This window comes from Flagellimonas alvinocaridis, assembly GCF_004916895.1.
GTDB lineage: Bacteria > Bacteroidota > Bacteroidia > Flavobacteriales > Flavobacteriaceae > Flagellimonas > Flagellimonas alvinocaridis.
The window spans coordinates 402,517-460,187 of the sequence record NZ_SNTZ01000002.1; the positions used below are offsets into that span (position 1 = coordinate 402,517).

Sequence of the window (57,671 nt, forward strand, 5' to 3'; positions counted from 1 at the left end):
CCGAAGGAGGTAGAAAAGCTTGAAAAACTCATTGCTGAATCAAAAGCTAAAGGCGTAATAATATTGTCAGGTGACCGACATATTTCTGAATTTTCCCGGAAATCCGTTCCTAATTTGAAATATCCCTTGGTAGATTTTACGAGTAGCGGGTTAACACACTCTTATTCCAGCTTTACAGGAGAGTCTAATCCATATAGGGTGGGTGATGTGGTTTCCCGTACCAGCTATGGCATCCTTATGCTAAACCTTAAAAGCAAAGAAGTACATTTTAAGATAATGGGGGAAGATGGCACTGTGCTTCAGGAACTAAAACAAACCTATTAAGCCTTGCTCGTTGGTTTAAAAACCGTAAGTTTGCGCAAAATTTTAAAAAATGACTGGAAATAGAACATTTACCATGATTAAGCCAGATGCGGTTGAAAATGGCCACATAGGTGCAATTTTGGAAAAAATAACGGCTGCTGGATTTAAGATTGTAGCCATGAAATACACCCAATTGAGCCGAAGGGATGCCCAAGAGTTCTACGCTATCCACAAGGAGCGTCCATTTTTTGGAGAGTTGGTGGAATTTATGACCAGAGGCCCCATTGTTGCTGCTATCTTGGAAAAGGATAATGCGGTGGATGATTTCCGTGCATTGATTGGTGCTACCAATCCAGCTGAAGCTGCGGAAGGTACTATCCGAAAGTTGTATGCAACCAGTATTGGGGAAAATGCCGTACACGGTTCTGATAGTGATGAAAATGCCGCTATTGAAGGGGGTTTTCACTTTTCGGGACGAGAGGTGTTTTAACCCAAACGTTCTCTAATATAATAAAAAAACCACCGGAATCCGGTGGTTTTTTTGTGGCTTCACAACACTTCTAAATTAAAAACAAGGCACTGCATTATCGCCGCTAATGTTCATTCCCTTATCATTTAAGGTTTGTCTGGCTGCATTCACTTCTGGCACATCACAGTATTGTAATCCTGTCGCGGTCAAACTTGGAGCTTGTATATTTTGAGCAGACCATCCTATCAAGGTGCCATCATAGGCAAACGTGGAAAGTCCAGAATTACTCAACATAAAGGCCATCGAGGTTACATTTTCAATGTTCCAGTCTCCTAAATCTCTATTAAATAAGGTGGCGTCATTGAACATGCTCATCATTGTGGTCACCTGGCTTGTATCCCATCCTGTAATATCTCCATTAAATGCACTTCCATTATCCGCTCCTTGGAACATGGCTCGCATGGTGGTTACTTTACCTGTATTCCAATCGGAAATATTGCCATTGAAAGCTATCGCATTGTTAAACATGTTCTCCATGTCAGTTACATTCTCAACGTTCCATGCACTTAAATCTAAACTGGTATTCAAGTCCTGATTAAAAGAAGTGGCATTGGAAAACATGGCATTCATGTTGATGACACTTTCGGTGTTCCAATTACCGATATCTTGGTTGAAAGAAGTAGCAGTGTCGAACATTGCCTCCATGGTTTCAACAAGACCGGTATCCCAAGAGCCTATATTCCCGTTAAAGGCAATTGCACCGATGAAAGTGCGTTCCATATTGGTGACTTTGCTGGTGTCCCAGTTTAAATCTTGATTAAAAACAATAGCATCACTGAACATGCTTTCTATGCTGGCAAGTTCCGTGGTCGTCCACCCACCAATGGCACCGTTAAAACTGCTTGCGCCGTCAAACATACGGGCCATGGTAGTTACTTTTTCCACATTCCACGAGCTAATATTGCCGTTAAACGCCGAGGCGCCACTGAACATATAGCTCATATCCGATACATTGCCAACATTCCAATTGTCAAGGTCGCTATTGAAGGAATTTGCATTGCTAAACATCCCAGCCATGGAGATGGCTTTGCTTACGTCCCAATTATTTAGGTTGCCATTAAAGTTGGTAGCACCTGCAAAAGCATCATCATATATAGTGACTTGACTTAGGTTAGGGGTATCCGTGACATTATAATTTTTTAGGCTAATACAGTCAAAGAATGCCTTTTCCATGGACTGCCATACGGTGGTTCCCCATTGCTCTATGCCCACCAATCGGTGTTTGGTTGACGAATTTGACATTTTGATGGCAAGGAAAGCACCCATTATGGCAACGGTATAGTCTCCGGGTGCCTCATAGGAATGTGTCAGGTCGGCATTGGAAATTACCACTTCGGTATGCCCATCCCCCCAATCAATCTCAAAATCGTAATCGTTGTATGCTTGATTCAACCCAATTTCTATGTCCAGACCACCATTTACTACGGACCAAGTAGTCACAAAAGAACGGGGGTCATCGGCCAGTTTACCATCATCGGTTACATTGATCGTCACTTGGATAGTGGTGGTTGTATTGCCGTCTGTTACTCCTACCGTGATGATATGTTGTTCAGAAGTTTCAAAATCCAAATTTTTACCCTCAGCAACACTTAGAGAACCTTGTGGGGTAATGGCGAAAAGTTCATTGTCGTTTTCTGTTATCAAGAATTCTAGTGGGTCCGATTCTGGATCATTAGCGGTCAACGTGCCAAAGACTACACCACTGCCTATGTTTTCATCGACCTGATACACATAGGAAGCTTCATTAAAACTTGGTGTACCATTGTTTTCATCAACCTCGGTTACATTGATAGTTATGTTTGCTTTGGCGCTATCCTCACCGTCACTGACACTGACACTAATTATGTGTTGGGATTTAGTGGCAAAATCAAGCGATTTTCCGTTGGCTAAGCTCAAGGAACCTGTTTTGGTAATTTCGAACAAGGCATCGCTGTTGGCAGAAATACTGAACTCCAAGGTATCCTCTTCATCGGCATCGGTGGCCTTAATGGTTCCTATGACGTAAACATCGTCAATGTTTTCAGGGACATTGAATGTTTTTGGGTCCGTAATTACTGGAGTGTTGTTGTTACTTATATCGGGACCATCGTCTTTACTGCACGATATTATGGCAAGTGCGAGAAGACTTGCGTAAAATAGATTTTTCAATTTCATGCTACTGGGTTTATTGTTTTACCGTGCCAATGTCCAGTTTTATGATGTAACTCTATGTAATGAATTGATGGATGCCTTGTATGAATTGACGGATGATGGAAATTAGGTGGGGCATTTTACCGCAACACCAACTTTTTTACCAGTTCCTTCCCTAGTTCTTCATTGATCATAGCAATGATCTTGCTTTTTCCAAGACTCAGTTCTTCACGGAGTACCGAAGAGGATAGGGATACAAAGAGGGTCTCGTTTTTGAGTTCCACCAAGGTGGTATAATTGTTTACCCCGTTGCCCATTAATCTGTTCCAAGCTTCGCGGGCATCTACCTTGTCCATACCCTTTTGGAGCTTATTTTCCTTGATGAACTCGTTCAACGCTTCGCTAAGGGGCAGATGGGAATTGTGTCTCTTGGCCATTATTTTGGAATTTTAATGGGTTCAAAGCGTTTGTAGGAGTAGGTGACACCTTCTGCGTTCATTACGGAAAAGTTGGTGGAATCTATCTGCACCAATGTTTCTTCCCAATCGCTAAATTCACTGGAATAACTTAAGATAAAGAAGGCGTCCACTTGGGTTACGGTTAATTGTTCCACATCATGAGAGGTTTTGTAGGTGCCATCAAAACGAGGCTGCATTTTTTTACGAAAACCTTTGCCATTTTCCAGTTGGATGAAATCTATGGTGGGGTTGACCTTGTATGTTTTTTTGGAACCGTCTGGAAACCCCACTTCGGAAATCTCCCAATACCCGTTCAGATACTGTAGATTTTCTTTGGGAATGGAGGCTTCCTTGCATCCCCAGGCCATCAAAATTGAGAGAAAAAAAAGAATCCGAGACATACTACAAGGTAAAGATTTTATAGCTCTGATGAATGGTCTTGACTACATTTTCTGTTCGTTCCGCATGGGTGTCACTGATAAAAATCTGTCCAAAATTATCATCCTTTACAAGACCCACGATATGGGAAACCCGGTTTTCGTCCAGCTTATCAAAAATATCATCCAACAGCAGAATGGGAGTGGTGCTGGCCTGCTCCTTGATAAAATGGAACTGGGCCAATTTTAAGGCGATCAAAAAAGATTTTTGCTGACCTTGACTGCCAAATTTCTTGATGGGATGTCCGCCAATCATAAAATTCAAGTCGTCTTTATGGATGCCCACGCTGGTATATTGTAGGGCTCGGTCCTTATCAATACTCCTTTCCAATAGATTCAAGAGGTTTCCTTCGGAAAGTTGACTTTCGTAGGAAAGTGTGATCTGTTCGTCTTTTTCAGAAATATGGGCGTATTGTTTTTGGAATATTGGGATAAGAGAGTCAATGAAATCAACCCGTTTTTTATGAATCTCCGTCCCTAAATTGTGCAATTGTTCATTGTAGATGGCCAAAGTGTTGGGGTCAAAGGTGTGGTTGGCCACAAAATATTTCAGCAAAGAATTCCGCTGCACCAATACCTTGTTGTATTTGATAAGGGTCTGTAGATAGGCCTTATCCGATTGTGAAATCACCCCGTCCATGAATTTCCTTCGGGTTTCACTGCCCTCAAGAATAAGGTCTCGGTCCGAAGGCGATATGATTACCAAGGGCAAAAAGCCAATGTGTTCCGAAAACTTCTCATAGGCCTTTCCGTTGCGTTTGATGATTTTTTTGGACCCTTTTTTAAAGCTGCAGATAATTTTTTCGGTCCGACCTTCCTTTTCAAATTCCCCGTCCACTACAAAAAAATCCGTATCGTGTTTAATGTTCTGGGTGGCCACCGGATTAAAATAGCTTTTTCCAAAGCAAAGGTGGTAAATGGCGTCCAGAATATTGGTTTTTCCCACTCCGTTATCGCCCACAAGACAATTGATTACAGGGTCGAATTCCAAGGTTTTGGAATCGAAGTTTTTGTAATTCACTAAGGATAAATGTCTTAAAAACATAAAACTTTTAGGGGCCAAAAGGGTTTTGCGATTTTGAGGACTGGTTAAAGATTCCAAAAATAACGAATAAATTGCCTTTTGATTTTGGATAAAAACTTTATTTTTGCCCGACCAATAAAATGACGCATGGCAACATACAAGAGAAGAGGCTTTAAACCCAAAAACAAAGCAGAGGAAGCCCAAGTTGAAGAACAGGACAGCACAACAGCAGAGGTTTTTAATACCCTAGATGAAAGTGCTTCCAAGACCGAGGCCTGGGTACAGAAGAACCAAAACTACATTTTGGGAGTGATTGGTGCCATTGCTGTGGGCGTATTGGCATTTTTAGGCTACCACCAATTCATTCAAAAGCCGAAAGAAGCTACTGCAGCCAACGAACTTTTTTATCCACAACAATATTTTGATCAGGCACTTGCCAGTGAGACAGCGAAAGATTCCTTGTTCGCCATGGCATTGAATGGCGCTGAGGGGAAATACGGATTCTTGGATATCATTGAAGAATATAGTGGGACCAAAGCCGCTAATTTGGCTAAATATTCTGCGGGGATGACCTATTTGAACCTTCAAAAATACGAGGAAGCCATTGCCCATCTAGAGAATTTTTCTTCTGATGATGCTGTTTTGGGAGCTATGGCCAAAGGAGGTATTGGGGATGCATTTTCGCAATTGAACCAATCCGAGGATGCTTTGGACTATTACGAAAAAGCCGTTGCACATAGTGACAATGAGTTTACAACCCCAAGATTTTTATACAAGGCTGGAGTAATGGCCTTGAAATTAGGACAGAAAGATAAAGCTGTCGGATATTTTGAGCGTATCAAGGAAGATTATCCAAACTCCCAAGAAGGCTCTGGTATTGATGCACTGATTGGAATGGCCAAAAACTAAATTATGGCCACTGAGAACAAAAATCTATCTCTCTACGATAAGAGTAAAATCCCAAATGCGAAGCAACTTCGGTTTGGGATTGTTGTTTCTGAATGGAACCATGAAATAACTGAGGCGCTCTATAATGGCGCCCATGAAGCTTTGGTGGATTGCGGAGCTTTGCCTGAAAATGTCGTTCGGTGGAACGTTCCCGGTAGTTTTGAGCTGACCTATGGCTGTAAAAAAATGATTACGGACCAAAAAGTGGATGCTGTCATTGCCATTGGTAGTGTCATTCGTGGTGAAACCAGTCATTTTGATTTTGTTTGCAGTGCCACAGCACAGGGTATCAAGGATTTGAACATAGCATATGATGTTCCCGTGATTTTCTGTGTACTCACCGACAATACATTGCAACAGGCCCAAGACCGTAGTGGGGGCAAGCATGGGAACAAAGGAACAGAAGCTGCTATTGCTGCCATACAGATGGCGGTGTTGGGGAAGTAATATCAAGTTCAAGTTTCAAGTTCAAAAAATCCATAAATCTTGTAATCGGGGCAATCCAGCCCTGTTAACATTTTTTGGGAGCTTCCCTCAAACCTTTTTTTCTATTTTAAGTACCTTTGGGGTTAGACGGATATGAATGCCATGCGAAACCCTTTAAAACTGAAGAAAAATAAATCATTCAACTACTCGCCGCGCTACTACAAGGGCGAGGGCAATCCGTATAAAATAGAACACAAACTAGATAAATTTCGAAGTACCGCGCATACGCAGAGAGGGCTCCTGAACAAAATCAGTTCGGCCAAGGAAGACCTAAAAATGGAAGGTGATAAGAACATGAAACTTCGTTTTCTTGTTATTGTGGCCATTTTGGTGCTGCTGTTCCTTTTTGTAATCGACTTTGATTTATCCATATTCCTGAATCCCTAATGACGGACATCATTAAACTCTTACCGGACCATGTTGCCAACCAGATTGCAGCAGGGGAGGTGGTCCAACGTCCGGCCTCGGTGGTCAAGGAATTGCTGGAGAATGCCATTGATGCAGGGGCAACAATCATAAAACTGATTGTGAAGGATGGGGGTAAGGCACTTATTCAAGTAGTGGATGATGGTAGCGGTATGAGTGAGACGGATGCTAGATTGTCCTTTGAACGTCATGCCACTTCCAAGATTTCGTCGGCACAGGATTTGTTCAACCTACGCACCAAAGGGTTCCGTGGTGAAGCCCTGGCTTCCATAGCGGCTATTGCCCATGTAGATATGCAGACTCGAACCCACACCAATGAGGTGGGTGTGCATATAAAGATTGAGGGTAGCAAAATTGTTTCCCAAGAGGTTGTGGCCACGCCCAAAGGCACTTCCATATCAGTAAAAAACCTTTTCTTTAATATTCCGGCTCGTCGCAATTTCTTAAAATCCAATCAGGTAGAGCTTCGGCATATTACGGACGAGTTTCATAGGGTTGCCCTGGTGCATCCCAATATCGAGTTCCATTTTTATAACAATGGCTCGGAGATTTTTAATCTTCCCAAAGGGAAACCACGTCAGCGTATATCCCATATTTTTGGAAGTCGCATGGAAGACCGTTTGGTTCCTGTGAACGAAGAGACCGAGGTGGTGAAAATTTCAGGATTTATCTGTAAGCCAGAGTTTGCCAAGAAGAGTAGGGGGGAACAGTTTTTCTTTGCCAATGACCGGTTTATCAAAAGCCCCTATTTGCATCATGCTGTTTCTGCAGCTTTTGAGGGACTGATAAAGCCAGATACATATCCAGGCTATTTTATTTATTTGGAAGTTGACCCGTCTTCGATTGATATCAATATCCATCCCACTAAAACAGAAGTGAAGTTTGATGACGAGAATACGCTTTATGCCATTCTCCGTTCAACGGTAAAGCATAGCCTGGGGCAGTTTAACGTGGCACCAATACTGGATTTTGACCATGACCCCAACTTGGATACCCCTTATGCGTACAAGGAAAAAGGGGCCGTTTTACCCAAAGTAACCGTTGATGCGACTTTTAACCCTTTTCAGGAAGCCACGGAGCGAAGGAGCGGAGGATCTTTTCAAAAAGTAAGCGCAAAAGGTTGGGAAGATTTGTATGAAGGTCTAGATGAGGATTTGGATACAGATAACTTTAGCAGTCTGGCCATTGAATCGGATAGTGATGTACAGGGAACCATGTATACCGATGATGAGGTGGGAGAGCATTTGGCCACGACTTTTCAGCTACGGCGAAAATATGTGGTGAGCACGGTGAAATCCGGGATGTTGGTCATTCATCAGAATAGAGCACATGAACGGATTCTCTTTGAAAAATTTCTAGGGGAAATAACTGTAAAGGAAGGGGTGAGCCAGCAGCTTTTGTTCCCGTTGGAGCTTTCCTTCAATACACAGGAATTGGGAATATTACAGGAAATCAAGGATAGCCTGACAAACATAGGTTTTGCTTTTGAAAGTTTGGAGGAAGAGACTGTAAAAGTGACAGGAGTGCCCCTAGTGGTTCCAGAAAGTGGAATTGGCACGGTATTGGATCGCTTGATTGCGGATTATATGGAAGGATTTGATACTGGTTCCATTTCCCAGGCCGAAGTATTGGCCCAAGCACTTTCCAAAAACTTGGCCGTACGGACAGGGGAGATCTTGGACCAAGAATCGCAGCTGGCCTTGGTGAACAATTTGTTTGCCTGTAAGGAACCAACCTTGAGTCCGTTTCAAAAATTGACATACACCATTATCTCCGAAGGGGATATCGATAAAAAATTCAGTTAGATGGGTAGAATGACCGATGCGGTAAAACATTTATTGATCATTAATGTGATCATGTTTTTTGCCACGCAATTATACGGGGACCAAATGTACCAATGGATGTCACTTTGGTTTCCTAAGAACAGCAATTTTGAATGGTGGCAAGTGGGTACCCATATGTTCATGCATGGTAGCCTGATGCATATTGTGTTCAATATGTATGCGCTGTGGGCGTTTGGAACGCCGCTGGAACGGATATGGGGACGCAATAAGTTCCTGTTCTTTTATTTTTCGGCTGGTTTGGGGTCGGCGGCATTGCATACAGGAGTCAATTATTACTTTTTCAGCGAAGGATTGAATGCTTTGGAAAGTGCGGGTTTGGCCAGAACACAGATCATGGAAATCATATCGGGGGGGCAATATAGTCCTGATTGGTACAACCTAGCTTCAAAAAGCACTATCGATAGTTTTTTATCAGCATATAATGTCCCTGCTGTGGGAGCTTCTGGGGCCATTTATGGGGTTTTGGTGGCTTTTGCCTTTATGTATTCCGAAGCCAAATTGATGCTGATTTTTCTACCAGTACCTATAAAAGCCAAATATTTTGTGCCCTTATTGATTGCAGGGGATTTAATTTTTGGTATCAGCAATGTAAATACCGGAGTGGCACATTTTGCGCACATTGGGGGAGCATTGATTGGGTTCATTATGATGTGGTATTGGAAAAAGAACCAGTTTAACAATAATCGTTGGGATTAAACTATGGCAAACGGCGGATTACAATATCAATTTGCTCGGTTGAACATTGCGGAAAAGCTCATCGCCATCAATGTGCTGATCTTTATTCTGGATGGACTTTCCGCAGCGCTGTTGGGCTATTCAGTTTCCCATTGGTTTCATTTGCCCAAGGATTTCTTGACGTTTTTTGGTCAACCGTGGTCCTTGGTTACCTATTCGTTTTTTCATGCTGGACTGGGACATATTTTTTGGAATATGCTCATGCTCTATTTTACCGGCAGGATTTTTTTGAACCTTTTTGATGGGCAGCGATTCCTAAATGTATACTTTTTGGGAGTTATCGTAGGAGGGATTGTTTTCCTCTTAAGCTACAATATCTTTCCAACTTTATTGGACGCCAATACAGCATTGATAGGAGCTTCGGCAGGGGTTACGGCGGTGCTGATTTTCATCTGTGCCTATATTCCCAATCAAGAGGTTCGGATTATTTTCTTCAATGTTAAACTTTGGTACGTTGGGGTATTTTTTGTTTTGGTTGATTTGATACAGATACCCTATGGTGGAAATGTAGGTGGTAGATTGGCCCATTTGGGGGGTGCTTTTTTGGGATATATCTATGCAAGGCAACTGTTGAACGGCAAGGATATAGGAGACGGATTTACCAGATTCGTAGAAGCCATTGCACAGCTCTTTAAGCCAAAAGAGAAAAAGGCCAACATGAAGACCGTTTACCGAAAGAATGCTTCCGGAAACAAAACAATGGATTATGACAAGGCCGCCAAACAGAAGAAAATAGACACTATTTTGGACAAGATCAGCAAATCTGGATATGAAAGTTTGTCCAAAGAGGAAAAAGACTTTTTGTTTAAAGCCGGCAAGGAGGATTGATGTATGAAAAAAGCAGCTTCACTCATTGAAAAGGTAGCCTTTGCGATCAACATTTTGGTTGCCTTTTTCTTGCTTATCACGTGTTTGTCTTCATATCTCAATTTTCAAATAATACCCATATTTTCGGCTTTGAGCCTGTTTGTTCCCTTCTTGTTCATCCTTAATTTTTTGTTCATGATCTATTGGGTCTTCAAGAGGAAGCGAAAACTTTTTCTGTCTTTGTTGGCCCTTGTGATAGGCTATTTAGGTTTCGGACCTTTTTATAAGATGGGGGATGAAACCAAGAAAGCCCAATCCAATGACCTTACAATCATGAGCTATAACGTATGGGGGTTCAATAAGAATGAGTGGATAAAAGAGCCTAATATTGGCAACAAGATAATTTCGTTCATTAAAAAGGAAGACCCCGATATTGTTTGTATTCAAGAGCACAGCAGAATACGGTATAAACAATTGAGTCAATATCCCTACCGTAGTGAAACGCCCCAATTATCGCCAAGAACCATACAGGCCATTTTTTCTAAATACCCAATTATTGGGAATGGGTCCCTGGAATTGCCAAACACGGTCAATAATATTATTTATGCAGACATTTTGTTGGGCAAGGATACAGTTAGGGTCTATAACCTGCATCTGCAATCCTTCAGCATCGTCCCCAAAGCAGAAACCCTTTCAAATGGAGAGGAATCAGAAAAAAATTATAAGCGACTGGTAAGTACTTTTGCCAAACAGTTGGAACAAGCTAAGTTCTTTGCGGAGCATATAGAGAAAAGCCCATATACCAATATTGTGTGTGGGGATTTCAACAATACACAATTTTCCAATGTCTATAAGATTGTGAAAGGAGATATGCAGGACACTTTTTTGGAAAAGGGCGATGGCTTTGGACGTACCTACAATCTATTGGGTTTTCCTCTTCGGATAGATTACATCTTTGCTGAACCTAAAGTAGAGATAGTGTCGCATAAAAATTTTGATGAAAAATTGTCCGATCACTATCCAGTCATGGCCACGTTGCGCCTGAAATCACATCAATAGACAATCCATAAAGTCTGCAAGAATATGGATGAGCAATGCTAGACCCATTATTCGGGTAGGTTTAAAAAAAGGCAGAATGGCGTATCCCAATATGGCCCAATAACTGTGTAGGGGATGAAAACCAATACTACATCGGTTGGGGTCGAATAAAGGATTTGCCCAGAAATGGTCCACATCAATCACGATGCCGCATAACAGGATGATTGCTACCCTTAATTTACGATCCTTAAAGAAAAAAAAGGCGATTAAAATCGGGATTAGAAAATGTATGCCGTAGTGTACGAAATGCCTAAGCATGTAAAAAATCCAAAGGTTGATTTTCCAAATAGGAAAGTGCGTTGGTGCCTTCGTTGAACAATAAATCCAATATACTGAGATTGGATACAAACCCATGTCTGTCATCAAAGACTTGTGGATAGGGTTCCATTTCTGGATTGACTTCCTTTTTGGCTTCCACTAAAAATCTGCCATCCATTTGGTTCGACAGTTCCGGTTCATACAATGCTGTTTTTTCCTCTGATATCCCAATTCCCAAACACTCTGCAATGGTTTCAATGGTTTTAAGATTGTAATCGTACAATGAGGTATGTGGACCTTCAAACAATGGTCTTATGTCATCCTCATAAAACTCAAAGAATGGTGAGGTTCTATATGCTGTTTCCAAGGTACGCCAATGGATTTTTTTCCACGGGTAGCTGTTGTCCATTTCCACATGGGCATATTTTTGCCTGCCTTCTTTTCCACCCGCATGTTTTATAGGGATGTTGAGCATGTGTTTCCCTTGGTCGGTACAGATATAACAGCGGTTTCTATAGGTCTGTTTTTGAAAATTGTCATGAGCCTCCCAAATAACATTGTGCTGTGCAATAACCGAAAAGGTTGCAATGCTGGGGAAATAGGATGGGTGCAGTACTATTTTCAAGAACGTAAGGGTTTTGGCGGAAGTCTTATTCTGCCTTTTTCTTTCTTCGCTTTTTTATGAAGTCGAACAGAATCCAACCTACAATCAGGGCCACAAAGTATTTAAAATAGGAAATGGGTTCCCCACTTCCACCAACTGTGGTGAAGATACGGTCCCAACGAGGCTTCCAATTAGACAATCCCTCGTTGAAATTGTCAAAACTCATCCATAAAAATACAGGCTTGCCCACAATATGATCTGCGGGAACATAACCCCAAGCCCTACTATCCTCAGAGTGGTCCCGGTTATCTCCCATCATCCAGTAGTAATCTTGTTTAAAGGTATAGGAGTTGGCTTCTTGACCATTGATAAGTACTTTCTGCCCGGTAACCTCTACATCGTTATGTTCGTAATCCCTGATGATTTTTTTGTACAAAGGAATGGTTCTGGCATTGATTTCAACCGTTGTTCCTTCTTTGGGGATGTAGATGGGACCAAAATTGTCACTGTTCCAAGGGTACAGGTTGGGTTTTTGGGGGAAAGAGCCTCCGTATACACCCTTTTCTTCAACAAGTTTTACTACCGAATCTATGGCAGGATTTTCCTGAAGCTGCGCAACCATTTCATCGGTAAGGTTGGCAATTCTGGACCTTGGTTTTTCTTCTGTCAATGATAATCTAAGCTGTCGTATGACTTCAGTTGGAATGCCTTTTTCTTCCGTAACCAATTCAATTTTGCCATCTTGACTCCTGTTGGCGCCCAAGACAAACGGGTTAAGTGCATTGTACTGGTTTTGGTTTAAATTCCCTGCGATGTATGTTCTAAAATAGTCCGAAGCATCCACTTCTTCCAACAGTTTACTGGATACCCCGTTTTGAGCATAGATGTTGTAATTGTACATGGGCTTTGCCCGGTCTGACAATTGTAGCTTTTCCCCATTGATGTATACAAATCCATCGATAACGGCCAAGGAATCGCCAGGTGTGCCCACACATCGCTTTACGTAATTGGATTTTTTATCTATGGGCTTTTTTACGGCTTTTTCAGCTCTAAAGAATTGATAGAGCGTGTCCGAAGGCAGGCTAAAGACCACAATGTCGTTCTTCTTTACCCGCTCAAACCCTGGTATGCGCATGTAGGGCAGCTGTAATTTGTTGATCCAGGAAGTCTTGTAGGTTTCTGGATTCACATCGGCCAAATAGGACCGTTTTCTAAGCATGGGCAGCGTGTCATGTACCATGGGCGCTGCCAAGGTGGTCATAGGTATCCGTGCACCATAGTGAAATTTGCTTACAAAGAGAAAATCACCTATCCGCAATGTACGCTCCAAGGACCCCGTAGGTATTACGTATGGCTGAAAGAAATAAGTGTGGACAAATGTAGCGGCCACAATGGCAAAGACGATGGAACTCACCCATTCGCCCAGACCGGTTCTTGGTTTTAGGCTGCGATCTTCAATATAGGTAACGTCTTCTGCATAATTTATGTAGTAGATGTAGAAGCCAAGGGTCAATATTACCAACCAAGTGTCCAATAGGCTGTTCTTTCCAAAACTTCGAATGGTCTCTACCCAAACCACGGGGAACATCAATAAGTTGATAATGGGGATAAACAGTAGCAGTACCCACCACCAAGGACGGTTGATGATTTTCATCAAGATTATACCATTATAGATGGGGATGGCGGCTTCCCAAGCTTTCCGCCCTGCTTTTACATAAAGTTTCCATGTGCCCAAAAAATGGATGACTTGGATGACCAATATAAAAATGATCCACTGTGTACCGCTCATATAAAAGTTTCTTTGTAAGACTTACAGTCTCTATTCTTGTTACGTTTTTTAATACAGGTTTAACACGTCTTTCATGGAAAAGACACCTGTTTTGCCCTGAATCCATTCCGAAGCGATTACTGCTCCCAAGGCAAAGCCTTCGCGATTATGGGCCGTGTGCTTAATTTCTATGGAGTCCACCGAACTGCCATAGGATATGGTATGTGTACCTGGTACCATTCCCTCGCGTTTGGATGTAATAGGTATAATGTTGTTTTCTTCTTGGTCCAATTTCCAACCTTTGTAGTCAGACTGAGCAATGATTCCCTCCGCCAAGGTAATTGCAGTGCCACTTGGTGCATCAAGCTTTTGGGTATGATGGATTTCTTCCATAGAGACATTGTACTGCTCTAGACCGGACATCATTTTGGCCAAATACGAGTTCAATTCAAAAAAAATGTTCACTCCCAAACTAAAATTGGAGGCATATATAAACCCTGATTGGTTTTTATTGCAAATACTGACAGCTTGGTCATAGTTGGATAACCAACCGGTGGTGCCGCAGATAACCGGTACTTTGTGTTCAAAACACCCAGTTATATTGTCAAATGCAGACTCAGGAGTACTAAAGTCTATGGCAACATCCATTTTGTGATAGGGAATTTCCTTGGTATCCACATCAACCTTCGCGACAATGGTATGGCCTCTATCTTGGGCAATTTGTTCAATCATCCTACCCATTTTGCCATAACCAAAGAGTGCAATGTTCATAATTTAGAATTTTACGACCAGGGCCATTCCAAAATTGGGTTCCTGGGTGAAAGGGTTCATATCTAAATAGGGTTTAAAATCAACCACAAGATTGTCATCCACATTATACTGTTTCAAATGTGCATCCACGTTGGCATCAATAATATTCAAGGTGTACAGGACTAGGGTAATCACCAACGAAAGGTCCCTGCTGCGCTGGGTGCGTTCTTGGGCGTCCTGAAGCGCCTCGTCTGATACGTCCGGGCCTTCGCCATCCCCATTGAGGTCATAGAACTCATCGTCTGTAAACCCGGCCAGTCTTCTTTTAAAAGCGTTCCGAGCACTTCTGTATTCGGTGTTGTTGAAAGAGTAAGTGTATATGGCTGTTCCCAGTGCTCCCCAAACAATGGGAGCTTTCCAGTATCGCTTGTTGTATATCTGCCCCAATCCAGGAAGGACTGCAGAGTAGAATGCTGCTTTACTGGGGGCCAAGGGATTTATTGCTTTCTTTTCGTAAGTTACTTCTTCAATGGTTATACCAGAACCCTCCAAATTTTGGGCCAACGAATCAATCTCGGCAGGGTGGGGTGGTTCCATATCTTCTTTCTTCTCTTCTTCTTGGGCGAGACCAAATTGAAGATTCAATAAAAAAAGGAACAATAATAATAGGCCTTTATTCACCTGTAAGTAATTTTTTGATACGCTGAAACTCTTCCTCGGAGTGAAAAGGAATTACTATTTTTCCTTTTCCGGTTTGGGATGAGGTAACATCTACCTTGGCGGAAAGAAAATCTTTGAGTTCATCCATGCCTTTGGAAACAAAACTGGGAATTTCCTTGGAAGCCTTTGTTTTCTTTTCGCTTGCCTCTCTCGAAGGTTCTTTGAGTGTTTTTACCAAACGCTCAGTGTCCCTTACTGAAAGACCGTCTGAAACCACCTTCTCATAAATGGCTATCTGCTCTTTTTTCTTCTCGATATTGATCAAGGCTCTGCCGTGTCCCATACTGATAAATCCATCCCGCATTCCGGTTTGGATGATGGGGTGTAGTTTAAGAAGACGGAGGTAATTGGTGATGGTGGAACGTTTTTTACCTACACGATCGCTCAATTTTTCTTGGGTAATCTGGATTTCATCAATCAGCCTTTGGTAGGATAGGGCAATCTCGATGGGGTCCAAATCTTGCCGTTGGATGTTTTCCACCAAGGCCATTTCCAAGGATTCTTGGTCGTTGGCAATACGGATATAGGCAGGAATAGTTTCCAGCCCTACCAGTTTTGATGCACGGAACCTGCGTTCCCCTGAAACCAATTGGAATTTGTTGAAATCCAATTTCCGAACGGTTATGGGCTGAATAATCCCAAGTTCACGAATGGAACTGGCCAATTCTTCCAAAGCCTCATCATTAAAATTGGACCTCGGCTGAAAGGGATTCACCTCAATGGATTCAATATCCAGTTCAACTACATTGCCTATGACCTTGTCCGCATTTTTATCCCCAACGGATTGAATATCGTTTTCGGGATCTTTCAGTAGAGCGGACAGGCCTCTTCCCAAAGCCTGTTTTTTGGTTGCTTTCGCCATCTAAACTTTCTCCTTGTTTTTCTTCAAAATTTCATTGGCCAAGTTAAGGTAATTGGAGGCACCTTTGCTGCTGGCATCATATTTTATAATGCTTTCACCATAACTTGGGGCTTCGCTTAGCCTTACATTTCTTTGTATGATGGTGTCGAACACCATATCTGCGAAGTGTTTTTTCACTTCTTCCACGACTTGGTTGGATAGGCGTAGCCTTGAATCGTACATCGTCAGCAACATGCCTTCTATATCCAAATCGTTGTTATGTATTTTCTGTACACTTTTCACCGTGTTCAATAGTTTGCCCAACCCTTCCAATGCAAAATATTCGCATTGAATGGGAATCATAACGGAGTCTGCAGCGGTAAGTGCGTTTAGCGTCAATAATCCCAAAGACGGGGCGCAATCAATCAAGACAAAATCGTAACGATCTCCTAGACCCTTGAGCGCTTCTTTGAGCATATATTCCCTGTTGTCCTTGTCCACCAATTCAATCTCAATGGCCACAAGGTCGATGTGTGCCGGAACCAAATCAACATTCGGGGAGTCGGTTTGAACAATTACATCCTCAACGGGCATGGTATGTTCCAATAGTTGGTATGTGCCATGCTCCACGGAATCAACATCAATACCTAGCCCTGAAGTGGCATTGGCTTGGGGATCAGCATCAATCAGTAACACTTTCTTTTCCAAAACACCAAGGGAGGCCGCAAGGTTTACCGTAGTAGTGGTTTTGCCAACACCGCCCTTTTGGTTTGCAATAGCAATGATTTTGCCCATTTCATAGTAAGTTAGGTGCTAAAAATACGATTATTTAAGATGCTAAAAAATGTATTTTGTTAACAGTGGGTGAATAACCATGGCATTCAGCGTTAAAGAAAGTTAAAGTTATATTTATGAGACCGTTAAGGGCAATTAATCCATTAAAATCTTTAAGATTTCAATAGCTGCATCACTAATTTTTGTACCAGGTCCAAATACAGCCACCGCACCACGATCTAGAAGGTGTTGATAGTCTTGCTTGGGGATAACGCCCCCAACAATGACCATGATGTCCTCACGACCCTGTTCTTTTAGTTCTTGCACTACTTCTGGCACCAAGGTTTTGTGTCCTCCGGCCAACGAAGATATGCCCAGAACATGTACATCGTTTTCCACGGCCTGTTTGGCTACTTCGGCAGGGGTTTGGAACAAGGGTCCAATATCTACGTCAAAACCGAGATCGGCATAGCCAGTTGCCACCACTTTGGCACCACGATCATGACCATCCTGTCCCATTTTGGCCACCATAATTCGAGGTCTTCGTCCCTCCTGGGTTGCAAATTCGTCAGCCATTTTACGGGCCCTGACAAAACTTTCGTCGTTTTTGATTTCTTTCGAATACACGCCGGTAAAAGATTGGATTTTTGCTTTGTAGCGTCCAAAGGCACTTTCCATGGCGTCACTGATCTCTCCCAAGGTGGCGCGAGCTTTGGCCGCTTGTACCGCTAAAGCTAACAAATTTTCACGGTCAGCATCGTTCTGACTGGCTTTTTTGGCCGCTAAACGGATGTCATTGAGTGCTTTTTCAACTTCTTTGGAATCCCGTGTCGATTTTATTTGTTCAAGTCGCTCCATCTGCTGTTGGCGTACTTTGGCATTGTCCACTTCCAAAATTTGCAGGTCATCTTCATCCTCCAGTTGGTATTTGTTCACGCCAACAATAACATCTTGACCGCTATCGATTCGGGCTTGTTTTTTGGCAGCAGCCTCTTCAATCCGTCTTTTGGGGATACCTGCTTCAATGGCTTTGGTCATGCCACCAAGTTTTTCAACCTCCTGAATCAATTCCCAAGCTTCCTCGGCAATTTCTTGGGTCAATTGTTCAACTACATGACTTCCGGCCCATGGATCTACCGTTTTGGTAATATGGGTTTCTTTTTGCAAATAGATTTGGGTGTTACGGGCTATCCGTGCCGAAAAATCAGTAGGTAGGGCAATGGCTTCGTCCAAAGCGTTGGTGTGAAGACTTTGAGTGCCACCAAAAGCAGCCGCCATTGCCTCAATAGTGGTCCTGGCCACATTATTAAAAGGATCTTGTTCTGTTAAACTCCATCCACTGGTCTGGCTATGAGTGCGCAGCATAAGTGATTTTTCGTTCTTGGGATTGAATTGTCCTACCAACTTGGCCCACAACATTCTACCTGCCCTCATTTTGGCAATTTCTGTGAAATGGTTCATCCCAATGCCCCAAAAGAAGGAAAGTCTGGGGGCAAATTCATCGATTTTCAGTCCCGCCTTAATTCCTGTCCGAATATATTCAATGCCGTCAGAAAGGGTATAGGCCAATTCCATGGCGGCAGGGGCACCGGCTTCGTGCATGTGGTATCCAGAAATACTGATGCTGTTGAAACGGGGCATGTTTTTACTGGTGAACTCAAAAATATCTGCAACAATTTGCATGGATGGGGCAGGAGGATAGATATAGGTGTTCCGCACCATAAACTCTTTGAGGATGTCATTTTGGATGGTCCCGGAAAGCTTTTCCATGGAAACACCCTGTTCTTCGGCTGCTGCAATATAAAAAGCCATGATAGGGATAACGGCACCGTTCATGGTCATGGATACGGACATTTGGTCCAATGGAATATGATCAAAGAGGATTTTCATGTCCTCAACGGAGTCAATGGCCACACCGGCCTTGCCCACATCGCCAACAACGCGGTCGTTGTCCGAGTCGTAACCTCGGTGGGTGGGAAGATCAAAAGCCACGGAAAGACCTTTTTGGCCCGCCTTCAAATTTCTTCTGTAAAAAGCATTGCTTTCTTCTGCCGTGGAGAAACCAGCATACTGGCGGATGGTCCATGGTCTACGAACATACATGGTGGAGTACGGACCACGAAGAAAAGGGGATATGCCCGCAGCGAAGTTGACGTGGCTGAGATTATCAGCTTTTCTGAGCTCTGAGTTCTGAGTTCTGAACTCCGAACTTAACTCCAAATGTTGAAGGTCTTTTCTACTCATCATCCAATCTTTTTTGTTCCAAGGCTTCGGCCAATCGTTTCTCAATGATGGGTACTATCAAGGTTTTTCTGGGCTGTGTTTTTACAAAGGGATATAGTTCCAAATCATTTTTCATGCGATCTTGAGGGTTTTGATACGCATTGGTGCCCAGAAGTACAATTTTGCCCTCATCAAAAAGTTGCTGTTCCTTGGTGGCACTTTCCTTAATTTTTTGTTGGATGACCCCTTTTTTGAGCGCGCTTAAAAAACCGCCGGATTTTTCAATCTGTTTGAAGAGAGCCAAAGCTTTTTCCGCCAATTGCTCTGTAATGGATTCAATGAAGTAGGCCCCATTGGAAACTTCTGAAACCGTTTCAAAATAACTTTCCTCCTTCAACAATAACAATTGATTGCGTGCAATTCGCTCTGCAAATGCATTGTCCTTATGGTAAATGGCATCATAAGGAAGGTTGCAAACTGTATCGGCACCGCCTAAAATGGCCGACATGCTTTCCGAGGTGGTACGGAGCATGTTCACATTATAATCGTAAAGGGTTTTGTTCCGTTTAGTGGGGATGGCCATAATGTGGCAATCGCTATCAACCCCATATTCCGAAGCCAGACTGCCCCAAAGCCAACGCAGTGCCCTTAGCTTGGCAATTTCAAAGAAATAATTACTTCCCACCGCTACTTTGAATGCTATGGGAAACGATTGCTGAGTTGTGCTTGAAGTGGCAAAATGATTAAGGTATTCATGGGCATGGGCCAACCCATAGGCCAATTGTTGTACCATATTGGCCCCTGCATTTTGGTAGATTGCTATATCCACACCAAAGGTGGCCACTGAAGTATGTGTGTTGGCAAGTTCATGGATTTCTTTCAAAATGGCGTGGTCCTTTTCAAGGTTATGGAACCAATTTCCATCATGGGAAAGATGCCCGATTAAATCGATATTGAGGTATGCCTTGGCATTTTTACCCTTCAAAATTTCCAAAAGGTTTTTGATGGGCTGAACGGCCAAAAACTGAAATGTGAAATGAAGGGGCACGCCTCCCAAATCGATATTGGAAAGCAAAAGGCCAAAATCAGTTTCTCCGTTTGGAATGGTAAAATATAAAGCTTCAATACCCTTGGTCAAACTTTCCAAAGCCTTTTTGTTTGCTGCTTCCTCATTTCCTGCATAAATGGTTTGACCTACATGCCATTTTCGGGAAGCGGAAGTTGGGTGGGCTTTAATGTTTTGCAGGTCCTCTTCATGATAAAAGGGTTTCACCGCAATCCCCTCCAAGGACTCCCAAACCAGGGTGTCGTTGTAATCAGCACCCTTTAGGTCGAACTGTATTTTTTGCTTCCATTGTTTGGAGGAAACTTCGGGAAATTCTTGGAATAGGCCTGTTTTACTCATCTTTTTTGATTTTTAGGCTGTCTTCGTATTCAATGAGGAAAATTTCCTCGTTCTCCTTTTTCATATAGTATTTCTCTCGGGCAAATTTTTCCATTTCTTCGGGGTCGGACATCTTTTCCAGGATTTCTTTGTCCTTGGCAATCTCATCCTTTAAAAACTCTTTCTGTTTTTCCAGTTTTTTTATCTCTTTCCGAAGTTCCCAGTGTATCAAAAAGGAGTTCGTATCAAAAAAAGCCATCCAAATCACAAAAATGGTCAACACTAATACATACATATTGGTCATGACCTTGAACCATTTTTTATTTCTAAGCTCTTTTAAACCCATATTTTACAACAATTTATCGTTGATTATGGTCCTCACAATGTCCACGGCAACCGTATTATAATGATTATTTGGGATAATGATATCCGCAAATTCTTTTGAAGGCTCTATAAATTGCTCATGCATGGGTTTCACTGCTGTTTGGTAGCGGGTCAGCACTTTTTGAAGGTCATGTCCACGCTCCCGTATATCGCGTTGCAACCTTCTTATCAATCGTTCATCGGAATCGGCATGCACAAATATTTTTATGTCGAACAAATCCCGAAGCTGTGGGTTGCTCAATACCAAAATACCTTCAACGATCATCACTTTTCTGGGAATCGTAGGAATGGTTTCCTCCAAACGGGTTTCTTCCACAAAAGAGTATACGGGTTTATTTATGGTTTTTCCTTGCTTTAATTGCTCCAAATGGGAAATCAATAAATCAAAATCTATGGAGTTGGGGTGGTCAAAGTTAATCTCGCCCCGTTCTTCCTTGGTCAAGTGGGCCAAGTCGTTGTAATAGGAATCTTGGGAGATGATTCCCACTTCATTTTCGGGCAATTGGGCCACAATTTGGTTCACTACGGTAGTTTTTCCGCAGCCAGTTCCCCCGGCAATTCCTAGAATCAGCATAAAGAAGATTTTAGCCCAAAAGTAAACATTTGGCGGGATTTGTGTTTGGTTGAAATGTATTACCAAATAGGCTTTATGCCGATTGATGCATTAATCTTATATTTATCAAACTAACCTATAGGAACACTATTTATGGACAATCCGTATACCGTTGTGGTTGATGGAACTTCTGAATTTCAACTGTCAAAAGAGGATATTGCTTCCCTGGATATCATAAAAACGGGCCCCAATGGATTCCATCTCCTGAAGGATGGCACTTCCTATCATATTCAAATGGTGGAGATGCAATTCAATGCCCGTACCTATACCGTCAGCGTGAATGGGACTGAGCATCAAGTATCCATAAACACCCCTTTGGACGGGCTCATCAAGGCAATGGGTTTTGCCTCCAACGGACAAAAAAGCATTGACTCCATTATGGCACCCATGCCAGGACTGATTTTGGACATCCTGGTCAGTGAGGGCCAGGAAGTGGAGGAAGACGACCAGCTGTTGATCTTGGAAGCCATGAAGATGGAAAACATCATCGCTTCGCCTAGAAGTGGGATCATTAAAAAAATTGGAGTGAAAAAAGGTGATGCAGTCGATAAAAAACAATTGCTCATAGAATTTGAATAGGAGGCCATGAAGAAAATATTGATAGCCAATAGAGGGGAAATTGCAGTTCGGGTGATGAAAACTGCAAAAAAGATGGGCATACGAACCGTGGCGGTCTATTCAACCGTGGATCGGAACGCACCCCATGTGCAAATGGCCGATGAAGCGGTTTGCATTGGTGAGGCACCTTCCAACCAATCCTATTTGAAAGGGGACAGAATCATTGAGTTGGCCAAAAAATTGAATGTTGATGGCATACATCCAGGCTACGGCTTTTTGAGTGAGAACGCAGAATTTGCGGAAGCGGTGGAAAAAAATGGGTTGATATTCATCGGACCCAAATCAAAGGCAATCCGAATGATGGGCAGTAAACTGGCGGCCAAGGAGGCGGTTAAGGCTTATGGTATACCCATGGTGCCAGGGATAGATGAGGCCATTACCGATGTGGCCACCGCCCGTGAGATTGCCAATGAAGTGGGGTATCCCATTTTGATCAAGGCCTCTGCCGGCGGAGGAGGTAAGGGTATGCGTATCGTTGAAAAGGAAAGTGATTTGGAATCGGGCATGCAACGTGCCATCAGTGAAGCGACCTCTGCGTTTGGGGACGGTTCCGTCTTTGTTGAAAAATATGTGGCTTCGCCTCGGCATATAGAGGTTCAGGTGATGGCCGATACCCACGGGAACATTCTTCACTTTTTTGAACGGGAATGCAGTGTGCAACGCCGACACCAGAAGGTGGTGGAAGAAGCGCCATCCTCCATTTTAACCCCTAAGCTTCGGGACGAAATGGGCATGGCGGCCGTCAAGGTAGCCCAAGCCTGCGACTATGTTGGAGCAGGAACGGTGGAGTTTTTGATGGACGCTGACCACAACTTCTATTTTTTGGAAATGAATACCCGGCTGCAAGTAGAGCACCCAGTTACCGAAATGATTACGGGGATGGACCTTGTGGAATTGCAGATACGCGTGGCCAGGGGAGAAGAGTTGCCCATGAAACAGGAAGACCTCAAAATTCATGGACATGCGGTGGAGTTACGGGTATATGCCGAAGACCCCTTGAATGATTTTTTGCCCAGTGTGGGCCGATTGGAAACCTATCAATTGCCTGCTGGTGAAGGTATTCGGGTGGACAATGGTTTTACCGAAGGGATGGATATTCCCATTTATTATGACCCCATGCTTTCCAAATTAATAGCCTATGGCAAGACCCGTGAAGAAGCCATTGAATTGATGCTCAACTCCATTAAGGCGTATAAGATAAAGGGAGTGGAGACTACTTTGTCCTTTGGAAGCTTTGTCTTTTCCCATGAAGCCTTTCGTTCTGGGGATTTTGACACCCATTTTGTGAAGACCCACTATGCCCCGGAAGTGGTCAAACAGCAACAGGCCAAAGAGATGGAAGTAGCTGCATTGGTCGCTTTTCACAGCTATCTTGAAGACCAAAAAATAGTTCAACTGCCCAAAAATTGAATCCATGGAACCGAAAATAAAAGCACTTCAGGAAAAGTTGGCCAAAGCTCATTTGGGTGGAGGTGAAAAACGCATAGAAAAGCAGCACGAAAAGAAGAAACTAACGGCTCGGGAACGTGTCCACTATTTGTTGGATGAAGGGTCCTTCGAAGAGATGGGAGCTTTGGTGACCCATAGGACCACGGATTTTGGGATGGAAAAGGAAAAGTACTATGGCGATGGGGTGGTCACCGGTTATGGAACCGTACATGGCAGGTTGGTGTATGTGTATGCCCAAGATTTCACCGTTTTTGGAGGTGCCTTGTCAGAAACCCATGCGGAAAAAATCTGTAAGGTAATGGATTTGGCCATGAAGGTCGGGGCACCAATCATTGGGTTGAACGATTCAGGGGGAGCCCGAATTCAGGAAGGCGTGCGGTCGTTGGGAGGCTATGCCGATATATTCTATAGAAACGTGCAGGCATCGGGGGTGATTCCCCAAATATCTGCTGTGATGGGGCCTTGCGCAGGTGGTGCGGTGTATTCGCCTGCCATGACGGATTTTATCGTAATGGTGGAGGAGACGAGTTATATGTTCGTTACTGGACCCAACGTGGTCAAGACGGTTACCAATGAGGAGGTTACTTCTGAAGAATTGGGAGGCGCCAGCACCCATGCGGCCAAGTCTGGAGTGGCCCATAAAACCTCCTCCAATGATGCAACCTGTCTGGACGATATCAAAAAACTGCTGGCGTATTTGCCACAGAACAACACAGAGGCACCCAAATTACAGGAATATATTTTGGGGGATGAGGTAAGGGAAGAACTGTCGCACATTGTGCCGGACAATCCCAATAAGCCGTATGACATGCATGAGGTCATCAAGGGCATCATTGATACCGATTCCTTCTACGAAATACATAAGGAGTATGCCGAAAATATTCTTGTGGGCTTTGCCCGAATAGGCGGTAGAAGTGTGGGGATTATTGCCAATCAGCCGATGTTCTTGGCGGGTGTGTTGGATGTGAAAAGTTCCCGAAAAGCAGCCCGTTTCACCCGTTTTTGTGATGCCTTCAATATTCCGTTGTTGGTTTTGGTGGATGTTCCTGGATTTTTGCCAGGTACCGATCAGGAGTGGAGCGGTATCATCATGCATGGGGCAAAACTGTTGTATGCGTTGAGTGAAGCCACAGTACCTAGGGTCACCCTAATTACCCGAAAGGCGTATGGAGGGGCCTATGATGTAATGAATTCCAAACATATCGGTGCCGACTTCAATTTTGCATGGCCCAGTGCCGAGATTGCCGTGATGGGAGCCAAGGGCGCCAGTGAGATTATCTTTAGGCGTGAAATTGCTGCTTCGGACGACCCGGAGGCCAAACTCAAGGAAAAGGAAGCGGAGTATGCCGAAAAATTTGCCAATCCCTACCGTGCGGCGCAACGCGGATTTATCGATGAGGTTATCCTGCCAAAAGACACCCGACGAAAATTGTTGAAGGCCTTCGCCATGTTGGAAAAGAAACAGGTGCAACCGCCCCGAAAAAAACATGGGAACATACCGTTGTGATGAATTTTTTCAATACAACGGAACCTCAGGACAAGAGTGTTTTTGGAACTGTCAGGTCGAGCGCAGTCGAGACCTTAATCTTGGTCAGGACGGTACTTGTAATGTGTCGCATTTCTACATTCAGACAAAATTTGAAGCAAGTCCAAATTACCTTCTACCAATGCCATTTTCTTTTTGGCACTCCATTTTTTTAATTTCTTTTCAAAAAAGATGGCTTGTAACACATCATTGAATTCTTGTTGAAAAATAAGTTGAACAGGTCTTCTTCGATACGTATAAGCCGTTTTGTTGATTCCGTTTTGGTGTTCAGCAATCCTTCGGTCAATGGCATCGGTAATTCCCGTGTAGATTGAACCGTCGGCGCATAATAGAAGATATACGTAGTAAAGTTTCATATTTGGAAGAGGTCTCGACTGCGCTCGACCTGACACCAAACATAACAAAGTTTTAAGGAAAAGGTCTCGACTGCGCTCGACCTGACATTTTTGCTATAAGATTACTGTTTTCCCCGTTTTCACTGATTCATCCGCAGCCAACACCACTTTGAGGCTGTTCACGGCATCGTTCAAGTGGTCGGTGAGGTCTACATCATTTTGAATGGCATTGAGCAGGTATTCCTGTTCCAAAAGACAGAGACCATCATGGTCGGGCTCATCGGCAGTATTAATGATTTCATCATTTTTTACAAAATGCCCATCACTGTCTAACTGGCTATGGTGCAATTTTAAGCTTCCGGTCTTGGTATGGCCTTCAATATCACCGGATTCCCCCTTATCCATATCATTGATGGAAACACAGCCTTTTGGACCTATGACGTCCTTGACAAAAAAAGCGGTTTCGCTCATCATGGGTCCCCAGCCGGCCTCATACCAACCCACGGAACCATCTTCAAAACGGACCTGTAACTGGCCATAGTTGTACATGTTTTTGTCCACTTCCTCTGTCAATCTGGCCCCAATGGCAGAGACGCTAACAGGATTTGAACGTACCATGGAACACATGACATCCACATAGTGGACCCCACAATCCACAATGGGCGACATGGAGTGCATAAGCTGTTTATGGGTATGCCACTGTTCTCCAGAACTTTGTTGGTTGAGGTTCATTCGCATGACCAAGGGTTTACCCAAGCCCTGTGCCATTTGCACAAACTTGGTCCAGGTAGGGTGTACCCTTAGAATATATCCCACCACCATTTTTTTTCCAAGTTGATGGGCCAAATCCACTAAAATTTGGGCTTCTTCGACCGTTAAGGCAAGCGGTTTTTCCACAAACACATGGGCGCCAGATTCCAAAGCTTGTTTTACATAGTCAAAATGGGTATCAGGGTAGGTGTTGATAGAAACCACATCGGGTTTTGCCGTTTCAAGGGCGTTCATGTAATCGGAAAAAGTGGGAACGCCTCCCAGTTCATTGGACAATCGTTCACGGCTTTTGGCACCACGGCTCACAAGTCCCACAATTTCAAATCCATCCAGTTTGTGGTAGGCACGGGCATGGGAAGTTCCCATATTGCCACAACCCACGACCAAGGTCTTTAAAAGGTCCATTTAGTTTTTGGTTTTCTCAAAGATAGGCATCGAGCTAGACACAACGAAATCAAAAAATGTCATAAAAATAAGGTGGTTTAAAGATGTAAGCCACCAGTTCTATTCACCTATAACGTTTGATGCGTAAACATAACATTAATACTTTCTTAAAAGCTTCGTAGACCCAAGGGGTATGCCTAATTTTGCAGCATGCAAAAAGAAACCCAAAAACCTAATTTTGAATTTATAGCCCTAATGGCTGCCCTGATGTCCATCGTGGCCTTGGCCATTGATGCGTTATTACCCGCCATCTCTAATATTGGGGTTGATATCAATAGTCTGGATTCCACAGATAACCAAATGTTGGTGACCATGATATTTTTGGGACTGGGATTGGGGCAGTTATTCTTCGGTCCGCTGTCTGATTGTTATGGAAGAAAGCCTGTGGTCTATGCTGGTTTTATTTTATTCCTACTGGCTAGTATTATCTGCTTGTATGCTCCATCCCTGGAGGTGATGGTATTGGGTAGGATTCTACAAGGGATTGGACTTTCGGCACCTCGGACCATATCCATATCCATCATCCGGGATACCTATGAAGGAGATTATATGGCCAAGATCATGTCGTTTGTGGTGGCGTTCTTTATTTTAGTGCCCGTGGTGGCCCCAGCCATAGGGAAGGTTATACTGGATAGTTTTGGTTGGAAAGGTATTTTCTATGTCCAATTGATTTTTGCCTTGATCATAGCACTTTGGTTTTGGAAACGACAACCCGAAACCCTTCATCCTGAATTTAAGATACCATTTTCTGGACATGTGTTCATTGATGGGTTGAAAGAATTTATTCGCCACAAGGAAACCGTAGCCTTTACGATTACCTCTGGTCTGGTGACTGGAGCATTTTTGGTGTATCTGAGTTCGGCCCAACATATTTTTGAGGACCAATATGCCCTAAAAGAGGTATTTCCCTATATTTTTGCGGGATTGGCGATTTCCATTGGACTTTCCACCTTTTTGAACGGGACCTTGGTGATGCGTTTTGGTATGCGAAAGCTGTCCTTTATGGCCACATTGGCCTTTACCATAATTGCTTTGTTGTATACGGTACTTTTTTTTAATTCACCCAACCCCAGCATTTATGTATTGGTGGCATTCTTGTCTGCACAGTTTTTCTGTCTAGGATTCATGTGGGGAAATTTTAGGTCCATAGCCATGGAACCCATAGGACACATAGCAGGAATTGGAGCGGCCATAAATGGCTTTGTATCCACGATTTTTGCCATACCCATAGCCACTTTTATTGGTGAGTTTGTGAAAAACAGTGTTTGGCCCTTGTTTGTAGGCTTGGCCGTTTGTGGGCTATTTTCGGTATTGATTTTTATGCTGGTGCGTAGAAAACCCAGAAGAATGGTGACTGCTTAATCCGTGGTAGGATAAAAGATTTCTCCGCTACTGGAATCTTCACGGGCCCCTGTGACCGAACGGAGCACATTGGTTTCACCTTTAAGGCGTAAAACGCCCATCAATGCAAAGACCAAGGCTTCCTTGTACGCAATCAAGGTTTTACTTGGTGTGGAAACTGTTGCAGTGCTTCCCAATTTTTCTTGTAGCGTGTCCATAAAAAACTGGTTCAAGGCGCCACCGCCCGTCGTCAATAATTTATTGGGGGTCTTTACCGCATACTTTTTTACCTCGTTGGCAATCTGCTCGCAATTGTGGTGGATGAATGTATGTAATAGATCAATGTTGGTGGCCTTTGAAGCTTGAATCAAAGGAACAATTTCTCCTGTGAACCATTCATACCCGGTCGATTTTGGATAAGGCAGTTTGTAGTATGCCAAACTGTTCAGTTTTTGTAAGAGGTCATGGTCCAATGTTCCCGTTCTGGCCCGGTTCCCATTTTCGTCATAATCCAATCCCATTCTTTGGGTAATGTAGTTTAAGGGCATGTTGGCCAAACCAATGTCATAGGCTATCCGGACTCCGGTATCATCAAACGAGATATTGCTGATACCTCCCAGGTTAAGACAGAAATCATATTCACGGAACAACAATTTGTCTCCGATGGGTACCAGAGGGGCTCCCTGACCACCCAAGGTAACGTCCTTGGTCCTAAAATCACATACAACCTGTTTTTTACTGGTATTGGCCAACAGTTGGCCATCGCCAAGTTGAAAGGTGAACCCATCTTCCGGTCTATGGTGCGACGTATGACCGTGACTCGAAATAAAATCCACTTCTAAGTTTTCTTCGTCGATAAAGTGTTTGGATTGTTCCCCCAACCAAATGCCATAGTCTTTATGGAGTTGAGCGTGGTCTTCCTCGGACAGGAAAATGGCATTTTTGAGGTATTCCCGCATCTCATTGGTATAGGAAACCTCTTTTATGCGTTCAATGGAAAATTTCCAACGCCCATTTTCCTCTATAAAATGACAATAGGCCATATCCAACCCGTCCAAGGAAGTGCCGGACATCAATCCTAAAACTTTATACGTACTCATGCTTTTTTAATTTTGATGATCAGGGAAATGGGTTTTTCTTCATCGTTGACCACTTCTTCAATAGAAACCCCTCCATGCTGTAAACCATTCAATTCGTTGATCCAATCCTCCAGCGTTCGGGCGTACCATGAATGGCCGTCCTCAAAGTTGCCGGGTAAACCTTTCCAGGAATCGGTGAGCCACTGACTTTTATAGGGCATACCGTTTTGTACCAGAAAAAAGGGGTGCAGGGTTTGAATGACCACAGTGCCTCCAGCGGTTAGATGGTTCAAGGTGTTTTGTAAAAGGGGAACAAGGTCATCCTTTAGATATAAACAGAAGTTGAAGACCGCGGCATCAAATGGTGCGCTAGGAATGTTTTTTCCCGATATGATGTCCTCAAAGGTGACTACATGGTAAGCTTCCTTTCCTTTGGTCTTGGCTTCGGAAATTAGGCTGGCTATGGCATCCATGCCGGTAGCCTCCCATCCCAAGGCAGTCATTTCCCGGGTCAGCCAACCTTCACCACAACCTATGTCGGCAACTTTTTTGCCCTTTAGATTTTTGATGGTTTCCACAATGGCCGCGTTGGTGAACTTTCTGGAGGGGATGCTTTGGTTCTGGATGACCTTGATCCATTCCAATGCATTTTTCTCCCATGAGGAAATGATATCGGTTTTCACGGCTGAAAGGTTTTAAGTTGAACGGGTAGTTTTCCTGCGGCCATCAACTTTCCAATGAAATGTTGGAAGGCCTCTTCTTGAAATTCTGGGAAATCCTGATACACCAAAACCGCATTTGATGTAGGGGACAGTCCCATGATATCCAAGGCATATGGATTTCCAAAAAGATAGATGAGTACATTTTTCTGTGCGATGATGTGTTTGATGAAATCCAACACCTCATTCTCAAAACCAAAATTGTTTTTTGGCTTTACGGCAGGGGGAAAGATGGACAGCACCACATTTTGATGCTTTTCCAACAATGTTTCAAGGGTCGCTTTATCTTTTGTCAAATCCCATTGTTTCTGGCCGAGGTCCTCCTCGATTTTTACGGAAAACCCATTATGGCTGCTATTGTTCACCGACAAGTTGAGAAATTCACCACTCTTGATTTTGGATACTTCCTCAGCTTTGCCGTAGAGTTCTGTAAGGGTATTTTGCGCCAATAGTCGGTTTAGCCCTGAAGGTTCTTTGGGTAGAGAAGTGTCTTTTGAATGGGAAAATGCTTTTTCCTTGAGCTGCCAAATGCGTTCAAAACTTTGCTCAATTTGTGCTTCGATGGCAGTGTTGAGGATTTCGGTAATGCCTTCGGGCACATGTTCGCTAAAGCATAACATATCCATTCCTGCGGCAAAGGCGGTCGCCTCCAACTTGCCCTTTTCGGGATATCTTTGGGAAACGGCATGCATATTCAGCGCATCGGAGATGACCACTCCATCGAACCCCAGTGTATTGCGTAACAAGTCTGTGATGATTTTTGATGAAGTTGTGGAAGGTTCCTCGCTATCCAATTGCGGAAGTAACAAGTGCCCTACCATGACGGAGTCCACTCTATTTTGTATCAGTTGGTGAAAAGGGTACAATTCATTTTCCTGGAGCTCTTCCAAGGATTTGTCGATTACGGGAAGTCCCAAATGGGAATCGGTGGCGGTATCGCCGTGCCCGGGAAAATGTTTGATGGAGTTCAATGTTCCTGAACTTGCCATACCTTTTAGGTATGCCCCAGCTTTGGAAAGCACCTCATCTTTACTATCTCCGAACGATCGGTAACCGATCACTGGGTTTTCAGGATTACTATTGATATCCACTACTGGAGATAAATTCCAATGAATGCCGGCTTCTTTACAATCCAGTCCAATATGCTGGCCTACCTGCTCTATGAGGTCCAAGTTATTGGTCAGAGCCCCCAACGTGATGGCATACGGGTATTGCGGGGTGTTTTCAATTCGCATGGCCAAACCCCATTCGGCGTCAATGGCAATCAGAAGAGGCTGTTGTGCCGCTTTTTGATAGCGCTCAATGAGGGTTTTTAGTCGATTATAACTTTTTTCGTTGTGAACGACCTTCTTTTTTCCTTCAAAATTGGTGGCCGCACTGGCCCTGCTATGAAAGAAACATAAGGCCCCTACATAATGATCATGAATCAATTGTTCCATTTTGGTAACCTCTTCTTCCGTATCGTTTATAAATACGGCAGGCATGAACAATTGCCCAACCTTTTGCCGTAACGACAGGTCTTTATGGGCCGAGGTATATGGAAGTATTTTTTTATGCATCTAATTCGCTTGTCTTTTTGCCGTAATCGGCTGGGTATTCAATAAATCTGAGTAGGAGGAATGCCGGAATGGCCGCGATGACCACCCAAACAAAGAAACCATCGTATCCCAACCATTCCTGGATGTATCCGCTGAGCATGCCGGGGAGCATCATGCCCAAGGCCATAAAGCCGGTCGCAATGGCATAATGTGATGTTTTTGAAGCACCTTCGGCTACATAAATGAGAAAGACCAGAAATGCGGCAAACCCAAATCCATATCCAAACTGCTCTACCACCACGGTGCCCACTACGGCATATATGCTGGTGGTCTGGGTGATGGCCAATATGGCATAGAGGATATTGGGCAGGTTTAGGGACAATAACATGGGGAACATCCATTTTTTTAATCCATCCCTCGAGATAAGGATTCCGCCAATGATTCCGCCCAAGGACAGCATGATGACCCCAACCGTTCCATAAATGGTACCTACCGCTTCGGTGGAATAACTGAGCCCTCCAACCTCCAATTTGTCCAAGAGAAAAGGGGAGGCCATTTTTACCAATTGCGATTCGCCCAAACGATAGCTAAGGACAAACAAAAGGGATATTCCAATATGCTTTTTTCTAAAGAAGGATGCAAATACCTCCCAAAAACTAGTTGGCTTTTCAGAATCTTTCGTTGACGGTGCCTCGAATTTTGGAGCGGCCATAAAATTGGTCGCGGTCAAGATTAGCATCAATACCGCAGCACCAATCATGGTCAAAGACCACGCTTTGGTGTTGTCTCCATATTTGTGCTCCAAAAAGCCGGCGACAATCACCAAAAGCCCTTGTCCGGTCACCATGGCCAATCGGTAAAAGGTACTCCGCATACCAATAAAAAAGGACTGCTTTTTCTGTGAAAGCCCGATCATGTAATAACCATCGGAGGCAATATCATTGGTGGCGGATGCAAAGGCTGCCATCCAGAAAAAAGCCAAGGTAATAGTGAAAAACGCATTGGAAGGCAAAAAGAGGCCAATGCCCAAAAAGGCCATGGACATGATCAATTGCATGACTAAGAACCACTTCCGCTTGGTGCCGTTCAATTCCACAAAAGGGCTCCAAAGCGGTTTTAAGACCCAAGGGAGGTAGAGCCAGCTGGTGTAGAGTCCAATTTCTGCATTTCCAATGCCCAAGCGTTTGTACATGATAACGGAAACGGTTACCACCAATACGTACGGTATACCTTGGGTGAAATAGAGAAAGGGAACCCAGAGCCAAGCGTTTTTGTCCTTTTTTGCTACATCCATTGTATTGTTTTTTCTTTGGTTTTTAATCCATAGGATTTTGGTCCAAGAGTTGGGCAGAGCTTTGATTGCCATAGGCATCGCGAACCACTACCGCCATATTCTTTTTAATGTACTTCCTGTCAAACTCAATTTGAAGGCAACCTAAATCCTGACTTTCGGAAAGATACGCTGTTCCAATAAGTGTTTTTGGTTCCTTGGTCTTTGGATTCAACTCGTAGAGAAGTACATATCTCGGAATGGAATCGCTGTGCGAAACACAAACTTTTAGTTGATTGCCATGTTTTTGTACGGATTCAACCGCGGGTATGGCAACTGTTCTTTTAATATGGTTCAGCGGACCGGGATTTTGCACCGGAAGCTTATAAAATTTTTTCTGAAGTTTTTGGGTTACCTTTTCATGTTGTCCAACTAGGGATTTGGCACTGAAAAAGATGTTCCCGTTGATATTGTTCTGTTGTCTGCTAAAGGCCAACTGCTTGGGGATTTCGTTGTTTCGTTTCCAGGCTTTGTCTGGGTTGTTCTTTATTTTGTAGGTGCCGTTTCCAATATAAAGGTGGGTGTTTGGAGTGGTGTTGGCCCACCACGTAGTGATTTTTTTATGGGAAGCTACGGGGTAATCCATACTCCAGTAGACTTGCGGTGCCAGATAATCCAACCAGCCTTTTTCCACCCAGAGTAGGGGGTCGGCATACAAATCCTCATAGGTGGTCTGTCCTGCTTGGGTGTCAGAACCTCTGGGGTCTGTACTCTTGTTTTTCCATACACCAAAGGGACTAATACCAAACTGTACCCATGGTTTGTTCTTTTTAATGGTGTGGTGTACATCTTTCACCAAGGAATCCACATTACTACGGCGCCAATCCTCTATATTTTGATTGGGAAGGCCATAGGTGGCAAAAGTGGCTGAATCTTTAAAAACCTCTCCTTTGACCTTGTAGGGATAGAAATAATCATCGAAATGGATGGCATCCACTTCATATCCAGTGACCAATTCTTCAATGATTTTACTGAATTTCTGTCGAACTTCGGGCAAACCTGGGTTGTAGTAGTACTTTTTCCCATATTTTACCATCCAGTCCGGGTGCTGATGGAAGTCATGTTGTTTGGAAAGGGAGGTAGTGTCCAAATCAATTGTGGCTCTATAAGGGTTGAGCCATGCATGGAATTCCATACCTCTTTTGTGGGTTTCGGCTATCATCCATTGCAAAGGATCGGGAAAATCTTCAAGAGCTTTACCGTCCTTACCGGTAAGGTATCTGGACCATGGTGCCAAATCAGTCTGATACAATGCATCTCCGGCGGTCCTAACCTGTACAATGGCCGCATTGAAGTTTAGCTCTTGGTAAAAATCCAATAGCGCAATGAAGTCGCTTTTCTTTTTTTTAACATCATCTGAGGGATTTTTGGGCCAGTCGATATTAGCTACAGTGGCAATCCAGACCCCTCTAAATTCTTCTTTGGGAGCCTTGGTCACTGCGCAAGATAAGCAGAAAACGATTGGTAGTATGTATAAAAAACGCTTCATGGAAATAAATAAAAAAGGCCTACTATGCACTAAATGTAGGCCTTTTCACTTGGATTAAATTAAAACAACTAACAACTCAAATAATTATATTATCAAATTGATGGATCTGCTGGAGTGCTGGTATTGTTGTCCCTTTCCGTATTCGGATAAGGATAAAAATTCCGATTACGCTCTTCATCAAAATTTTGAACACTTGGTGTTGGTTGAGGCCTACCAAACCTTCTGCTATCTTCCAAGCTTGATCCAGTCAGGAATAACTCAGCACGGCGGTTTTTGTATACTTCGTCCAAAAGGGCATCTACTGAAGTGTCCCCGGCATAAGCTGGTACATTGGCATTTACCCCAAATATATCATCTGTATCGGTCAAGACCTCGTTCAATGCTGCAATGGCCGCTCCAGTATCAGGTGTTGCCTTTCTTAGGTTGGCTTCAGCAATAATCAAGTTCATCTCGTCTGGAAGGTAAACCGGGATGGATTCAGTGTCGCCATCAAAGAAGCCTGCCAAATCCTCAATGGGCAATTGGTTTTGGTTTAGTTCATCCAATGGGATTAGATAGAAATCGAACCGACCGTCATTAACATCGAATGTAAAGGAATCTGGCAAACCAAAATTGTCCCTAGGCTTAAAGTTTGGGGCACTGTTCTGGTATACCCTGCTCCAGATTGGATTCAGGTTTTGCGAATCATATGTGAATACTGAACCTGAAGTCTGATCAACAGCTGAAGCGGCACTGATGGCAGCTTCATAATTACCTGCATATAGGTTGAACCTTGCCAACATGGCATCAATGGTATTGGTCAAATCGATATCACCGCGTAGGATCTCCGATTGGAATTCTCCTGAAATTGGGTTGGCTGAAATAGCTGCTTTGGCCTCGTTCAATAGGTTTATGGCCGCATTGAAACCTTCAATCCGAGATACAAAAGGCGGATTATCCTCCGAAGTGGCCACAATTACTTGTTCATAGCTTTGGGCCAAAGCTCCTATGCTCATGGCTTGATAGAGTTTGGCATAGGCAACCAAACCACTTTGGGTTCCGGGGTCAATATCTATGGCACTTGCATTTTCGGCTATATCTTCCGCAATACCAACAACCCGTAACATGGTGGACCAAAGTCCGACGACATTGGAGTTGGAGTTGGGGATATCGCCCCCATCTTCCAATTCAATCATGTTTTGGAAAGTGGTGGTAATGCCACCTTCCCTAGCCGTAATGGCAGGGGTTTCAACAATCCACCGTAAACCAGTGGTGGAATAGAGTTGCTGCATCCCAATAGTTGCCGCCAAGATACCTTCCCTGGAAGAGAATACTTGGTCGTCCGTCGCGGCATTGGGATTGTCAAAATCGGTTTCGCACGATGTGATTGCCACTACCGAGGTAAGCAATAACATCAGCTTTAGTTTTGTATATCTGTATATTTTCATCATCAATTTTTTTATTGGATTAGAAACTAACGTTAAAGCCTAGTTGATAGGTTCTTGGAATCGGTACTGTAGCAAAGTCAAATCCACGTACCCCGTTGCTCTGTCCGGCGGCACTGACTTCTGGGTCCCAACCAGAGTAGTCGTCCCAAGAAATTAGGTTTCTACCTACCAAGCTGATCTTCACATTGTCTATATACTCCCATTTAGGCTTAAAATCATAGCTTAAGGCTACTTCACGAAGTTTTACAAAAGAACCATCCTCTACGAATTCCTCGAAGATGTTGGCCTGCGCACTTCCGTATCCTTTGGGTAGATTACCCAAAAGTTCTTGACCTACTTGGGCGCCGCCACCAAAGATGACGTTATCCAATAATCTTCGGTTCCAGTTAAATACATCGTATCCCTGTACGGCATCAAACTGAACGCGAAGACCAAAGTTTTTATAGGAGAATTCGTTGATCAAAGAACCGAACCAATCTGGGTTGGGATCTCCCAATACTTTAGAAGACTCTCCATCCTCTGTGGTGCCCCTAAATGGGTATCCATCTGCATCCAGGGCAATGGAGCCATCCTCGTTTCTAGCATAAAACTGTCTGTAGAAAACCCCTAGAGGTTCTCCTTCTATGACGTAGTTGGTAGAGAAACTTCCTGCCAAGGCCAATCTTCCACCTCCGGCAACGTTGGTAACTTCGTTTTTGTTCTTGGAGAATGTGGCTGTAACATCCCAGTTAAAATCTTGGCTTTTAATTGGAACTCCTCTCAACAATATCTCAACACCTGTATTCTCTAAATTACCTACATTCTCGAATCGGGAGCCAAACCCACTTGAAGGAGCAAGGACCCTTGGCAATAGAAGGTCGGTTACTTTTTGTTTATAGTAAGAGAATTCGATACCCAATCTGCTGTTCAATAGTCCAGCATCAAAACCAATTTCAATCTCATCTTGACGCTCTGGCTTAAGGTTTTCGTTACCTTGGGCGGTAGAAGGAATCAAGCTTACCGATCCGGTCAAGGCATCAGGGTTGTAAACTGAAAATCTGTCAAATGCGCCCAAAGCGGTCAAGTTACCAGCCTGCCCCCAAGAAGCTCTTAGTTTGAACAGGTTGAAGGCTCCACCAAAGGTGTTTTTCCAAAAGTCTTCATCAGAAACCACATAAGACCCACTGGCTTTGAAGTACAACTGATTTCTTTCATCCTCCCCAAATGTTGAGGCACCATCCATACGCACAGCTCCATTGACGTAAATTTTGTCATTAAAGGAGAACGATTGTTGGAAAAAAGCACCCCAATAGGATATTTGGGAACGGCTTTCACCTTGTTCCAAAATACTACCTCCGGTGGCCGTTACCACTACAGGTGGAAGTCCTGTGGCATTGATGCCAACCCTGTCACGTTCTTCATATTGCCAGGAACCACCAAGGGTAGAGGTGGATGCGATGGCATCGGTGATATCTGCCTTATAGGTAAGGTTCAAATCAGAGTTGTACTGAAAGCTGTTCAAATCCGACCGTCTGGCATATCCATCGGCATTAGGGGATGTATTGTTGATAGGGATGTATGCTGTGGCGGATTGGTTGTAATAATCCATACCCAAGGTGTACTTGGCACTCAGATTATCCGTAAAGTTGGCATCCAAAGCAACGCTCGTGATGAAACGGTTGGTCTTCTGTCCGAAATCGAATCGGGCAACAGCTTCTGCCGGGTTGGTTCTTGGAACCAATAGTGAGGTTACCGGATAGACTCCTGATTCATCTGGAGCCGGGTTTACAGAGTTGTCACTGAAAACAAATCCAGTAATGGCGCCGTAGGCATTGTTGATACCCCCGTTGGGCACATCTTTGCTGACGCTTCGCACATAATTGAAACCACCAGTGATTTTTAGCCAATCAAAAGCTTGTTGGGTAAGGTTGGCCTTGAACCCATATCGCTTGAAGTTGGTGTTTTTTACGATTCCATCATTGCTCAAATGGGAAGCGGATAGGTAATAAGAGGTTTTTTCGGTACCTCCCGTCATGGAAAGGTAGTTTTCCACACCAAAACCAGACTCAAAGATTTCATCCTGTAGGTTGTATCGGTCAACGGCAACGGTGTTCAGGTCGGAACGATCGGTTGGAACGGTCCAAGCCAATGGTACTTTGTTGTAATCGACTTCCTTGCGGAGTTCATTGATACGTGTATTGGTCATAAAGGAAAATTTGGGCTCTCCACTTTTTCCTTGTTTGGTAAAGATTTGTACCACCCCGTTACTTGCCCGTGAGCCATAAATGGCAGCAGCAGCGGCCCCTTTGATGATCTCTATCTTCTCAATATCGTTGGGGTTGATGTCCGCCAAACGGTTTTGGGTGTTTCCACCTAAATCCACTAGTTCGTTGCTAGAGTTACTGATGATGATACCGTCCACTATATAAAGCGGGTCCGAATTACCGGAAATGGTACTGGGGCCCCGTAAACGGATGCTGATACCCCCTGCAGGGTCACCAGAGTTCTGCTGAACCAAGGCGCCAGTGATCTTACCTGCGATGGCTTGGTCAATTTGTGTGGCGCCATTGTCTACCAAATCTTCTGACTTGACCGAAGAAATGGCATTTCCCAGCGCTCTTTTGTTGGCTCCTGAACCCGTACCGGTAACAACCACCTCGTCCAAGCTCAACAAATCTTCAGAAAGAACGGCATCAGTGGTAATGGTGAGATTTCCACTGGCATCAATAACTATCTTTTGGGAAGAGAAACCCAATGAGCTAAAGGATAGGTTGTATGATCCAGATTGTAATGACGCTGTAAAGCTATAGTTTCCATCAAAATCGGTAACAGTACCAAATGATGTGTTTTCAATAAATACCGAAGCGCCTACCACTGGAAGTCCAGTGCCGCTTTCAGTTACGGTTCCCGTTAAAGTGTACTGACTTTGTCCAAACGCGCTCAACGTTGTGGCAAGTATGGCCAGCAGTACCAATCGGAACCTCATTTTTCCTAAAAAAGCATGAAGTTTTCCCATAAATCTGAGTAGTTTTAATTAAGAGTTAATAGCAATAATTTAGTTAGTTCAAGGCCTAGGGCCAAAGGGTTCATAGGCTTGTTCAGTGAATCTTCGAAACCTTATATAGACTTTAAAATTGAATGGATAAACCATGAAAAGAGCCTATAAAAATGTTGCAAAAATTCGAAAACCTATTGTCAAATATATGCAAAAACAGCAAAACATTGCATATAAAAGCGATTTTAATTGAAATAATCCAAATATCTGCCTATTTTTGCATTATATTGCTGTAATAAGCAATCTTTTTAAGATTTATTTAACTTTACCCGATATATGTTAAAGGAAGAACGGCATCGATTCATTTTAAATGAAGTGGGCATCCACAATCGGGTATTGCTGACCGATATTGCCAGTTTATTGGATGTGTCGGTAGATACTATACGAAGGGATATAAAGGAGCTCCATAATTCGAAATTATTGAAGAAGGTGCATGGTGGTGCCATTTCGTTGGGATTCAATAATTATAACCCAATAGGTAAGACCGTATATTCCCTTGAAGAAAAATCCCGAATAGCTGAAAAAGGCATATCATTGATTAAAGAGGGACAGGTAATTTTGTTGAGTGGGGGTACCACCAACCTTGAATTGGCCAAGCGCTTACCTTCAAAATTTAAGTTGACCTGTTTTACACCCAGCTTGCCCATTGCCGTACAATTGTTGACAAAGAGCAATATTGAGGTTATTTTTATAGGGGGAAGACTATCCAAGGATTCCCAGATTGCTATTGGTGGGAGCGCCATTAACATGCTTTCGGAAATAAAGGTGGACATCTGTTTTTTGGGAACCAATTCCATTCACCCCGTTGAGGGGCTTACAGAATTCGATTGGGAGATCGTGCAAATGAAGAAGGCTATGATACACAGTTCCAGAAAGGTGGTGTCTCCATGCATTTCTGAAAAAATAGGTTCCTTACAGCGTTTTAAAATATGCGGTGTAGAAGAGATAGACGTGTTAATCACCGAACTGGAGCCCTGGGATGTTAAACTCGATGCATTTAAGAATATGAACATACAATTACTGTAACCAAGTGAAAAAACACATCAAAATCACGGAAGAACCGTCACTTTATGACCAATTGGACCAAATGGACGCCTTGGATATTGTGACAAACATTAACAATGAAGATAAGAAAGTAGCCCATGCCGTAGAGGCGGTTTTGCCTAAAGTGGCAGAATTGGTAGATGAGATTGCCCCCCGTTTTAAGAAAGGTGGACGCTTGTTCTATATTGGTGCAGGTACCAGCGGACGTTTGGGCATTTTAGATGCTTCTGAAATTCCCCCAACCTTTGGAATGCCCCACGAAAGAGTAATTGGATTGATAGCTGGTGGAGATATTGCAATTCGCAAGTCAGTGGAGTTTGCCGAGGATGATACAGAGCAAGCCTGGAAAGATTTGATGGAACACAACATCAATACCAACGATGTCCTTGTGGGCATTGCAGCATCGGGGACCACACCTTATGTGTTGGGCGGTATTGCCGATGCAAGGAAGAACGGAATTCTTACTGCTGGAATCACCAATAACCCAGGGTCTCCTCTAGCTACCGATAGTGATATCGCCATTGAGATTAATGTAGGTCCAGAGTTTTTGACCGGAAGTACCCGTATGAAGAGTGGAACCAGCCAAAAATTGGTGCTCAATATGATTTCCACAGCGGTTATGATCCGTGTAGGTCGGGTTAAGGGAAATAAAATGGTGAACATGCAGCTGAGCAATATCAAATTGGTAGACCGTGGTACCCGTTATGTTATGGAGGAACTGGGTCTGGAATATGATGAAGCTGAAAAAGCCCTAAAGAAATACGGTTCCGTCAAGGCTGCCATTGATGCCCTCAAATAGGCATTTCAATTACATATCTGGCACCAATTTGTAAACTCCCTTGCCTTCTATGCCTACATAGATAAATCCGTCAGGGGCCTGTTTTACATTGCGAACCCTACCCATACCGTCCAATAGTTTTTCTCGGTATACAACCTTGTTGTTTTCTATCACCATACGTTCCAAATACTGAAATGATAGTGAACCAGCCAAGAGATTTCCTTTCCATTTGGGATATTTGTCCGAAGACACAAAGGTCATTCCGGACGGACCAATGGAAGGGGTCCATTGGTATATCGGTTGTTCCATGCCTGGTCTTGAGGTCTCATCCGTAATCTTTGTGCCGCTATAGTTGATTCCGTATGTAATAACGGGCCATCCATAGTTTTTCCCTTTTTGGATGATGTTGATTTCGTCCCCTCCTCTTGGCCCATGCTCATGCTCCCACAATTGTCCTGTTTCAGGATGAAGCGTTAACCCTTGGGGGTTTCTATGTCCGTAACTGAAAATGGCAGTTTTTGCACCGGTTTTACCAATAAATGGATTGTCATTGGGAATGTGGCCATCATCATGTAACCGGTATATTTTACCGCAATCCTTGGTAATATCCTGGGGATTTATGTCTCTGTCCCCGCGATCTCCAATAGAGAAGTACAAATAGCCTTTTTTATCGAATTCCAATCTAGAACCAAAGTGTTGTCCTTTGGTAGAATTCGGTTCGGCTTTGTAAAGCAGTTGGGTTTGTACAAGTTCGTTTTTGGAGAGTTTTGACCTGAAAATGGCCGTATTGCCCCCTTTTTGTTCTCCTTCGCTGGATGCAAAGGAAAAGTAAATCCATCCATTTTCCCTGTAATTGGGATGCAGTACAATATCCATAAATCCACCCTGACCGCGGGTATATAGATTTCCGGGAATATTCCCAATTTTTATGGTTTCGCCATTGGCATGAAGAAGGAGTTCACCTGATTTTTCAGTCACCAAAATACCCCCATTTGGCAGAAAAGCCATGCCCCATGGGTTTTGTATACCTGTAATTATGGGTTCAACAGTAAAATCAATGGTTTTGGGAAGATTAATGCCTTTGTCGGAAACTTGGGCGCATGATGTACCGAGCAGTACAACGAAAAAATAAATAAACACCACACTTTTTTTCATAGTTTTACGTTGAAATAATAGATTTTATAGATAAACGGCTACTTTTTTGTAGTTGATTGTTGACAAGATAAAGAGATTTTTATAAGTATAGATAACTACGATTTAGAATATTAAGGTCCCAAATCTAAATATTCTGTCCTAACAAGACTTAACCTATGCTCCCTCAAAAAACAAGGCATCTGCTATATGCCGTGTTGGTGGTGTCCATATCCATAATAAGTTCCACGGTATTAGCAAAGACAGAAGTCAAAAGGATACTTACCCATATAGTATCCTCGGTTTCCAATTCGGCTGGGCAGAAAGAGGCAACGGTTGCCACCGTGAATGCCCCAGTAAAGAACATGGAAACATCTTTCGGTGCGGCAAGTGCACCTATGTTCGCGACCATTATCCAAGGGGCCAATGAAGAAGTAACTTGTCCCAATGACGGCAGCACACTGGCCAAATTTTTCTTATGTGGTACCAGTGATGTTAGAACGCTTACACTTAGTCAATCTGGTGGAAGTTATGAATGGCAAAAACTAGATCCCAATACCTGTGCGCCAACTGTGGTGGACAATTGCCCCACAATCAATGGTGCCTGTACTTGGAATACGGTAGGCGTAAACCCTACTTATAATTTATCTACGGCAGGTGAGTTTAGGGTGCGAATAGGTTCTGGGCAATACTATTATTTTAAATCGACACTTAACCCTTTGAACCCCCAACTGATTAAAGAAGATATCATTTGTGGCAATCCGGGTAGGGTGGAGGTGACCAATGTGCCCGCCGGATACGAATACAGTTTGAACACTCCTGCTGGACCCTATCAAGATGCTCCGTTTTTTGATATTACCACATCGGGAAGTTACAGGGTATATGTAAGGCTGAAAAATGTTTCTGCGAGTGCTTGTGTATTTCCATCCAATGTTCTTACGGTTAATGATTTGGATATTTCGGTGGATGTTACCGCTAATGATATTCTATGTAGCGGGGAACTCGGAAGCATAGACGTTCAAGTATCCGGTGTCCCGGGATTTTATACATATCGATTGATAAAGAATGGGGTTACCGTGGATACCTTTGGTCCCAATTCAGCCGACGCATATACGTTTGCCAATGTAAGCCCAGGAACCTATAGTATAAGGGTAGAAACCAATAATTGCTCCGAAATCATTACAACGGATACATCGGGAGGAAGCATTACTATAGGAAATGGGATTAGCCCGTTGGCGGTATCGGCCACGGCTTCGGATAGTTTTGGTTGTGGGGCCACTTCGGTAAATGTGAACTTGACCACATCAGGGGGTACGGCGCCGTATCGTTTTAGTGTGGATGGTGGGCCTTTTGGCTCAACCTATACCGGTAGTACGAGTTTTACAGTATCGACCCCGAACACATACAATATTTTGGTAGAGGATGCCAACGGTTGCCAACGGAGTGCATCTGTTGATGTTCCCGATATTCCACCACCAATTTTCAACATTACCGAGGAAGATGCCAATTGTGGTGGCGCCAATGATGGTAGAATAACCATCAATGTTACCAATGGGTTTGGTTATGAAATTGAATATAGCATCAATAACGGAGCCAGTTTTCAAATAAGCAATGTGTTCTCCAATTTGGCTCCAGGCAACTATGATGTTGTACTACGGTACGAACAGGATTCTTTTACCTGTACCACTACACCACAAGTGGCGACCATTGGGACACCTTCAACCATTACGGCCACGGCCACCCCGAACTCTATGCCTACCTGTACCAATGAAAATGGGGGGCAGATTACTATTTCAGGGGTTTCTGGAGGAACGGCACCTTACGAATACAGCGTGGGGGCCGGCTTTAGCGCAAACCCTGTTTTCCCAAGCTTGGGGGTGGGTACCTACACCCCGCTGGTAAGGGATGCCAATGGATGTGTGCAAGCACTCCCAGATATTGTTTTCAATGCCTTGAATAAACCTACCAATCTGGATTTTGCCATTTCAAGTTTGGATTGTATCACTACCACGGCTTCTGTGCAACTTACGGTTACGGGAGGAACAGGCCCATATACCTATGAAATTATTGCACCAGCGACAAGTGTGGTCAATAATGGAAACAATGACACCTTTGCTGGATTGGGATTGGGGACCTATACCTTTAGGGTGACCGACAATGAAGGTTGCTCTTATAATGAAAATTATGCCATCACCGATATTAGTTCCATAGGGGTAACGGCTCAGCAAACAAAGGTGGTTACCTGTGTTGGGGATTCGGATGGGGAAGGACGGTTTTTAGTGGATGGATTCAATAGCACTTACAGTTACAGTATTGATGGAGGAACAGTCTTTACTGGACAAAATGGAAGCATCATTCCTTTAACAGGGCTATCCGCAGGAAGTTATGTGATTTCCGTGACTGATGAAGAGACCAATTGTACCGATACGGCAACTTTGGTGATAGAAGAGCCTTCAACAGCCTTTGCCATTTCCAGTTTGGATGTTACCGACATGAGCTGTCAAAATGGAAACATTGGCGCTGTTCGAATCAACACCGTAGGAGGATGGGGAGGTAACCGTTATACGCTTACCCAGCCGGATGGTTCAACCAGAGGGCCTAAAAATGGAAGCACTTTTTCCAATCTTTCCCAAGATGGTACGTATCAGGTAAGCGTGACCGATGCCAATGGCTGTACAATTACAGATAGTTTTACTTTAACAAGTTTGGATGCACCTACGCTGACTTTGGATGCGGGTGCTTCAGATTTTTGTTACGACAATTTTACAGCAGCCACCTTGGTGGTGAACGCTACTTTAGGGGCTGCCCCGTATCAATATCGAATTAATGGAGGAGCTTGGGGAGCAAGCAACAGTTTTTCTGGGCTTACCCCGGGAACCTACACCATCGATGTTAGAGATGCCAACGATTGTAGGGATACCGTTACGGAAATCATAGAGCCACAGGTGGTTGCCAATGCCACTACAATCCAAGAACTGGACTGTGCCGGACCACCTGCCCAGATTCAGGTGAATATCAGTAATGGATATACCTCTGGAGGAAATTACGATATATATGAAGTGAGTGTAAATGGGGCGCCGTATACTTCGGACAATAATAATATCACAGGAAACTCTTTTGTGTACAGCATTCCCAATGATGGCTCTATAGTTTCAGACACCACCTTCCAGTTTTTGATTACCGATGCCAATGGCTGTACCAACGAAACCAATGTGGTAACGATTTCGCCAACAGAGCTCATTGCAGGCTCTGTTGTGGGTACCGATACCCAATGTGGTGATAACACAAGCGGTATTGTAGAACTAATTCCGGATACAAGCCAAGGAATACCTCCCTATGAATTCAGTAATGATAACGGGGCTACCTTTAGCACACAGAATATTTTCTCGGGATATGGTCCTGGAACCCACGGTGGATTTGTAATTCGTGATAGTAGAGGCTGTGTAAGCCCAGCCTACGATGTAACCATTGGGGCCAGTGTTCCATTGGATGCCACGGTTACCCCCACAGACCCTGTGTGTTCGGCGGGATCGGTTAACGGTTCCATTTCCACAACCATAAACAATGGCGTAGCCCCTTTTGATTATGTACTGTTGGATGTGGCTGGAAATCTAGTGGCCTCTTCCATGGGAACGGGAAGTACAACGGTAAACTTTCCCAATCTTCCTGCTGGGGATTATACCATTGTAACCACAGATGCCCAAGGTTGTGAAGATCGGGATCAAGTGGTCTTGGACCAAAACACCCTGGATTTGATACCTTTGGATGCAGCTCCGTTGAATTGTACAGACCCTTTCCTTTCGTATAGGGTACAAGCTGTGGGAGGCACCGCCCCTTATGAATTTAGGCTTGTTGGGGGAGGCCCATTTGTGCCTGCCAATGTAAATGGTGTGGATATTCATGATTTCTCGGCCATAGTGACCTTTGGCGTAACGTATTTTGTGGAAGTCAGGGATGCCTTGGGATGTATTTACATTGAAGAAATAGATCCCATAACAGCTCCTACCCCAGTTACTGTAACAGCAACATCTACAACAGCATCGTGTAATGTGGCAGGGAGCGGGTCCATCAACTATGAAGTTTCGGGATTACCTGCCAATCCGGCCAATTTTACGGTAACCCTTCAAAATACGGATACCGGAGTCACACTTTCTGGTCCGACAGCATTTACCAATGAAACCCTTCCGTTTTCGGATACTTTTACGGGATTGGCGCCAGGTAATTATCAAATTATCGTTAATGATACCGATACCGGATGTACGGGAAGTACTTTGGTGTTCATTGATTTTAGTTCACCGTCCATTACCATTGATAATTTTGTGGAAGCTACCTGTAATGCAGGTGCCTTGGTCACAGTTCGAGGTTTTGGAGGTACGGCCCCATTCAATTATGCCTATGTGCCTTCAGGAGCTGCGGCACCTACAGTTTTCTCTTCGGATACGACTTTTGAAATAGCAGGGCCTTATCCTTCCAATTACGATTTTTATGTGCAGGATGCCAATGGTTGTACCGCTTTTACCACATTATCGGTAACCCAAGAAGCAGGTGTGCCCACTCCGGTCATTGATGTGGTCAACCAGTGTACGGCCACCAGCGGCTATCAGATTCATATGGTATCTCCATTGACTTCAGGCCCCGAACCAGAAAACACCTTCCAGTATGATATTGGTAGTGGATTTCAAACTGGTACCACTTTTACAGTGCCCAACCCCGGCAGTTATGTGATTACTGTAAGGGATGGCAATGGTTGTACCAATACCGTGACCGCAGAAGTATTCGATTTCTTTGCGATTTCGGCAGATGCTACTTCGTTCCCTACCTGTAATGCAGGAGATGGGGTCATTACGGTGAACACTACGGGAGGTAGTGGTAATTTTGAGTATCAATTGCGGGATGCGGGTACCTTGGCCAATATAGGTCCTGCCCAGTATACCAATGTTTTCAACAACGTTTTGCCGGGAGATTACAATATTTTGGTAACCGATTTGAGTTCCAACACCACGCCGTTGTGTTCTGATGAGGCCATAGTCAACGTGTCCACCGTGAACACTCCAGTGATCACAGCCACTCCAAACAGTGATGTTACCTGTAATGGAGCGGATAATGGTACCATTTCTGTGGAATTGCAACCCGGAAGTGATACCGATACCCCATTAAGTTATATCCTTTATGTAGGTTCCGGTTCCACGATTTTTGCCGGCCCCCAAGGTTCGCCCGTCTTTGATGACCTGCCTCCAAATACCTATCAGGTTGAGGTGGTATCCGATAGAGGCTGTACCGATAGATCAGGAAACATCATCATAGATGAGCCCTCTTTGTTGGAATCCAATGCCATAAATACCGAGTTCAGCTGTAATCCATCCAGCAATCAATTTAGCACGGCCACCATTACCATTTTTACCGACACCAACGGGGATGGAACGGGAACTGCCACGGGAACTGGCCCATACACCTATAGTATGAACGATGGTACTCCTCAGTTTGATGGTACCAACTTCCAGACCAGTAATACATTTGAAGTCATTGACAATGGAACCAACCAGACCATTACATTGACAGTCCGAGACCAAAACGGCTGCGAGGACACATCAACCGTAACCATTAACAGTCCAACAGATATTACATTCAGTTATAATGTAAATCCAATTACCTGTGATGTTTCCGAAACAGGTGTGAATCCAGGTACCATTGACATTATCATCAATGAAGGACCGGGAAACTATGAGGTAGAAATCCTTCCGCTAGGTTCGGAACCTGCAAGAAGTTCAGGTGGAACTGATCGGGTTACATGGGATATTACCAACCCGGGCGACTATATTTTTGCAGTGACCGATGTGGGCAGTGGTGGATGTACCTATCTTACCACTACGGTGAACATGCCAGAGTACAATACCATGGAAGCTTTGATTGCCGAAGTGCAACCTGTTACTTGTTTCAATGGTAGCGATGGTATCATCAGTTTGGAAATCAATAATTATAGCGGACAATACAACTACGAAGTGTTCACAAGGGATAATGCCGGTGTGGAAACTTCGACAGGTGTTACCGGTAGTTTTGACACCAATGCACCCATAAATACTCCTGAACTCATCAACAATGTACCTGCCGGGAACTTGGTGGTATATATAGAAGCATTGGATTCCCCTTTCTGTGATGTGATCAGTAATGTTGCCACAGTTCGTTCTCCGGATAGGGCGCTTACAGTGGATGCCGTACAAACCTCCCCGGTGACCTGTAATGTTCCCGGTTTGGGTGAGATTACAGCGGCCGGAGATGGTGGATGGGGAACCTATCAGTATCAATTGGTGGCTTCGGATGGAACCATTTTGGTGGATTACCCCAATACCAATCCTGTTTTTGAAAATCTCTCCACAGATACCTATACCATAAACGTTAGGGATATAAGGGGGTGCGAGGCAACTCGGGATATCAATCTACCATTGCCAATTCCAATTTCTGCAAATATCGAGGTGGTACAACCTTTGGCGTGTAACAATGACAACAATGGAATTATCCAAGCATTTGCCATTGCAGGAGGACAAGGCCCAGGAAATTACCTCTATCAATTGAACAGGATTACAGATGGTACCAACAGCGGGCTTCAGACCACACCAACTTTTGCCAATCTATCCGCTGGAGATTACAGGATTACCATTTTTGATGGATGGAACTGTAGCTTTACCACAGATTTGATAAGCGTGGAGGACCCTGAAATAGTTGTGGCCGAGCTTGTGGAATTGCAACCTCCCGGTTGTGGGGATTTGGGAAGAATGGAATTAACGGTGACCAATCCTGAACCTGGAGTGGACTATTTCTACCGAAGAGCAGGAACAACGGACCCATTTGTACCATTTGGCGCTGGGATGACGAGTGTGGAAATTGCAGAAGATATTACTATTGACCCAGGACCTTTCCAGTATGATGTCCAAAATTCAAATGGATGTCCGTTTGAAAAGTCTAACCAAATTTCCTTGGACCCAGCTGCACCTTTGGTGATTGCATTGGATTTGACCAACGCCACCATCAATTGTGCAGGTGAGGCAACTGGAATTATACGCTCGGAAGCCTTTGGCGGTATTGGAAGCTATATTTACACCTTGGTAAACTCCAACACCCTTCCCGTGACCGCGGCCACTATTGTTCGTCCTGCGCAAAGCTCCGGTATCTTTAGGGAGTTGAACCCCGGAACGTACTATGTATATGCACGAAGTGGTGGATGTGAGGCCATATCGGACCCCATAGTTATTGAGCCAAAACCACCTTTGGTATTGGAGTATTTGGAGGCAGTTCCCGTAGTCTGTGCCGGAGACGCCAATGGACAGATCATTATTGAAGCCAGTGGTGGTACTGGAGCCATTAGATATTCTATTTCTGATACCTTGAGTGAATTCTTTGAAGGGGATGATCCAAATAATCCGAACAGGAAGACTTTTAATGATCTTGCTCCTAGAACCTATGATATTATTATTCAGGATGATTTGGGCTGTACTATCACCAGAACTGTGGAAATCACTCAGCCGGCCGAACTGGTGGCAAGTGTTGTTTCTACTACCCCGGAAGTCTGTCTTGGTGATAATGATGGTACCTTGACTTTAGGAGTTACCGGAGGAACGGCCCCATACTACACGAGTGTGAATTCTGCGGATGATGCCGATTTTGTCCAGAATGACAGCTTATTTTTTGACAATCTGGCAGGAGGCGAGACTTACGTAATATTTGTTAGGGATGCCAATGGTTGCCAGACCAATGTTGTGGCAGATATAGGCATTGGGATAGAAATAGAAGCTGAACCTGTGGTGGAGTATGGTTGCGACGGTATTTTCCCGAATAGCACTGTTCGTATCAATATTGCAGATAATTCCCAAGTTCCGCAATTACTATTTGCCTTGGATGTGGATGATATTTCCATGGCTACCGAGCAGCGTACTTTTGGTGACCTCCCCGCGGGAGAGCACACAGTATTCATTTATCACCAAAATGGATGTGTAACCTTTGTGGAGTTTGAAGTTGAAGCTTACGAACCTCTAACCTTGGAAGCAATTAAGACAGGTCCCAATGAGGTAACGGCCATGGCAACGGGTGGTTTCGGAGGATACGAATATTTCTTTCAAGGAGAATCGTACGGTGAAACCAACATTTTTAACATCAGTGTTGATGCCAACATCAATATTATGGTACGTGATGAGCGGGGGTGTGTGGCAAACCTGGTAATGCCGTTTGATTTTGAAGGAATGCCTGAAATGCCAGATTTCTTTACACCGGATGGCGATAATTTAAATGATTATTGGTATCCTGGAAACCGTGAATTTTTCCCAAATATTGAGGTCATTATATACGACCGATACGGTAGGGTAGTGGCCCATTTGGACCAAGTGAAGAAATGGGATGGAAACTACGAGGGTAAACCCCTTCCCACAGGGGATTACTGGTATGTGGTAAACGCCAACGACAGGGAGAAACAACGCTTTGTAGGACATTTTACCTTATATAGATAGAAGGGGCTAAACAATTGCATGTACAGTTCTGGGCTAAGGTTCAGATACTTGTGCGACGTTTTCGTATGCCTATTTGGAAGAGAAGTGTTTTTCTTTTTTAATTTCAGGAATTGGCAAGGTAATATCTGTAAAATTTATATTTTTGCATTCCGTTTTCGGGATGTGGCGCAGTCTGGTAGCGTACACGCATGGGGTGCGTGTGGTCGCTGGTTCGAATCCAGTCATCCCGACGAACCATGGTTTTATGACACTAAGTAAAACCTTAATTAATTGAAAACCAGAAAATTAATTTTTTCTGGTTTTTTTTATTTCCATCTGAAACCATCGGTGAGGATGTCCTATAGAGTGTCCTATTTTTGTCGGGAAAAATTCCCTAAATTGTACTTCCATTATTGATTTTTCGTGTGATTTGACTTTCGCTTCAACCAATGTTTCACTTAAAGCGAGAACACATGAATACCTCTAACTCCTTCAGTATCAGTTTTTGGCTGAAAAAATCAGGAAGAAAAAAAGATGGACGGTTTCCAATTTATGTCCGGATCAGATGTAAAGGAAAAAATGCAGATCTCAGTGTCCATAGATCAACTTTTGAAGAACGATGGTGTCCTATTTTGGGAAAAATGGACCATAGGGCCAGTGAATCCGTTGTTGTAAACAAATATCTGGACGACGTCCGTGCAAAGTTGCTGGAATGCCATCGGCAACTTAGTGCCGAGAGTAACTTTATAACGGCACAATCCATCAAGCTTCGATATCTGGGAAAGGACAAGGTGATGCTCACCCTATTGGACCTTTTGGAGTACAACCGAACCTATGAGTTGCCCAAACTGGCCAAAGGGACGGTCAAGAACTATTCCTCCACAGAGACCTACCTGAAACGCTTCATTGCCAAAAAATATCGGGTACCCGATATTGGGCTGGCCTCGATAGACTATGCCTTTTTGATCGAGTTTGAAAACTTCCTGCGGAACTGCGAACCCATCAAATCGTTCCAGACATTGAACAACAACGGTATCATGAAACATATGCTGCGGTTCAAGAAATTGGTGACCATGGCCTATAAATTTGATTGTATCCCCAAGAATCCCTTCAATCTGTATAAAGTGAAAATGGAGGATTATGACAGTGCTTTCTTGGAAGAGGAGGAAATTCTGGCGCTGGACCAATTGGAATTCGAGGAAAAGGGCATGGAACTGGTCCGGGATATTTTCCTTTTTGCCTGTTATACCGGACTCAGCTACATAGAGATCAAACTTCTCAATCCCAATGGTATCGTATCCGGCATCGACGGGGAACTCTGGATCGATGTAAAACGCCAAAAGACCAAGACCGAAGTGAAGGTTCCCCTATTGCCCAAAGCCAAGAAAATCTTGGAGAAGTATGTGGATTTTCCCAAAAATGAAAATACCGTTCTTCCAGTGTATTCCAATCAAAAGGTGAACCAATACCTAAAGATCATTGCACAAAGGGCAAATATTGATAAGCACCTAACCTTCCATGTGGCCAGACATACCTTTGCAACGACAATCACCTTAATGAACGACGTGCCCATTGAGACCGTTTCCAAACTCCTCGGGCATACCAAGCTTTCAACGACCCAAAAGTATGCTAGGGTCGTGGAAAAGAAAATCAGCAAGGACATGGCCCAGTTGAAGGAGAAATTGGGAAGCGGGCAAAGTAAAGCGAACGACAATTCGGAATATCCGACCCTAAAGATTATCAGGTAATGTGACCCAGGGCTTGATATTGTTCTTTTGCCACCCATTTATTTTAGAGTTTGCTAAAATAATAAATTACTGTAACTTCGTAGTATGGATAAGAACATATGCATACGTTTGGAGGCGGATGCCAAACAGATAATGGAATGCAGGGAAACTATGCAAAATTTGGAAAATTCCATGGACTCCCTTTCAGGGATAATGAATTTAATGGGCAATCCGGTTCGGCTTAAGATTCTCTACCTTTTGAACCAAGAGCAACGCTTATGTGTCTGTGACCTTAGTGATATACTGGAAATGAATGTATCCGCAATTTCACAACATTTGCGCAAGCTCAAGGACAGAAATTTGATCACATCCCAAAAGGAAGGCCAGATGATCCATTATTCCTTGGTGACCGATCATTCGCCGTTACTTTTTCCAATTTTTGACCTGCTCGATAAAAAAGAACAAATAAAACCAGTAAACCATGAATAACAAGAAAACCTTAATGGGATCTTCCATTATTTTGGCCATGGCCACCTCCCTTTGTTGCATAGGACCACTTTTGGCCATTGTGGCCGGAACATCTGGCCTGGCGTCCAATTTTAAGTTTTTGGAACCGTTCAGACCGTATTTGATCGGAATTACGGGTTTGGTTTTGGTAGTGGCGTGGTACCAACAGTTAAGGACAGTCGCCAAAAAGGAAATAGACTGTGCATGCGATACGGACGAAAAGCCGGCCTTTTGGAAGGGTAAAATTTGGTTGATGACCATCACGGTCTTTGCCTTAGCGATGCTTGCCTTTCCCTATTATGCCCAATCTTTGTACCCGAAACAGGAAGCCAAGGGTCAAACGAACTTTTTTGCGAGCCAAGATGTCAAGGAAATCAATATTCCGGTCGTGGGAATGACATGCAGTGGGTGCGAGGCACATATTGAACACGAGGTCAATGGACTTGATGGGATCATCATGGTCAAGGCAGATTACCAAAAAGCCAATGCACAGATAATGTACGATCCCGCCAAAACCACCAGGGATGCTATCGTGAACGCCATTTTGAAAACCGGATACACCATAAAGGACCAGTGATAATGGATATCAATCTGTACTCTACAATTACCTGTCCGCATTGTGGCAATTCCAAAGAGGAAAAGATGCCTACGGATTCTTGTCAGTTCTTTTATGAATGTGAAAATTGCGGCTCCATTCTAAGGCCCAAAAATGGCGATTGTTGCGTGTATTGTTCCTTTGGTTCGGTGGCCTGTCCCCCCATTCAGGCAACATCCGGATGTTGTGGTACATGACCAAGTGACCCTGAAAATTTGTAAAGCCTTGGTTTGAACCTAAGTATTTTTATCGAAAATCTTTTTATGTTGAATCAATATATTGTAATATTGCGATAAAATAATGATATGGGACTGGCAAAGACCGAAATATTTACCGAAAACCAGAATGAGCTCGCCCTCATCGGTAAGGTATTTGCCCATCCCGCCCGGATTGCCATATTGCAGCACCTCTTCAAGGTCAAGGCCTGTGTCTGTGGTGACCTTGTGGACGAGATAGGACTGGCACAGCCTACGGTTTCACAACACTTGAAGGAACTCCGGAACATGGGACTCATCAAGGGCGATGTGGAGGGCACCAGTGTCTGTTACTGTGTCAATGTGGCAAATTGGAACGAAATGAAGGATAAGTTCAAGGCATTCCTCGATCAGGGGATTGAACTGGACCAAGAGTGCTGTTAGTATTTTTTTGAACCCATTAATCGTTTTATTGCGATTAACTAATAAACTGAAACCATAAAATAGAAACCATGAAAACAAAAATGATCCTAACCATGGCACTGCTGCTGTTGTGCCTCCCATTGACCACACATTCCCAGGAACTGAGGGGAAAGATCCAACGCTCCGTAAAGGAACTGAAGACCGTTTTTCCCCAGATATCCAAAGAAAAGATCCAGCTTTTGGACCAACTCGCCGCCAGAATGGTGTCCAATATGGGGGAGACCCCTTATACCGTTGTATTTGTGGACCAGGACAATGACGATATGGGCCAATTGGCCATGATCTGGCTCAGGACGGGCCTTATGTACTACGGATTATATGACAGGTTCAAGGTGGAATCCGCTGGTCTGGATACCGCCAATGAGACCCTTCCCGGTCTGGCCCTGCTGAAGAACGATGGGTTCAGGGTCTCCAATGCGCAGGGCGAATCCCTGTTCACGTATTCGGTCCGCTATGGCTCCGATAGTTGGACCATCAACAGAAAGACCCTCGAATCCTTACATTTGGACGAGGACAGCAGTGTCAAGGTATATGTACAGGATGGGCTGACGGACCGAAATGCAGAGGTCCTTTTTGAAAACAAGGCCGTCATCGCGGGGGAAATGATCTATGTCGCCACCCAGGTCGATGCTATTATCAAAGCTAAAATGAACAATCCATGAAATTATCAGAAGTAAAAGAAGTACTGTCCCGATTGGAAACCCTTGGCTTCCAATTGCCCACCGGGGAAATGGTCCCCGGACATTTCCATGTCACCGAAGTGGGGAAGATTCACAAACACTTTATAGACTGCGGGGGAACCGTGCGCCATGAGGAAGTGGTCAGTTTCCAACTGTGGGAGGCCAACGACTATGACCACAGGTTGCATCCCGAAAAGTTGGTTCATATCATCGAACTGTCCCAAAAGGTATTGGAAATAGAGGACTCACTGGAAGTCGAAGTGGAATACCAGGGCACCACTATCGGAAAATATGGCCTTGCCTTTGATGAAGGGCATTTTCTGTTGACCACCAAGATGACCGACTGCCTTGCCAAGGACCAGTGTGGGGTCCCCGAAAAGAAACCAAAGGTAAGACTGTCCCAATTGAAAAGTGAGCCCTGCTGTTCCCCGGACGGCAATTGTTGCTAAATCTTAATTCTATATAATGACTACGACCACAACTAGCCTGTTCCCTGAAATAGCGGGATTCATCACAACCTTGAAACTGGATGCCGTTTCCCCGGAGCGTAGGGAAATCCTTGATCCCCTTGCCGGGTTCATACAGTCGAAAGTTTCCGAAAATCAGGAAATACGCCTGAATTTCATTTGCACCCACAATTCCAGGAGGAGCCACCTGTCACAGATATGGGCACAGGCCATGGCTTTCCATTTCAACATCAAGAACGTATTTTGCTATTCGGGGGGGACCGAAGCCACGGCCCTGTTCCCGATGGTGGCGGAAACCTTGGGGAAACAAGGGTTCCAGATCCAACAGCTTTCACAGGGACAAAATCCTGTCTATGCCATCAAATATGCGGAAAATGCCCATCCGGTGATCGGGTTCTCCAAGAAAATGGACGATGCCTTCAACCCCAGTTCCGGCTTTGGGGCCATCATGACCTGTGATTCGGCCAATGAGGCCTGTCCCTTTGTGCCCGGTGCGGAAAAGCGCATCCCCATCACCTTTGAGGATCCCAAGGCCTTTGACAATACCCCGCAACAGGCCGAGAAATACCTTGAAAGGAGCATACAGATAGCAACGGAACTTTGGTATGTATTTTCACAGATCAAATCATAACACATGGCAGTAAAAAAATTGAGCTTTTTGGACAGGAACCTTACCCTTTGGATCTTTATCGCCATGGCGGTAGGGGTCGGTATCGGTTACTTCTTCCCGTCCTTCCCCGACATCATCAATTCGTTCAACAGCGGCACCACTAACATCCCCATTGCCATAGGTCTCATCCTGATGATGTACCCACCTTTGGCAAAAGTGGATTATAAACTGTTGCCCAAGGTGTTCAAGAACACCAGGATCTTGACCATTTCCCTGGTGCTCAACTGGATCATCGGCCCCGTGTTGATGTTCGTCCTGGCCATCCTCTTTTTGAGGGACTATCCCGAGTATATGGTCGGATTGATATTGATAGGTTTGGCCCGTTGCATTGCCATGGTGCTGGTCTGGAATGACCTGGCCGAGGGCAGTGCGGAATATGGTGCGGGACTGGTGGCCCTGAACAGTATCTTCCAAGTGTTTGCCTACAGTTTCTATGCGTGGATCTTTATCACCGTTTTGCCCCCATATTTTGGCTTTGAAGGGGCCATTGTGGACATCTCCATAGGGACCATAGCGGAGAGTGTGGCCATTTATTTGGGCATCCCCTTCCTTATGGGCATCCTTAGCCGAACGATATTGGTCCGGATCAAAGGGGAACAGTGGTATGCCCAAAAGTTTGTTCCCGCCATTTCTCCCATGACCTTGATCGCCCTGTTGTTCACCATTGTGATCATGTTCTCCCTCAAAGGGGAACTTATCGTGGAGATTCCCATGGACGTGGTGGTGATCGCCATACCCCTCTTGGTGTACTTTACCCTGATGTTCATCATTGGGTTCTTTTTCACCAAGGCGATGGGTGCCGAATATGACAAGACCGCTTCGGTGGCCTTTACAGCAGCCGGGAACAACTTTGAGCTCGCCATTGCCGTGGCCATTGCCGTCTTCGGACTGGATTCCGGCCAGGCCTTTGCAGGGGTCATCGGGCCCTTGGTGGAAGTTCCTGCCCTGATTCTGTTGGTAAGGGTCGCCTTTTGGTTGCGCAAAAAGTATTTTAAACCGCAAACCGCATAAGGATGAAAATTGCACTCTTCTCGGACATCCACGCCAACCTTCCTGCCCTTGAGGCCTTTTTTGTGGATGTGGAAAAACATAGGCCGGACGCCATCTATTGCCTTGGGGACCTTGTGGGCTATAACATCTGGCCCAACGAGGTGGTCCATGAGATCAGAAAACGCCGGATACCCACCATTGCGGGCAACTATGATTTTGGCATCGGACGCAACAGTGATGATTGTGGCTGTGCCTACAAGAGCGATGAGGAAAAGGCGAACGGGGCAATTTCCATATCCTATACCAACTCCATTATGGGGGATGATGAAAGGGCCTACCTGAAAAACCTTCCATCCCATATCAATGTGGAGTTCAAAAGGAACGATGAAACAGTGAACCTACTCCTGGTGCATGGAAGCCCAAGACGAATCAACGAGTATCTTTTCGAGGACCGGAAGGAGAAGAGCCTGGTACGCATCCTGCGGGATGCAAATGCCGATATCCTCTGTTTTGGACATACACACCAACCCTATCACAAGGCCCTTTTGGATTATGATGGAGGCACCATATACCGCCATGCGATAAATATCGGATCCATCGGAAAGCCCAAGGATGGCGACAATAGGGGATGCTATGTGCTGTTGAACATGGATGGGAACTTCCGTAGGCCGGACAAGAATAGCATCCATGTGGAGTTTGTACGCTTCGAATATGATGTCGAAAAGGCGGCCAAAGCCGTTGAGGGCAGCATATTGCCCAACGCTTACGCTGGAGCATTGAGAAAGGCCCATTGATTATTTTTTAAGGCCTTAGTCTAAATATTTTCTTGTAAGACAATCCAAATCTGTGATGAATTTTGTAAGGAACAATGTAAGTACAAGAATATAACAGGCAACTTGGTGGAAATATTTTCCATTGTAAATCTACCCTTGATCAGCATTTAAGGGAATTGAAAACCATGGTCAGTTACAGGGAAATTTTACCACTACTAAAGCTTCATCCTTAATTGACAAAGGAAATAGGAAGAGTGAAAAATAAAAGTTTCACCAACCTCTTTGTATACATATCCTGTGTAGGCTGGCACACCATTAAACCGAAAGCCATAAAAGCAAAGCCATGAAAAAGAAATGTTGCGATATTAATGAACAGATCGAAAGTTTCTACAGTTATTTAAAATACTTTACCTTAAAAAAGGTTCGGGATGAAACCATTGCGGAAGATATTGTGCAAGAGGTAATGCTGAAACTGGTCGAGTCCTATCAAAAAA

At 44.0% G+C, this 57,671-nt stretch carries 52 protein-coding genes and 1 tRNA gene (2 of these 53 only partly in view); 28 read left to right on the forward strand and 25 right to left on the reverse strand.

Features of this window, described 5'->3' with window-relative positions:
- Window positions 1-324: the 3' portion of an alkaline phosphatase D family protein gene (locus tag EZV76_RS07180; protein ID WP_136565913.1), read on the forward strand. Its footprint begins 690 nt before the window's first position; 324 of the gene's 1,014 nt are visible here — the last part of the coding sequence; its start codon lies off the left edge, out of view; it ends in the stop codon at window positions 322-324.
- Window positions 325-373: 49 nt separating this feature from the next.
- Window positions 374-793: a nucleoside-diphosphate kinase gene (locus EZV76_RS07185; protein WP_136565914.1), complete on the forward strand. Its 420-nt coding sequence runs from the start codon at window positions 374-376 to the stop codon at window positions 791-793.
- Window positions 794-868: 75 nt separating this feature from the next.
- On the opposite strand, the gene EZV76_RS07190 is transcribed toward EZV76_RS07185, so the two are convergent.
- From EZV76_RS07190 to recF, 4 genes are all read right to left on the reverse strand, one after another.
- The gene (locus EZV76_RS07190; protein WP_136565915.1) at window positions 869-2,986 is read right to left on the reverse strand and encodes a BspA family leucine-rich repeat surface protein; all 2,118 of its coding nucleotides are present in this window, start codon (window positions 2,984-2,986) and stop codon (window positions 869-871) included.
- A 116-nt stretch (window positions 2,987-3,102) separates the two neighbouring features.
- Window positions 3,103-3,399: a DciA family protein gene (locus EZV76_RS07195; protein ID WP_136565916.1), complete on the reverse strand. Its 297-nt coding sequence runs from the start codon at window positions 3,397-3,399 to the stop codon at window positions 3,103-3,105.
- On the reverse strand, window positions 3,399-3,821 hold the full coding sequence (locus EZV76_RS07200; RefSeq protein WP_136565917.1) for a hypothetical protein: 423 nt from the start codon (window positions 3,819-3,821) through the stop codon (window positions 3,399-3,401). Before EZV76_RS07200 ends, EZV76_RS07195 begins: the two co-directional genes overlap by 1 nt.
- A gap of 1 nt (window position 3,822) precedes the next feature.
- Window positions 3,823-4,902 (reverse strand): DNA replication/repair protein RecF, encoded by a 1,080-nt coding sequence (gene recF, locus EZV76_RS07205; protein ID WP_136565918.1) that lies wholly within the window; start codon window positions 4,900-4,902, stop codon window positions 3,823-3,825.
- Between the two features lie 126 nt (window positions 4,903-5,028).
- Here recF and EZV76_RS07210 point away from each other — a divergent pair, with 126 nt between their 5' ends.
- From EZV76_RS07210 to EZV76_RS07240, 7 genes are all read left to right on the forward strand, one after another.
- A complete protein-coding gene (locus EZV76_RS07210; protein ID WP_136565919.1) occupies window positions 5,029-5,790 on the forward strand; it encodes a tetratricopeptide repeat protein in 762 nt (253 codons plus the stop codon).
- A 3-nt stretch (window positions 5,791-5,793) separates the two neighbouring features.
- The gene (gene ribH, locus EZV76_RS07215; protein WP_136565920.1) at window positions 5,794-6,276 is read left to right on the forward strand and encodes a 6,7-dimethyl-8-ribityllumazine synthase; all 483 of its coding nucleotides are present in this window, start codon (window positions 5,794-5,796) and stop codon (window positions 6,274-6,276) included.
- 141 nt (window positions 6,277-6,417) lie between these two features.
- Complete coding sequence (locus tag EZV76_RS07220) at window positions 6,418-6,702, forward strand: riboflavin synthase subunit beta (RefSeq protein ID WP_136565921.1); 285 nt, start codon at window positions 6,418-6,420, stop codon at window positions 6,700-6,702.
- Entirely contained in the window at window positions 6,702-8,546 is a 1,845-nt protein-coding gene (mutL, locus tag EZV76_RS07225; RefSeq protein ID WP_136565922.1) for a DNA mismatch repair endonuclease MutL, read from the forward strand. Before EZV76_RS07220 ends, mutL begins: the two co-directional genes overlap by 1 nt.
- On the forward strand, window positions 8,547-9,281 hold the full coding sequence (locus EZV76_RS07230) for a rhomboid family intramembrane serine protease (protein WP_136565923.1): 735 nt from the start codon (window positions 8,547-8,549) through the stop codon (window positions 9,279-9,281).
- A gap of 3 nt (window positions 9,282-9,284) precedes the next feature.
- Complete coding sequence (locus EZV76_RS07235; RefSeq protein WP_136565924.1) at window positions 9,285-10,148, forward strand: rhomboid family intramembrane serine protease; 864 nt, start codon at window positions 9,285-9,287, stop codon at window positions 10,146-10,148.
- A gap of 3 nt (window positions 10,149-10,151) precedes the next feature.
- Window positions 10,152-11,186 (forward strand): endonuclease/exonuclease/phosphatase family protein, encoded by a 1,035-nt coding sequence (locus tag EZV76_RS07240; protein WP_136565925.1) that lies wholly within the window; start codon window positions 10,152-10,154, stop codon window positions 11,184-11,186.
- Here EZV76_RS07240 and EZV76_RS07245 read toward each other — a convergent pair.
- The 11 genes from EZV76_RS07245 to udk form a co-directional block, all read right to left on the reverse strand.
- The gene (locus EZV76_RS07245) at window positions 11,175-11,483 is read right to left on the reverse strand and encodes a DUF6122 family protein (RefSeq protein ID WP_136565926.1); all 309 of its coding nucleotides are present in this window, start codon (window positions 11,481-11,483) and stop codon (window positions 11,175-11,177) included. The two genes, EZV76_RS07240 and EZV76_RS07245, sit on opposite strands and share 12 nt — an antisense overlap.
- Window positions 11,476-12,108 carry a WbqC family protein gene (locus tag EZV76_RS07250; protein WP_136565927.1) on the reverse strand — a complete coding sequence of 211 codons (633 nt, stop codon included), beginning with the start codon at window positions 12,106-12,108 and terminating at the stop codon, window positions 11,476-11,478. Before EZV76_RS07250 ends, EZV76_RS07245 begins: the two co-directional genes overlap by 8 nt.
- A 25-nt stretch (window positions 12,109-12,133) precedes the next feature.
- Window positions 12,134-13,876: a signal peptidase I gene (gene lepB, locus EZV76_RS07255; protein WP_136565928.1), complete on the reverse strand. Its 1,743-nt coding sequence runs from the start codon at window positions 13,874-13,876 to the stop codon at window positions 12,134-12,136.
- 48 nt (window positions 13,877-13,924) lie between these two features.
- On the reverse strand, window positions 13,925-14,626 hold the full coding sequence (gene dapB / locus EZV76_RS07260; protein WP_136565929.1) for a 4-hydroxy-tetrahydrodipicolinate reductase: 702 nt from the start codon (window positions 14,624-14,626) through the stop codon (window positions 13,925-13,927).
- 3 nt (window positions 14,627-14,629) lie between these two features.
- Window positions 14,630-15,286 (reverse strand): DUF5683 domain-containing protein, encoded by a 657-nt coding sequence (locus EZV76_RS07265; RefSeq protein WP_236640877.1) that lies wholly within the window; start codon window positions 15,284-15,286, stop codon window positions 14,630-14,632.
- Complete coding sequence (locus EZV76_RS07270) at window positions 15,279-16,187, reverse strand: ParB/RepB/Spo0J family partition protein (protein ID WP_136565930.1); 909 nt, start codon at window positions 16,185-16,187, stop codon at window positions 15,279-15,281. Before EZV76_RS07270 ends, EZV76_RS07265 begins: the two co-directional genes overlap by 8 nt.
- On the reverse strand, window positions 16,188-16,961 hold the full coding sequence (locus EZV76_RS07275) for a ParA family protein (RefSeq protein WP_136565931.1): 774 nt from the start codon (window positions 16,959-16,961) through the stop codon (window positions 16,188-16,190). It abuts the gene before it with no gap.
- A gap of 135 nt (window positions 16,962-17,096) precedes the next feature.
- The gene (gene scpA / locus EZV76_RS07280) at window positions 17,097-19,184 is read right to left on the reverse strand and encodes a methylmalonyl-CoA mutase (protein ID WP_136565976.1); all 2,088 of its coding nucleotides are present in this window, start codon (window positions 19,182-19,184) and stop codon (window positions 17,097-17,099) included.
- Complete coding sequence (locus tag EZV76_RS07285; protein WP_136565932.1) at window positions 19,177-20,568, reverse strand: methylmalonyl-CoA mutase subunit beta; 1,392 nt, start codon at window positions 20,566-20,568, stop codon at window positions 19,177-19,179. The genes scpA and EZV76_RS07285 overlap by 8 nt, the downstream gene beginning before the upstream one ends.
- Complete coding sequence (locus EZV76_RS07290) at window positions 20,561-20,893, reverse strand: FtsB family cell division protein (protein ID WP_136565933.1); 333 nt, start codon at window positions 20,891-20,893, stop codon at window positions 20,561-20,563. The genes EZV76_RS07285 and EZV76_RS07290 overlap by 8 nt, the downstream gene beginning before the upstream one ends.
- Window positions 20,894-20,896: 3 nt before the next feature.
- Window positions 20,897-21,505 (reverse strand): uridine kinase, encoded by a 609-nt coding sequence (udk, locus tag EZV76_RS07295; RefSeq protein ID WP_136565934.1) that lies wholly within the window; start codon window positions 21,503-21,505, stop codon window positions 20,897-20,899.
- Window positions 21,506-21,637: 132 nt separating this feature from the next.
- Between udk and EZV76_RS07300 the strand changes: the two genes are divergently transcribed.
- The 3 genes from EZV76_RS07300 to EZV76_RS07310 are packed head-to-tail and all read left to right on the forward strand — an operon-like array spanning window position 21,638 to window position 25,118.
- Entirely contained in the window at window positions 21,638-22,123 is a 486-nt protein-coding gene (locus tag EZV76_RS07300; protein ID WP_136565935.1) for a biotin/lipoyl-containing protein, read from the forward strand.
- 6 nt (window positions 22,124-22,129) lie between these two features.
- The gene (accC, locus tag EZV76_RS07305) at window positions 22,130-23,572 is read left to right on the forward strand and encodes an acetyl-CoA carboxylase biotin carboxylase subunit (RefSeq protein WP_136565936.1); all 1,443 of its coding nucleotides are present in this window, start codon (window positions 22,130-22,132) and stop codon (window positions 23,570-23,572) included.
- 4 nt (window positions 23,573-23,576) lie between these two features.
- Entirely contained in the window at window positions 23,577-25,118 is a 1,542-nt protein-coding gene (locus EZV76_RS07310) for an acyl-CoA carboxylase subunit beta (RefSeq protein ID WP_136565937.1), read from the forward strand.
- A gap of 74 nt (window positions 25,119-25,192) precedes the next feature.
- Here EZV76_RS07310 and EZV76_RS07315 read toward each other — a convergent pair whose 3' ends face one another.
- Together EZV76_RS07315 and EZV76_RS07320 are read right to left on the reverse strand one after the other, a co-directional pair.
- Window positions 25,193-25,513, reverse strand: coding sequence for a GIY-YIG nuclease family protein (locus EZV76_RS07315; protein WP_136565938.1), 321 nt, complete (start codon window positions 25,511-25,513; stop codon window positions 25,193-25,195).
- 93 nt (window positions 25,514-25,606) lie between these two features.
- Window positions 25,607-26,668: a Gfo/Idh/MocA family oxidoreductase gene (locus EZV76_RS07320; RefSeq protein ID WP_136565939.1), complete on the reverse strand. Its 1,062-nt coding sequence runs from the start codon at window positions 26,666-26,668 to the stop codon at window positions 25,607-25,609.
- Window positions 26,669-26,857: 189 nt separating this feature from the next.
- On the opposite strand from EZV76_RS07320, the gene EZV76_RS07325 reads away from it, so the two are divergent.
- Entirely contained in the window at window positions 26,858-28,069 is a 1,212-nt protein-coding gene (locus EZV76_RS07325; RefSeq protein WP_136565940.1) for a multidrug effflux MFS transporter, read from the forward strand.
- Here the strand turns inward: EZV76_RS07325 and EZV76_RS07330 are convergent.
- The 7 genes from EZV76_RS07330 to EZV76_RS07360 all read right to left on the reverse strand — a co-directional run bounded on the left by EZV76_RS07330 (window position 28,066) and on the right by EZV76_RS07360 (window position 38,625).
- Window positions 28,066-29,148, reverse strand: a complete 1,083-nt coding sequence (locus tag EZV76_RS07330; protein WP_136565941.1) for an anhydro-N-acetylmuramic acid kinase — start codon at window positions 29,146-29,148, stop codon at window positions 28,066-28,068. The genes EZV76_RS07325 and EZV76_RS07330 overlap by 4 nt on opposite strands.
- On the reverse strand, window positions 29,145-29,810 hold the full coding sequence (locus EZV76_RS07335; protein ID WP_136565942.1) for a class I SAM-dependent methyltransferase: 666 nt from the start codon (window positions 29,808-29,810) through the stop codon (window positions 29,145-29,147). The genes EZV76_RS07330 and EZV76_RS07335 overlap by 4 nt, the downstream gene beginning before the upstream one ends.
- Window positions 29,807-31,405 carry a glycoside hydrolase family 3 protein gene (locus EZV76_RS07340; protein ID WP_136565943.1) on the reverse strand — a complete coding sequence of 533 codons (1,599 nt, stop codon included), beginning with the start codon at window positions 31,403-31,405 and terminating at the stop codon, window positions 29,807-29,809. The genes EZV76_RS07335 and EZV76_RS07340 overlap by 4 nt, the downstream gene beginning before the upstream one ends.
- A complete protein-coding gene (locus EZV76_RS07345) occupies window positions 31,398-32,678 on the reverse strand; it encodes an MFS transporter (protein WP_136565944.1) in 1,281 nt (426 codons plus the stop codon). Before EZV76_RS07345 ends, EZV76_RS07340 begins: the two co-directional genes overlap by 8 nt.
- Window positions 32,679-32,700: 22 nt before the next feature.
- Complete coding sequence (locus EZV76_RS07350; protein ID WP_236640878.1) at window positions 32,701-34,152, reverse strand: glycoside hydrolase family 10-like protein; 1,452 nt, start codon at window positions 34,150-34,152, stop codon at window positions 32,701-32,703.
- A gap of 143 nt (window positions 34,153-34,295) precedes the next feature.
- Entirely contained in the window at window positions 34,296-35,633 is a 1,338-nt protein-coding gene (locus EZV76_RS07355; protein WP_136565946.1) for a RagB/SusD family nutrient uptake outer membrane protein, read from the reverse strand.
- Window positions 35,634-35,649: 16 nt separating this feature from the next.
- Window positions 35,650-38,625: a SusC/RagA family TonB-linked outer membrane protein gene (locus EZV76_RS07360; RefSeq protein ID WP_136565947.1), complete on the reverse strand. Its 2,976-nt coding sequence runs from the start codon at window positions 38,623-38,625 to the stop codon at window positions 35,650-35,652.
- Between the two features lie 315 nt (window positions 38,626-38,940).
- On the opposite strand from EZV76_RS07360, the gene EZV76_RS07365 reads away from it, so the two are divergent.
- Together EZV76_RS07365 and murQ are read left to right on the forward strand one after the other, a co-directional pair.
- A complete protein-coding gene (locus EZV76_RS07365; RefSeq protein WP_136565948.1) occupies window positions 38,941-39,690 on the forward strand; it encodes a DeoR/GlpR family DNA-binding transcription regulator in 750 nt (249 codons plus the stop codon).
- Window positions 39,691-39,694: 4 nt separating this feature from the next.
- Window positions 39,695-40,507, forward strand: coding sequence for an N-acetylmuramic acid 6-phosphate etherase (murQ, locus tag EZV76_RS07370; RefSeq protein WP_136565949.1), 813 nt, complete (start codon window positions 39,695-39,697; stop codon window positions 40,505-40,507).
- A gap of 9 nt (window positions 40,508-40,516) precedes the next feature.
- Here murQ and EZV76_RS07375 read toward each other — a convergent pair whose 3' ends face one another.
- Entirely contained in the window at window positions 40,517-41,641 is a 1,125-nt protein-coding gene (locus EZV76_RS07375) for a PQQ-dependent sugar dehydrogenase (protein WP_136565950.1), read from the reverse strand.
- A gap of 155 nt (window positions 41,642-41,796) precedes the next feature.
- Between EZV76_RS07375 and EZV76_RS07380 the strand changes: the two genes are divergently transcribed.
- From EZV76_RS07380 to EZV76_RS07440, 13 genes are all read left to right on the forward strand, one after another.
- Window positions 41,797-50,112 (forward strand): T9SS type B sorting domain-containing protein, encoded by an 8,316-nt coding sequence (locus EZV76_RS07380; protein ID WP_136565951.1) that lies wholly within the window; start codon window positions 41,797-41,799, stop codon window positions 50,110-50,112.
- A 156-nt stretch (window positions 50,113-50,268) separates the two neighbouring features.
- Window positions 50,269-50,342, forward strand: a tRNA-Pro gene (locus EZV76_RS07385).
- A gap of 222 nt (window positions 50,343-50,564) precedes the next feature.
- Window positions 50,565-51,839 carry a site-specific integrase gene (locus EZV76_RS07390; RefSeq protein WP_036385944.1) on the forward strand — a complete coding sequence of 425 codons (1,275 nt, stop codon included), beginning with the start codon at window positions 50,565-50,567 and terminating at the stop codon, window positions 51,837-51,839.
- Window positions 51,840-51,923: 84 nt separating this feature from the next.
- Entirely contained in the window at window positions 51,924-52,307 is a 384-nt protein-coding gene (locus tag EZV76_RS07395; RefSeq protein WP_036379075.1) for an ArsR/SmtB family transcription factor, read from the forward strand.
- Entirely contained in the window at window positions 52,300-52,902 is a 603-nt protein-coding gene (merTP, locus tag EZV76_RS07400) for a mercuric transport protein MerTP (RefSeq protein ID WP_036379073.1), read from the forward strand. Before EZV76_RS07395 ends, merTP begins: the two co-directional genes overlap by 8 nt.
- A gap of 2 nt (window positions 52,903-52,904) precedes the next feature.
- The gene (locus EZV76_RS17305; protein ID WP_081894160.1) at window positions 52,905-53,117 is read left to right on the forward strand and encodes a GDCCVxC domain-containing (seleno)protein; all 213 of its coding nucleotides are present in this window, start codon (window positions 52,905-52,907) and stop codon (window positions 53,115-53,117) included.
- 108 nt (window positions 53,118-53,225) lie between these two features.
- Entirely contained in the window at window positions 53,226-53,558 is a 333-nt protein-coding gene (locus tag EZV76_RS07410; protein WP_036379071.1) for an ArsR/SmtB family transcription factor, read from the forward strand.
- A gap of 68 nt (window positions 53,559-53,626) precedes the next feature.
- Complete coding sequence (locus EZV76_RS07415) at window positions 53,627-54,259, forward strand: hypothetical protein (protein WP_136565952.1); 633 nt, start codon at window positions 53,627-53,629, stop codon at window positions 54,257-54,259.
- Window positions 54,256-54,726 (forward strand): DUF6428 family protein, encoded by a 471-nt coding sequence (locus EZV76_RS07420; RefSeq protein ID WP_036379069.1) that lies wholly within the window; start codon window positions 54,256-54,258, stop codon window positions 54,724-54,726. Before EZV76_RS07415 ends, EZV76_RS07420 begins: the two co-directional genes overlap by 4 nt.
- A gap of 16 nt (window positions 54,727-54,742) precedes the next feature.
- Window positions 54,743-55,375 carry a low molecular weight phosphatase family protein gene (locus EZV76_RS07425; RefSeq protein ID WP_036379068.1) on the forward strand — a complete coding sequence of 211 codons (633 nt, stop codon included), beginning with the start codon at window positions 54,743-54,745 and terminating at the stop codon, window positions 55,373-55,375.
- 3 nt (window positions 55,376-55,378) lie between these two features.
- The gene (gene arsB / locus EZV76_RS07430) at window positions 55,379-56,425 is read left to right on the forward strand and encodes an ACR3 family arsenite efflux transporter (RefSeq protein WP_036379066.1); all 1,047 of its coding nucleotides are present in this window, start codon (window positions 55,379-55,381) and stop codon (window positions 56,423-56,425) included.
- A 2-nt stretch (window positions 56,426-56,427) separates the two neighbouring features.
- Window positions 56,428-57,198, forward strand: coding sequence for a metallophosphoesterase family protein (locus tag EZV76_RS07435; protein ID WP_036379065.1), 771 nt, complete (start codon window positions 56,428-56,430; stop codon window positions 57,196-57,198).
- Window positions 57,199-57,520: 322 nt separating this feature from the next.
- Window positions 57,521-57,671: the start of a sigma-70 family RNA polymerase sigma factor gene (locus tag EZV76_RS07440; RefSeq protein ID WP_051947131.1), read on the forward strand. 446 nt of this gene lie beyond the right edge of the window; only the first 151 of its 597 coding nucleotides appear in the window; the start codon lies at window positions 57,521-57,523; the stop codon falls past the right edge of the window.

Bases quoted from the DNA above. Each gene is read 5' to 3' on its own strand.
- EZV76_RS07285 (WP_136565932.1), bottom strand. From the start codon at position 20,568: ATGAGTAAAACAGGCCTATTCCAAGAATTTCCCGAAGTTTCCTCCAAA.
- mutL (WP_136565922.1), top strand. From the start codon at position 6,702: ATGACGGACATCATTAAACTCTTACCGGACCATGTTGCCAACCAGATT.
- EZV76_RS07390 (WP_036385944.1), top strand. From the start codon at position 50,565: ATGAATACCTCTAACTCCTTCAGTATCAGTTTTTGGCTGAAAAAATCA.
- merTP (WP_036379073.1), top strand. From the start codon at position 52,300: ATGAATAACAAGAAAACCTTAATGGGATCTTCCATTATTTTGGCCATG.
- EZV76_RS07190 (WP_136565915.1), bottom strand. From the start codon at position 2,986: ATGAAATTGAAAAATCTATTTTACGCAAGTCTTCTCGCACTTGCCATA.
- EZV76_RS07325 (WP_136565940.1), top strand. From the start codon at position 26,858: ATGCAAAAAGAAACCCAAAAACCTAATTTTGAATTTATAGCCCTAATG.
- EZV76_RS07340 (WP_136565943.1), bottom strand. From the start codon at position 31,405: ATGCATAAAAAAATACTTCCATATACCTCGGCCCATAAAGACCTGTCG.
- scpA (WP_136565976.1), bottom strand. From the start codon at position 19,184: ATGAGTAGAAAAGACCTTCAACATTTGGAGTTAAGTTCGGAGTTCAGA.
- EZV76_RS07310 (WP_136565937.1), top strand. From the start codon at position 23,577: ATGGAACCGAAAATAAAAGCACTTCAGGAAAAGTTGGCCAAAGCTCAT.
- EZV76_RS07435 (WP_036379065.1), top strand. From the start codon at position 56,428: ATGAAAATTGCACTCTTCTCGGACATCCACGCCAACCTTCCTGCCCTT.
- EZV76_RS07365 (WP_136565948.1), top strand. From the start codon at position 38,941: ATGTTAAAGGAAGAACGGCATCGATTCATTTTAAATGAAGTGGGCATC.
- recF (WP_136565918.1), bottom strand. From the start codon at position 4,902: ATGTTTTTAAGACATTTATCCTTAGTGAATTACAAAAACTTCGATTCC.
- EZV76_RS07415 (WP_136565952.1), top strand. From the start codon at position 53,627: ATGAAAACAAAAATGATCCTAACCATGGCACTGCTGCTGTTGTGCCTC.
- EZV76_RS07270 (WP_136565930.1), bottom strand. From the start codon at position 16,187: ATGGCGAAAGCAACCAAAAAACAGGCTTTGGGAAGAGGCCTGTCCGCT.
- EZV76_RS07345 (WP_136565944.1), bottom strand. From the start codon at position 32,678: ATGGATGTAGCAAAAAAGGACAAAAACGCTTGGCTCTGGGTTCCCTTT.
- arsB (WP_036379066.1), top strand. From the start codon at position 55,379: ATGGCAGTAAAAAAATTGAGCTTTTTGGACAGGAACCTTACCCTTTGG.
- EZV76_RS07395 (WP_036379075.1), top strand. From the start codon at position 51,924: ATGGATAAGAACATATGCATACGTTTGGAGGCGGATGCCAAACAGATA.
- EZV76_RS07315 (WP_136565938.1), bottom strand. From the start codon at position 25,513: ATGAAACTTTACTACGTATATCTTCTATTATGCGCCGACGGTTCAATC.
- EZV76_RS07210 (WP_136565919.1), top strand. From the start codon at position 5,029: ATGGCAACATACAAGAGAAGAGGCTTTAAACCCAAAAACAAAGCAGAG.
- udk (WP_136565934.1), bottom strand. From the start codon at position 21,505: ATGCTGATTCTAGGAATTGCCGGGGGAACTGGCTGCGGAAAAACTACC.
- EZV76_RS07410 (WP_036379071.1), top strand. From the start codon at position 53,226: ATGGGACTGGCAAAGACCGAAATATTTACCGAAAACCAGAATGAGCTC.
- EZV76_RS07240 (WP_136565925.1), top strand. From the start codon at position 10,152: ATGAAAAAAGCAGCTTCACTCATTGAAAAGGTAGCCTTTGCGATCAAC.
- EZV76_RS07330 (WP_136565941.1), bottom strand. From the start codon at position 29,148: ATGAGTACGTATAAAGTTTTAGGATTGATGTCCGGCACTTCCTTGGAC.
- EZV76_RS07235 (WP_136565924.1), top strand. From the start codon at position 9,285: ATGGCAAACGGCGGATTACAATATCAATTTGCTCGGTTGAACATTGCG.
- EZV76_RS07290 (WP_136565933.1), bottom strand. From the start codon at position 20,893: ATGGGTTTAAAAGAGCTTAGAAATAAAAAATGGTTCAAGGTCATGACC.
- EZV76_RS07300 (WP_136565935.1), top strand. From the start codon at position 21,638: ATGGACAATCCGTATACCGTTGTGGTTGATGGAACTTCTGAATTTCAA.
- EZV76_RS07200 (WP_136565917.1), bottom strand. From the start codon at position 3,821: ATGTCTCGGATTCTTTTTTTTCTCTCAATTTTGATGGCCTGGGGATGC.
- EZV76_RS07380 (WP_136565951.1), top strand. From the start codon at position 41,797: ATGCTCCCTCAAAAAACAAGGCATCTGCTATATGCCGTGTTGGTGGTG.
- dapB (WP_136565929.1), bottom strand. From the start codon at position 14,626: ATGAACATTGCACTCTTTGGTTATGGCAAAATGGGTAGGATGATTGAA.
- EZV76_RS07185 (WP_136565914.1), top strand. From the start codon at position 374: ATGACTGGAAATAGAACATTTACCATGATTAAGCCAGATGCGGTTGAA.
- EZV76_RS07425 (WP_036379068.1), top strand. From the start codon at position 54,743: ATGACTACGACCACAACTAGCCTGTTCCCTGAAATAGCGGGATTCATC.
- EZV76_RS07230 (WP_136565923.1), top strand. From the start codon at position 8,547: ATGGGTAGAATGACCGATGCGGTAAAACATTTATTGATCATTAATGTG.
- ribH (WP_136565920.1), top strand. From the start codon at position 5,794: ATGGCCACTGAGAACAAAAATCTATCTCTCTACGATAAGAGTAAAATC.
- EZV76_RS07320 (WP_136565939.1), bottom strand. From the start codon at position 26,668: ATGGACCTTTTAAAGACCTTGGTCGTGGGTTGTGGCAATATGGGAACT.
- EZV76_RS07355 (WP_136565946.1), bottom strand. From the start codon at position 35,633: ATGATGAAAATATACAGATATACAAAACTAAAGCTGATGTTATTGCTT.
- lepB (WP_136565928.1), bottom strand. From the start codon at position 13,876: ATGAGCGGTACACAGTGGATCATTTTTATATTGGTCATCCAAGTCATC.
- EZV76_RS07360 (WP_136565947.1), bottom strand. From the start codon at position 38,625: ATGGGAAAACTTCATGCTTTTTTAGGAAAAATGAGGTTCCGATTGGTA.
- EZV76_RS07245 (WP_136565926.1), bottom strand. From the start codon at position 11,483: ATGCTTAGGCATTTCGTACACTACGGCATACATTTTCTAATCCCGATT.
- EZV76_RS07195 (WP_136565916.1), bottom strand. From the start codon at position 3,399: ATGGCCAAGAGACACAATTCCCATCTGCCCCTTAGCGAAGCGTTGAAC.
- EZV76_RS07275 (WP_136565931.1), bottom strand. From the start codon at position 16,961: ATGGGCAAAATCATTGCTATTGCAAACCAAAAGGGCGGTGTTGGCAAA.
- accC (WP_136565936.1), top strand. From the start codon at position 22,130: ATGAAGAAAATATTGATAGCCAATAGAGGGGAAATTGCAGTTCGGGTG.
- EZV76_RS07420 (WP_036379069.1), top strand. From the start codon at position 54,256: ATGAAATTATCAGAAGTAAAAGAAGTACTGTCCCGATTGGAAACCCTT.
- EZV76_RS07375 (WP_136565950.1), bottom strand. From the start codon at position 41,641: ATGAAAAAAAGTGTGGTGTTTATTTATTTTTTCGTTGTACTGCTCGGT.
- EZV76_RS17305 (WP_081894160.1), top strand. From the start codon at position 52,905: ATGGATATCAATCTGTACTCTACAATTACCTGTCCGCATTGTGGCAAT.
- EZV76_RS07220 (WP_136565921.1), top strand. From the start codon at position 6,418: ATGCGAAACCCTTTAAAACTGAAGAAAAATAAATCATTCAACTACTCG.